The sequence below is a fragment of the Microcoleus sp. B6-A1 genome, from assembly GCF_036705085.1.
GTDB lineage: Bacteria > Cyanobacteriota > Cyanobacteriia > Cyanobacteriales > Microcoleaceae > Microcoleus.
The window spans coordinates 35,833-93,503 of the sequence record NZ_JAUBTU010000001.1 but is presented as its reverse complement, the minus strand read 5'-3'; the positions used below and the strand labels follow the sequence as shown (position 1 = coordinate 93,503).

48 protein-coding genes (1 of these 48 running past the window's edge) are annotated in these 57,671 nt (G+C 46.9%); 33 read left to right on the top strand and 15 right to left on the bottom strand.

The window, feature by feature from the left end; all coding sequences use genetic code 11:
- Positions 1 to 267, top strand: partial view of a rhodanese-like domain-containing protein gene (locus QUB11_RS00340; RefSeq protein ID WP_333198719.1) — the 3' portion only. It extends 81 nt beyond the left edge of the window; 267 of the gene's 348 nt are visible here — the last part of the coding sequence; its start codon lies off the left edge, out of view; its stop codon occupies positions 265 to 267.
- 151 nt (positions 268 to 418) lie between these two features.
- On the opposite strand, the gene QUB11_RS00335 is transcribed toward QUB11_RS00340, so the two are convergent.
- Complete coding sequence (locus QUB11_RS00335; RefSeq protein ID WP_333198717.1) at positions 419 to 589, bottom strand: hypothetical protein; 171 nt, start codon at positions 587 to 589, stop codon at positions 419 to 421.
- Between the two features lie 302 nt (positions 590 to 891).
- On the opposite strand from QUB11_RS00335, the gene metK reads away from it, so the two are divergent.
- The 6 genes from metK (at position 892) to QUB11_RS00305 (ending at position 8,605) form a co-directional block, all read left to right on the top strand.
- A complete protein-coding gene (gene metK / locus QUB11_RS00330) occupies positions 892 to 2,154 on the top strand; it encodes a methionine adenosyltransferase (protein ID WP_333198715.1) in 1,263 nt (420 codons plus the stop codon).
- 204 nt (positions 2,155 to 2,358) lie between these two features.
- The gene (locus QUB11_RS00325; RefSeq protein WP_333198713.1) at positions 2,359 to 3,531 is read left to right on the top strand and encodes a family 10 glycosylhydrolase; all 1,173 of its coding nucleotides are present in this window, start codon (positions 2,359 to 2,361) and stop codon (positions 3,529 to 3,531) included.
- Between the two features lie 126 nt (positions 3,532 to 3,657).
- On the top strand, positions 3,658 to 3,837 hold the full coding sequence (locus QUB11_RS00320; protein ID WP_333198710.1) for a hypothetical protein: 180 nt from the start codon (positions 3,658 to 3,660) through the stop codon (positions 3,835 to 3,837).
- Positions 3,838 to 3,988: 151 nt separating this feature from the next.
- Positions 3,989 to 5,905 carry a HEAT repeat domain-containing protein gene (locus tag QUB11_RS00315; protein WP_333198708.1) on the top strand — a complete coding sequence of 639 codons (1,917 nt, stop codon included), beginning with the start codon at positions 3,989 to 3,991 and terminating at the stop codon, positions 5,903 to 5,905.
- Positions 5,906 to 6,061: 156 nt separating this feature from the next.
- Positions 6,062 to 6,460, top strand: a complete 399-nt coding sequence (locus QUB11_RS00310; protein WP_333198706.1) for a hypothetical protein — start codon at positions 6,062 to 6,064, stop codon at positions 6,458 to 6,460.
- Positions 6,461 to 6,640: 180 nt separating this feature from the next.
- Entirely contained in the window at positions 6,641 to 8,605 is a 1,965-nt protein-coding gene (locus QUB11_RS00305; protein WP_333198704.1) for a HAMP domain-containing sensor histidine kinase, read from the top strand.
- Positions 8,606 to 8,915: 310 nt separating this feature from the next.
- Here QUB11_RS00305 and QUB11_RS00300 read toward each other — a convergent pair whose 3' ends face one another.
- Entirely contained in the window at positions 8,916 to 9,101 is a 186-nt protein-coding gene (locus QUB11_RS00300; RefSeq protein ID WP_333190835.1) for a ribbon-helix-helix domain-containing protein, read from the bottom strand.
- A gap of 213 nt (positions 9,102 to 9,314) precedes the next feature.
- Between QUB11_RS00300 and QUB11_RS00295 the strand changes: the two genes are divergently transcribed.
- Entirely contained in the window at positions 9,315 to 9,797 is a 483-nt protein-coding gene (locus QUB11_RS00295; protein ID WP_333198702.1) for a hypothetical protein, read from the top strand.
- Between the two features lie 365 nt (positions 9,798 to 10,162).
- Here the strand turns inward: QUB11_RS00295 and QUB11_RS00290 are convergent, their stop codons facing one another.
- Entirely contained in the window at positions 10,163 to 10,750 is a 588-nt protein-coding gene (locus tag QUB11_RS00290) for a hypothetical protein (RefSeq protein ID WP_333153093.1), read from the bottom strand.
- A 309-nt stretch (positions 10,751 to 11,059) separates the two neighbouring features.
- Between QUB11_RS00290 and QUB11_RS00285 the strand changes: the two genes are divergently transcribed.
- Positions 11,060 to 12,613, top strand: a complete 1,554-nt coding sequence (locus QUB11_RS00285; protein WP_333198993.1) for an NAD(P)/FAD-dependent oxidoreductase — start codon at positions 11,060 to 11,062, stop codon at positions 12,611 to 12,613.
- Positions 12,614 to 13,197: 584 nt separating this feature from the next.
- Positions 13,198 to 14,997, top strand: coding sequence for an NFACT RNA binding domain-containing protein (locus QUB11_RS00280; protein ID WP_333198990.1), 1,800 nt, complete (start codon positions 13,198 to 13,200; stop codon positions 14,995 to 14,997).
- Positions 14,998 to 15,569: 572 nt separating this feature from the next.
- Here the strand turns inward: QUB11_RS00280 and QUB11_RS00275 are convergent.
- Positions 15,570 to 17,660: an iron uptake porin gene (locus tag QUB11_RS00275; protein WP_333198988.1), complete on the bottom strand. Its 2,091-nt coding sequence runs from the start codon at positions 17,658 to 17,660 to the stop codon at positions 15,570 to 15,572.
- 429 nt (positions 17,661 to 18,089) lie between these two features.
- On the opposite strand from QUB11_RS00275, the gene QUB11_RS00270 reads away from it, so the two are divergent.
- The 4 genes from QUB11_RS00270 to QUB11_RS00255 all read left to right on the top strand — a co-directional run bounded on the left by QUB11_RS00270 (position 18,090) and on the right by QUB11_RS00255 (position 23,185).
- Complete coding sequence (locus tag QUB11_RS00270; RefSeq protein ID WP_333198700.1) at positions 18,090 to 19,256, top strand: glycosyltransferase; 1,167 nt, start codon at positions 18,090 to 18,092, stop codon at positions 19,254 to 19,256.
- A gap of 367 nt (positions 19,257 to 19,623) precedes the next feature.
- A complete protein-coding gene (locus tag QUB11_RS00265) occupies positions 19,624 to 20,355 on the top strand; it encodes a sugar transferase (protein WP_333076234.1) in 732 nt (243 codons plus the stop codon).
- Positions 20,356 to 20,800: 445 nt separating this feature from the next.
- Complete coding sequence (gene gmd, locus QUB11_RS00260; RefSeq protein ID WP_333054667.1) at positions 20,801 to 21,832, top strand: GDP-mannose 4,6-dehydratase; 1,032 nt, start codon at positions 20,801 to 20,803, stop codon at positions 21,830 to 21,832.
- A 408-nt stretch (positions 21,833 to 22,240) separates the two neighbouring features.
- Complete coding sequence (locus QUB11_RS00255; protein ID WP_333198697.1) at positions 22,241 to 23,185, top strand: GDP-L-fucose synthase; 945 nt, start codon at positions 22,241 to 22,243, stop codon at positions 23,183 to 23,185.
- A 585-nt stretch (positions 23,186 to 23,770) separates the two neighbouring features.
- Here QUB11_RS00255 and QUB11_RS00250 read toward each other — a convergent pair.
- Complete coding sequence (locus QUB11_RS00250; RefSeq protein ID WP_333198695.1) at positions 23,771 to 26,020, bottom strand: dynamin family protein; 2,250 nt, start codon at positions 26,018 to 26,020, stop codon at positions 23,771 to 23,773.
- Positions 26,021 to 26,233: 213 nt separating this feature from the next.
- Here QUB11_RS00250 and QUB11_RS00245 point away from each other — a divergent pair, with 213 nt between their 5' ends.
- From QUB11_RS00245 to QUB11_RS00215, 7 genes are all read left to right on the top strand, one after another.
- A complete protein-coding gene (locus QUB11_RS00245) occupies positions 26,234 to 26,566 on the top strand; it encodes a hypothetical protein (protein ID WP_333198693.1) in 333 nt (110 codons plus the stop codon).
- Positions 26,567 to 26,804: 238 nt separating this feature from the next.
- Positions 26,805 to 28,079 (top strand): RNA-guided endonuclease IscB, encoded by a 1,275-nt coding sequence (gene iscB, locus QUB11_RS00240; protein WP_333198691.1) that lies wholly within the window; start codon positions 26,805 to 26,807, stop codon positions 28,077 to 28,079.
- Positions 28,057 to 29,235, top strand: coding sequence for an ATP-binding protein (locus QUB11_RS00235; RefSeq protein WP_333389385.1), 1,179 nt, complete (start codon positions 28,057 to 28,059; stop codon positions 29,233 to 29,235). Before iscB ends, QUB11_RS00235 begins: the two co-directional genes overlap by 23 nt.
- 320 nt (positions 29,236 to 29,555) lie before the next feature.
- On the top strand, positions 29,556 to 30,212 hold the full coding sequence (locus QUB11_RS00230) for a 5-formyltetrahydrofolate cyclo-ligase (RefSeq protein WP_333198687.1): 657 nt from the start codon (positions 29,556 to 29,558) through the stop codon (positions 30,210 to 30,212).
- Between the two features lie 120 nt (positions 30,213 to 30,332).
- Positions 30,333 to 31,103, top strand: a complete 771-nt coding sequence (locus tag QUB11_RS00225; RefSeq protein ID WP_333198685.1) for a fumarylacetoacetate hydrolase family protein — start codon at positions 30,333 to 30,335, stop codon at positions 31,101 to 31,103.
- Between the two features lie 122 nt (positions 31,104 to 31,225).
- Positions 31,226 to 31,558, top strand: a complete 333-nt coding sequence (locus QUB11_RS00220; protein ID WP_333198683.1) for a DUF433 domain-containing protein — start codon at positions 31,226 to 31,228, stop codon at positions 31,556 to 31,558.
- Positions 31,555 to 31,920: a hypothetical protein gene (locus QUB11_RS00215; RefSeq protein ID WP_333198682.1), complete on the top strand. Its 366-nt coding sequence runs from the start codon at positions 31,555 to 31,557 to the stop codon at positions 31,918 to 31,920. The genes QUB11_RS00220 and QUB11_RS00215 overlap by 4 nt, the downstream gene beginning before the upstream one ends.
- A 420-nt stretch (positions 31,921 to 32,340) precedes the next feature.
- Here QUB11_RS00215 and QUB11_RS00210 read toward each other — a convergent pair whose 3' ends face one another.
- Positions 32,341 to 32,814, bottom strand: coding sequence for a Tic20 family protein (locus tag QUB11_RS00210; protein WP_333198680.1), 474 nt, complete (start codon positions 32,812 to 32,814; stop codon positions 32,341 to 32,343).
- Positions 32,815 to 33,043: 229 nt separating this feature from the next.
- Positions 33,044 to 33,241 (bottom strand): hypothetical protein, encoded by a 198-nt coding sequence (locus QUB11_RS00205; RefSeq protein WP_006631916.1) that lies wholly within the window; start codon positions 33,239 to 33,241, stop codon positions 33,044 to 33,046.
- A 168-nt stretch (positions 33,242 to 33,409) separates the two neighbouring features.
- On the opposite strand from QUB11_RS00205, the gene glyA reads away from it, so the two are divergent.
- Positions 33,410 to 34,693 (top strand): serine hydroxymethyltransferase, encoded by a 1,284-nt coding sequence (glyA, locus tag QUB11_RS00200; RefSeq protein WP_333198679.1) that lies wholly within the window; start codon positions 33,410 to 33,412, stop codon positions 34,691 to 34,693.
- 139 nt (positions 34,694 to 34,832) lie between these two features.
- Here glyA and QUB11_RS00195 read toward each other — a convergent pair whose 3' ends face one another.
- Positions 34,833 to 35,021: a hypothetical protein gene (locus QUB11_RS00195; RefSeq protein WP_333198677.1), complete on the bottom strand. Its 189-nt coding sequence runs from the start codon at positions 35,019 to 35,021 to the stop codon at positions 34,833 to 34,835.
- A gap of 128 nt (positions 35,022 to 35,149) precedes the next feature.
- On the opposite strand from QUB11_RS00195, the gene QUB11_RS00190 reads away from it, so the two are divergent.
- From QUB11_RS00190 to QUB11_RS00165, 6 genes are all read left to right on the top strand, one after another.
- Positions 35,150 to 36,205 (top strand): MraY family glycosyltransferase, encoded by a 1,056-nt coding sequence (locus tag QUB11_RS00190; protein ID WP_333198675.1) that lies wholly within the window; start codon positions 35,150 to 35,152, stop codon positions 36,203 to 36,205.
- 97 nt (positions 36,206 to 36,302) lie between these two features.
- Positions 36,303 to 37,559, top strand: coding sequence for a competence/damage-inducible protein A (locus QUB11_RS00185; RefSeq protein ID WP_333198673.1), 1,257 nt, complete (start codon positions 36,303 to 36,305; stop codon positions 37,557 to 37,559).
- Between the two features lie 299 nt (positions 37,560 to 37,858).
- Complete coding sequence (locus tag QUB11_RS00180) at positions 37,859 to 37,996, top strand: hypothetical protein (protein WP_333153076.1); 138 nt, start codon at positions 37,859 to 37,861, stop codon at positions 37,994 to 37,996.
- 112 nt (positions 37,997 to 38,108) lie between these two features.
- On the top strand, positions 38,109 to 38,549 hold the full coding sequence (aroQ, locus tag QUB11_RS00175; RefSeq protein WP_138920973.1) for a type II 3-dehydroquinate dehydratase: 441 nt from the start codon (positions 38,109 to 38,111) through the stop codon (positions 38,547 to 38,549).
- A 304-nt stretch (positions 38,550 to 38,853) separates the two neighbouring features.
- Entirely contained in the window at positions 38,854 to 40,002 is a 1,149-nt protein-coding gene (locus QUB11_RS00170) for an ADP-ribosylglycohydrolase family protein (RefSeq protein ID WP_333198671.1), read from the top strand.
- 125 nt (positions 40,003 to 40,127) lie between these two features.
- Complete coding sequence (locus QUB11_RS00165; RefSeq protein ID WP_333389383.1) at positions 40,128 to 42,683, top strand: HDIG domain-containing metalloprotein; 2,556 nt, start codon at positions 40,128 to 40,130, stop codon at positions 42,681 to 42,683.
- A gap of 372 nt (positions 42,684 to 43,055) precedes the next feature.
- Here the strand turns inward: QUB11_RS00165 and QUB11_RS00160 are convergent, their stop codons facing one another.
- Positions 43,056 to 43,973 carry a carbohydrate ABC transporter permease gene (locus tag QUB11_RS00160; protein WP_333389381.1) on the bottom strand — a complete coding sequence of 306 codons (918 nt, stop codon included), beginning with the start codon at positions 43,971 to 43,973 and terminating at the stop codon, positions 43,056 to 43,058.
- A gap of 15 nt (positions 43,974 to 43,988) precedes the next feature.
- Between QUB11_RS00160 and rpsF the strand changes: the two genes are divergently transcribed.
- The 5 genes from rpsF to argJ all read left to right on the top strand — a co-directional run bounded on the left by rpsF (position 43,989) and on the right by argJ (position 48,842).
- Positions 43,989 to 44,324, top strand: a complete 336-nt coding sequence (gene rpsF, locus QUB11_RS00155; protein ID WP_015176119.1) for a 30S ribosomal protein S6 — start codon at positions 43,989 to 43,991, stop codon at positions 44,322 to 44,324.
- Between the two features lie 439 nt (positions 44,325 to 44,763).
- Positions 44,764 to 46,296, top strand: a complete 1,533-nt coding sequence (locus tag QUB11_RS00150) for a right-handed parallel beta-helix repeat-containing protein (protein WP_333389379.1) — start codon at positions 44,764 to 44,766, stop codon at positions 46,294 to 46,296.
- Between the two features lie 601 nt (positions 46,297 to 46,897).
- Complete coding sequence (locus tag QUB11_RS00145) at positions 46,898 to 47,092, top strand: hypothetical protein (RefSeq protein ID WP_006631905.1); 195 nt, start codon at positions 46,898 to 46,900, stop codon at positions 47,090 to 47,092.
- 61 nt (positions 47,093 to 47,153) lie between these two features.
- Positions 47,154 to 47,294 (top strand): hypothetical protein, encoded by a 141-nt coding sequence (locus QUB11_RS00140; RefSeq protein ID WP_015176121.1) that lies wholly within the window; start codon positions 47,154 to 47,156, stop codon positions 47,292 to 47,294.
- Between the two features lie 306 nt (positions 47,295 to 47,600).
- On the top strand, positions 47,601 to 48,842 hold the full coding sequence (argJ, locus tag QUB11_RS00135) for a bifunctional ornithine acetyltransferase/N-acetylglutamate synthase (protein ID WP_333103192.1): 1,242 nt from the start codon (positions 47,601 to 47,603) through the stop codon (positions 48,840 to 48,842).
- Between the two features lie 319 nt (positions 48,843 to 49,161).
- Here argJ and QUB11_RS00130 read toward each other — a convergent pair whose 3' ends face one another.
- The 6 genes from QUB11_RS00130 to QUB11_RS00105 form a co-directional block, all read right to left on the bottom strand.
- Positions 49,162 to 50,481: a hypothetical protein gene (locus QUB11_RS00130; RefSeq protein WP_333257210.1), complete on the bottom strand. Its 1,320-nt coding sequence runs from the start codon at positions 50,479 to 50,481 to the stop codon at positions 49,162 to 49,164.
- A 315-nt stretch (positions 50,482 to 50,796) separates the two neighbouring features.
- Positions 50,797 to 52,017 (bottom strand): alanine racemase, encoded by a 1,221-nt coding sequence (locus tag QUB11_RS00125; RefSeq protein ID WP_333205754.1) that lies wholly within the window; start codon positions 52,015 to 52,017, stop codon positions 50,797 to 50,799.
- A gap of 118 nt (positions 52,018 to 52,135) precedes the next feature.
- On the bottom strand, positions 52,136 to 53,878 hold the full coding sequence (locus QUB11_RS00120) for an asparagine synthetase B family protein (protein WP_333205753.1): 1,743 nt from the start codon (positions 53,876 to 53,878) through the stop codon (positions 52,136 to 52,138).
- Positions 53,879 to 54,502 carry a DUF3859 domain-containing protein gene (locus QUB11_RS00115; protein WP_333205752.1) on the bottom strand — a complete coding sequence of 208 codons (624 nt, stop codon included), beginning with the start codon at positions 54,500 to 54,502 and terminating at the stop codon, positions 53,879 to 53,881.
- Positions 54,503 to 54,729: 227 nt separating this feature from the next.
- Positions 54,730 to 55,446 (bottom strand): HAD-IA family hydrolase, encoded by a 717-nt coding sequence (locus tag QUB11_RS00110; RefSeq protein ID WP_333205751.1) that lies wholly within the window; start codon positions 55,444 to 55,446, stop codon positions 54,730 to 54,732.
- Positions 55,447 to 55,609: 163 nt separating this feature from the next.
- Positions 55,610 to 57,523 carry a S9 family peptidase gene (locus QUB11_RS00105; protein WP_333205750.1) on the bottom strand — a complete coding sequence of 638 codons (1,914 nt, stop codon included), beginning with the start codon at positions 57,521 to 57,523 and terminating at the stop codon, positions 55,610 to 55,612.
- Between the last annotated feature and the right edge of the window lie 148 nt (positions 57,524 to 57,671).

The window sequence follows — 57,671 nt, the reverse complement described above, 5'->3', positions numbered from 1 at the left end:
GTAGACGTGCGGGAACCTTACGAAATTGAACTCGCGGCGCTGCCGGGATTTGTAGCTTTTCCGTTGAGCGAGTTTGCCGAATGGTCTGGTGAAATTGACGCTAGACTAGATCGCGATACAGAAACCCTAGTTCTGTGCCATCACGGAGTGCGATCGGCTCAAATGTGCCAGTGGTTGACCGATCGAGGATTTACCAACGTTAAAAATATCGTTGGCGGTATCGATGCTTACTCAATGGTGGTCGATCGAACCGTCCCCCGCTATTAACATCAAATCCAGTTCTTAACTATCGTTTTCTTCAGAGTCCGCGCGGGCGGACTTTGTATGTGTAGAAACGAATTATATTTCCCCGGAATTAGCTAATTAACACCAGCAAATCGAAAATTTGGCGTTGCTTAATCAGGGTAGGAAAAATAAGTTAAAATCCCAAAGCTTTGTAGATACTGGTTTCTATGACTTGCATATTTAGCCTTTCATACCATAAATCAGCAACGCCAAATCGAGAGTCAAGCGGTATGGGGCCGCCGGGAAATTCTAGGTCGGCAACTGTTTGGATTATCAAGTTTGGTGATTTTTGGAGTTCTGCCATAGTCCTTGCACAAGGCGATACCCTGACTGTATCTTACCTTTGTCAGGTTAGGGGGTAGACGAGCGGTGTCCAAGATCGATCGACAATCCTACAAAATCTAAGTTTTTAGGGACTTCCCGGAACTGACTTTGCTATAGTAGTGTCACTTTACCCAATCTCAAACCCTGCTTCAAAACGGCTCTGCAGACCGACAAAAATTCGACGGTAGCCCAGACGCGATCTTTCTTGGCCTTTACCTGAAAAATAACTCGTCGGTCGTCGAGGTCGCGCAGGAAGAGCCCCTATTTAAGGAGAAATAATCATTGTCACGTCGCTACCTGTTTACCTCTGAATCGGTCACTGAAGGTCATCCCGATAAAATCTGCGATCAAATTTCCGATACGATTTTAGATGCCTTACTGACTGAAGACCCCAAAAGCCGCGTCGCAGCCGAAGTAGTCGTCAACACCGGCTTAATGCTGCTGACGGGCGAAATTACCACTAAAGCTCAGGTAAATTACATAGAATTAGCCCGGAAAAAAATAGCCGATATTGGCTACATCCACGCTGACAACGGGTTTTCTGCCAATAGTTGCTCAGTGTTGGTAGCTCTTGATTCTCAGTCTCCCGATATTGCTCAAGGGGTGAATACAGCCCACGAAAGCCGGGAACAATCGAGTGAAGAGGAATTAGACGCCATTGGAGCCGGCGACCAAGGCTTGATGTTCGGCTTTGCTTGCAACGAAACGCCGGAATTGATGCCTCTGCCGATTAGTTTAGCGCACCGGATTTGCCGTCAACTGGCAGCAGTCCGCAAAACCGGTCAGTTATCTTACCTGCGTCCCGACGGCAAAAGCCAAGTTACAGTCATCTATGAGGACGGCAAACCTGTTGGCATAGATACGATTTTAATTTCTACCCAGCACACCGAAACGATCGGCGACATCACAGACACAGCCGCAGTTCAAGCCAAGATCAAAGAAGACCTTTGGACTGCAGTCGTCCAACCCGTGTTTGCCGATATTAGCGTGCAGCCGGATGCAGAAACTCGCTTCCTTGTCAACCCCACCGGCAAATTTGTGGTCGGCGGGCCTCAAGGAGATTCGGGTTTGACGGGCCGCAAAATTATTGTGGATACCTACGGCGGCTATTCCCGCCACGGCGGTGGCGCTTTTTCAGGGAAAGACCCCACCAAGGTAGACCGCAGCGCGGCTTATGCTTGTCGCTACGTTGCTAAAAATATCGTAGCGGCTGGTTTGGCCCAAAAGTGCGAAGTGCAGTTGAGTTATGCGATCGGCGTTGCGCGGCCTGTTAGCATGATGATCGAAACTTTTGGCACTGGGAAAGTTGATGACGATCGCCTTTTGGAAGTTGTGAAGCAGCATTTTGAACTGCGTCCTGCGGGAATCATTCAGGCATTTAACTTGCAGAATTTGCCTGCTGAAAGAGGCGGCCGTTTCTATCAAGATGTGGCGGCTTACGGTCACTTCGGACGCACTGATTTAGATTTGCCTTGGGAGGAAACTGATAAGGCGGAACTTTTGAAAGAAGCTTTGAGCCAGAAGTTGTCGGGAGTAGCTGGATAGTACAATTTTGGGGCGTGTACGGCGCCCCTTATCCATAAATAATATTGGGTGCTACCAATCAATATAGGGTGCGTACTCCGCACCTTATTCAAAAATAATATAGGCGGTGCTTCGGCGCACCTTATCCATAAATAATATCGGGTTCTACAAATTAATAACGTAGCGTGCGTACTCCGCACCTTACAACAAAAAAAGAATAAATAAATGCGATTTTTCACACCTTTCCAATCTGCAATTCGCAGTTTGGTCTCTTCGTTCCAACAGCGGTTGGCGACTGGATTTTCTGCACCAAATCCATCAGGGCTGCCAAGTTCGTTAGCGGCTGACAATCCTGGTGGAATTCGCGGCGTTTGGATACCCAGCACAGACTGCAAAGTTCTCACCTCAAAACAGCGAATTGCTGACGCAATGGACTTTCTCGCCGATACGGGATTTAATACAGTTTTTCCTGTAGTTTGGAACGGGGGTTTTACGGCTTATCCTTCTCAAATTATGTGCGAACAATTTGGGGCGGAAATTGACGCGCGGTATCGAGGTCGCGACCCCTTGGCAGAATTAATTGTTGAGGCAAATAGAGCCGGACTCAAAGTTATTCCTTGGTTTGAATACGGATTTGTGAGTTCTTACAATCGCAAGGGCGGTCATTTGCTGGCGAAAAAACCTGAGTGGATCGCCCGTGATGCCAGCGGCAATTTACTTAAGAAAAATAACTTTGACTGGATGAATTCTCTTGACCCGGAAGTGCAAGACTTTGTGCTGGGGTTAATGCTGGAAGTTGCTAAGAATTATCCGGTAAACGGCGTTCAAGGAGACGATCGCATTGCGTTTCCGGTAGAAGGCGGTTACGACGAAAAAACGGTTAAACGTTATCGAGAAGAGTGCGGTAAAGCAGCACCGTCGGATTGTAAAGAGCCACATTGGCTGCAGTGGCGTGCTAATATTATTACTGAGTTTGTGGCTCGTTTATACCGAGAAGTGAAAGCGATTAATCCTGATTTATTGCTATCGATGTCGCCGAGTCCTTATGACTGGGGACTGGTGGAATATTTGCAAGATTCTAAAGCTTGGGTTGACAAAAATTTGGTGGATCTGCTTCACCCGCAGTTTTATCGCCGCGATTTTAATGCTTACAAACAATTGGTCGATAAAATGATGGGTGGACAGCTTAGCGGGCAGCAAGTAAAGTGCGTGTCACCCGGTATTTTGTTGACGAATCGAGGCAGCAAATATAGCATAACTCCCGAACTGTTGTTGCAAGTAATTGCTTACAACCGCTCTTGCGGCATTCAAGGAGAAGTGATGTTTTTTTACGAAGGTTTGCGAGATAACGATAACGCTTTGGCTAAGGTTTTGAAAAAAGGGCCCTATGCTCGTTGAGAGATTGTCCCGCAATCAAGCTGTTTCCGGTTGGCTGCAGTCAACCGCGCCGATCGCTATTTAAAACCAAGTTGGTATAAAATAAGATGTGGCATCATTCTCAATAAGCTTTTATGAACAGGCAAGATGCCTGTTCCACAAAGAGTGAAATTTCTTGTGGAACAGGCATCTTGCCTGTTGCTGACAATGGTGCAAGATGTGAGTATAAATGATATAGCAGAGCTAGGCTATCTCAAAACCCAGCAATGCCAAGCAGCAAGCGCTACTCATTGTCAAGCCGATCGCCCAAACAAACCCCATAATTAATAATTGGGGAGTTGCAAAAATAGTGGAATAAGACATATTTTAGAAGTGGTGCAAGCTTTTTTTTAGAAGTAGCGTTTTGTAGACGGCATATTTTTTAAAGACAGTTTAAAAGAGCAATCTCAACCGCTCGCCACAATATTAGGATAAATCAGTGACATCAGCAGCAAGCCTCATCCAACAGCTACCCGAACTCAGCGATGCTCAATTCCATCAAAAATATTTGAAACAAAAACAAGGGATGCACACCTTGGCGACTATATTGCCGCAAGTAGAACAGCAAAGTCTGGCGTTGCGGGCAGTAAAATTAGCTCTAAAAGTAAATTTAAAACTCGGCTCAAAGCTAGCAGGAACGGTAAAGCCAGAATTTCAAATAGCCACAATAAAATTAATCGACAAAATCCCCACTTCGCCCCTACTCAAAATTCAACTGCTGGCCCTCACAAGTTCGGATATGGCAATTCCGATACTGGTGGCTGCATTGAACCACAAAGAAAGTGCAGTGCGCCTGGAGGGGATGCGGGCGATCGGGAAAATCGGCTCCGAAGCAGCAGTAATTGAATTAGCCCGATCGCTCGAATCCAAAGATTCCCAAATCCAAGCTTGGGCTGCTTGGGCTTTAGGAGAAATTGACTCGAAACCAGCCGCCGTAGCACTGCTCAAAGCCGTCAAACACCCAGATTCCAAGGTGCGCGCCTGGGCTGTTTGGGCCTTGGGCAAAATTAACCCGAAAATAGCCGTCCCCGCGCTGCTGAAAGCCCTCAAACACCCAGACTCCGAAGTGCGCTGGCGGGCAGCAGTCAACTGCGGGAAAATCGGAGTCTCTGAGGTAGTTCCCGGCCTGCTGAATGCCCTCAGAGACGAAAATCACATCGTCCGCGCTAGGGCGGCGGCGGCTTTGGGGAAAATCGGCGATTCTGAGGCAGTACCCGGCTTAGTAGAATTGCTTCACGATGATCCCGACTCCTATGCAGTTTCTTTGAGGGCCGCCGAGGCCTTGGGACAAATCGGCACGGAAACGGCTGTGGCGGGGTTGGTGCAAGCCCTCAAGCATGACGACTCAGACGTGCGCGGCAGTGCAGTTTCTGCGTTGGGGGAAATCAGCAGCGAGGTGGCTATGGTGGCGGTAATCGGGTCGCTCTCGGATCGAGATATTTTCGTGCGCGGCAGGGCGGCGGTTGCCCTTGGGAACATCAATACAGAGGGAGATGCGAAATTGCCAAAAATGGTGGTCGCGGGACTGGCGAGCGCTATTGGCGACAGCGAATCTTATGTGCGGTGGAGAGTTGCTGCTGCTTTAGGGGAAATTGGGACTGAGGAAGCTGTGGCAGGTTTGGTGCGGCTGCTGGGGGACGAAAATTCTGGAGTGCGCCAAAAGGCTGTTAAATCCCTCGGTCACATTGGCTCCACGGCTGCTATTGTTGCTCTGGAAACAGCTTTAAATCCCGAATTTGCTGACGTTCGTGCGCTGGCTGCCCAATATTTGGCGGATGTCAGCACTGAGGCAGAAACAGTTGATTTTGCTCCCTCAGTCTCTGCAGATTTATCGGGTGAAAAACTGCCGAAAATCCTGATTGCTTCGGAAGTAGAAGCCAGCGAATACATTGTCGATCGCGCTGCATGGCGCGAGATTAAATACCTGATCTCGATCGGCAGTCCGGGTGTGCCGGAACCCAAAACTTTTGATCAAATCCAGAACCGAATGTGTCTGGAGTTTAACGACCTCGACACCCCCGTTGACGACCCCGATCAAATCTTGCCTACCCTTGAGGATGTACTGAAAATTATTGATTTCGCCCTTAAAATATCGTCTGAGGGAGGCAGTTTGCTGATCTGCTGCCAAAGTGGAATCAGCCGTTCAACGGCCACAGCTTTGACTGTGTGTGCTGCGCTGTTGGGTCGTGGCAAAGAACGGGAAGCTTGGGCGTTGGTGCTCGCCGCCAGACCCCAAGCCAAGCCGAATCGCTGGATGGTGCACTTGGCCGATGAAGCTTTGGGTAGAGACGGTAAGCTAGCACTGGCGATCGAATTGACTACCGTAACTCCAGAACTCGCAATTGCCAAAAATTGACAATCAAGCATCCAGGATACCCGCCACGTGATTCATTCCGAAAGCAGACTCAGGACCGGTGAAATAAAAAACCTGTATCCGAGAAACAAGCCCCCGAATTTATCCGTCGGGTCAATGCTTCAATTCTAAAATCTAAAATCTAAAATCTAAAATCGATTGACTCGCAGAAACCGGGTTTCTTTTCGCAAGCCGCTACAGTTATACTCAATTAACGAGACTTCGCCTCAGACTTGTCTTTGCGGGGCAACGATGCCAAAAGTCGATCGCCAGGGTGCAAAAGTTCGATCGGCTGCCGCATTTGTGACATTCTGTGCTAAGAAGTTGTCGGATGCTCAACAAAAACCGTCAAGCAATCGTCGCATTGCTGGCAGCCAAAGTCCAAAGCGAAGGAATCGGGTGCATTGTCAACAGACAATATCAGCTTTGGGCTACTCACAGGCAAAACAGGTCAGAGAGAATTTTCTGCCTGTAACATTCCACGCGGGGATAATTCACTGCGGGGATAAAGTTTTATTTTTTTTGCCTGCTGCAGACTTTTACGAGTCGAAAAAGTAATTTGGCAACATTCATCAACAGCCTAATTATCTCTTAGACATCAACCGAATTTAAGTTTCTCCTCTGACTCGACCAGAGTTTCAGATGCTTTTTCGCAGATGTTTACGGTCAAATAGACAAGCTTTTCCGTTTGGAGAACTTAAGAGCGTGATAGATTTTAACAGAATACAGGGGTTGCATATGTCAAAAATTAACTTGCTAAAAAAAACAGGACACGAAGCAAGTTTTTCGGTTGCCGTTTGGGAAGACCAGGGGGAATTGAATCCCGAATTAGAACCATTTAACCCGCCGAAAAAAAACGTGAAAACGCGAAAGGTTAACCCAACAAATACCAATTTAGGTAAACAGATGCCAGTTTTTATTGCCGAAGAAGTGGCTTCTGTAGAAACCGTAAATAAAAAAAAAGCAAAGGATAATTTGGTAGAAAAATTATCCTTAAAAATCCGCGAAAGTTTGCCATCTAAAATAGGCGGTTTGCCTATCCATCAAAAAATTGGCTACGGGTATTTGCTGGCAATAGGAATCGGCTTTTTTGGCTCGCTGAGTGGACTGGTAATTGCCGATTACTACCAAGGACAAGGATTAAAGCAATTCAATGATGCTCACCTACAAGCGCAATTGCTCGGCAATTTTAAAGAGGCAACCCTGACGGCCCAATTGCAGGGTTCACAGCTAGATTCTTTTGTAGATAATGCGGTCAAGCTAAAACAGCAAGAAGAGCAGTTGGTTAAGAGTATTTCTCAGGCCAAAAATCTGCAGTTGCGTATAGAAAATTTTGCCGACAGCCAACCCGCTTGGCTGGCAGCAAAACCGGAAGTTATCAAGTTTTTAGTGCAAGATTGCACGAAAAAATTACAATCCTACGCCGATACTCTCAAGTCAACTTTGCAGGAAATCCAGCAATCCCAACTATCGCCTCTGGAGATAGAGTCGGCGAGAAAATTGCTCGCAATCGAAAGCGGAGAAGGTGTAAAACAGCTCAACAGCAGCCTTGAGGAATTGAGCAAAATCCTTGAGATTGCCCAGCGGCAAGAGGGCCAAGGTGGTGAAGTGATGGAAGACGCCCAAGGCATGGAAAAAGCCATAATTATTATTAGTATGCTGCTGTCGGTAGTGGTGGCTGGAATGGTGGCTTACCGGACGAGTCGGGCGATCGCCAAACCTGTGATCAGCGTTACTCAGGTGGCCCAACAAGTAGCTGCTGAGTCTAATTTTGACTTGCGAGCACCCGTCACCGGACAAGGCGAAATCGGCTCTCTGGCGGCCTCTCTCAATCACCTAATCGAGCGGGTTTCGGGACATACAAAAGAATTAGAACAAGCTAAGGAAGCCGCCGTCACCGCTAACACTGCTAAAAGCCAGTTTTTAGCAACTATGAGCCACGAATTGCGGACGCCTTTAAATGCGATTATCGGCTACAGTCAACTACTTTCAGAAGATGCCCAGGATGCGGGATTTGATGAGTTTATACCAGACTTGCAGAAGATTGAAAAAGCAGGCGCGCATCTGCTATCTTTGATTAACGATATCCTTGATTTGTCAAAAATTGAAGCGGGGGGTATGAAACTCGAAATCCAGGAGTTTGACATCGAATCCCTGATTGACAATGTTGCGAGTGCCGCGAAACCGTTGGTAGAGAAAAATGGCAATGTTTTGGAGATTGAGTGCGATCGAACTGTGGGCTTAATGCACGCAGATTTCAAAAAAGTGCGCCAGGTTTTGATACATCTGCTTAGTAATGCTGCGAAGTTCACCAAAAATGGTAGGGTGAAAGTGACTGTGAAGCGCATTGCAGGAAGTGGAAAATTGAATGCAGCAGGGCGATCGGTGATTGACGATTCAATGGCTGCCGATGAAATTCCTTCTGGCGCGATCGCTTGTCCCCTGCCGAATGTTCAAGACTCCGATTGGATTTGTTTATCGGTTAAAGATACCGGAATTGGAATGTCGGAAGAACAACAACACAAATTGTTTGAAGCTTTTGTGCAAGCTGACTCTTCAGCGGCGCGACCTTACGACGGCGCTGGATTGGGGCTGACACTTAGTCGCTACTACTGTCAGATGATGGGCGGAGAAATTTTGGTAGAAAGCGAAGAGGGAAAAGGGTCTATTTTCACTGTGCGGATACCGACAGGAAACGGGTGATGTGATTTTTGGGCGAGAGATTTAGGGGGTAGGCAGAGGGGCGAAAATGTATGTTTCAAACCTCTGGCTTTATGTCCAAATGCTTTAGTCTTGTCAGTGGGGGCGATCGCACTCTATTAATTCTAATTGGTTATTTTGCCACTTCAAACAGCACAAACCGCTGGCTGCTGAGCTCCAACCTCAGTCTATGCCGATAAATTTCATATAGTGGACGCACGGGTGGTCAGAAACCGGGTTTTTTTGCCAAATACTTCGTTACAGCCCGCAAAAACCGCAAAAAACCCGGTTTCTTCGGCTTTAATGCGTCCACTCAACTTTTCTCCTGCTTCTCATCCGATGGCGGGGGCTGTTGTTTCATTTCCTTTTGGTGTTCTCTGGCTGCTTGCTCCAAAATGAATGCTGACAAGCTGCTGACTGAACGGCGTTCTTGACTTGCCCACTCTTCAAGGATGTCATAGATTCCATCGGCTAAATAGGTCGCTAAGCGTTTGGTCATCAGAGATTCATTATTTTTTAGTATAAGCCGATCGTAATTGTGCTGTATCTAGACCATCCTGTCGAGTTTGGCTCATTTAAAGCATTTATGTGTGCTATATCTATGCTATACTTTCAAAAAGTCAAAAGCCAGCGCTGAACTTTCGTCGGGCCCGCGCTGGCTGATGGTTCCCCAAATACAAGGAGACAATCCACATAAAAGGAGACAACTACTATGGTAAAGCCTGTGAGCGACGGCAGCGAATATAACCGCGGCTATCAACAAGCTTTGAATGATTTTGGCATCACGCAACTGCTGTCGGGTATCCGCAGCTACTCGGATGAGGATTTTGAGGCCGATCGCGCGCGCATGACTGGGCCAGAGATCGAAAGCTTTGCGGTGTTTCTGATTCTGCGCGTCGGGGCGAATCTCAAAGGAAGTACGATCGCCCGCTACCTCAACACTCTCAGAAAAGCAAATTCTCCGACGATCGCCGATCGCCCCGCGATCGAACTCAACTCAAATTCGCGAGGGAAAACACCTGAAAAGTCCAAGCAGGGCGATCGCACTTCTTGGGCGATCGTCCGCATTTTGCCGAATGCTGAGCACTATACGATCGCGCGTTTTGTCAATCGCCAAGATGCGGACGATCGGCGGAGGGCTTTGTGTCGGTTTATTCCAGGGGGTGTGTTTGAAGTTGTGTGCGATCGCACCTAATCAATAAACCTCTCCAATAATCATTGTGGAACAGGCCGGAAAGCCTGTTCAAGACTGGCAATTCTTGCGATGTCTAATAAACACAAATGACGGTGACAATTGTAGCGACTCCGCATTAACTCCGTCGGGGTTTTAACCCCAGCCTCATAGCAAAAGTCCTCGCTATGAGGACTATAAATGACAAATGACTCTTTCAGTCGTCTTCAGACGACTTCAGCTATGAGACAGGGGTTTCAACCCCTGGCGGGCATCGAGAGAATGAAACAGCCCTGATGATGTAGGGGGATATACAGTTCGATACAAACGAGATTTACAGATAACTTGACACCAATAAATACTGTTGTTTCCCGATCGCACATTTTCACCTAAACTCTCCCCCACAAAGCCAAGCCGCCGCCCCTTCCCCTAGCCGCAATTATCCCATCTTCTACCAGAAAATATGCAAAAAAAGCCTGCTTCCCCACACTCAAACTAAAAAATTCCGCCTCCCGCGCTTCTCCACCGCGAATAAATCCTTGATACACAGTTTTACCCAACAATTTCACCGTAATTCTGGTAAAATCAAAAGCTAAAATATTTTTATTAACCAAAAACTTAGTCGGCCCGGAAAGAGTTAGTTTGATCGCCCCAACTTGCACCGAATTCTCCACCCTGCCGATTTCGCTATCCGCTTCCCCTTCAGCAACAGGTTCTGCCGAATAAGCAATTTGAATTTTCGCAATCCACTGAGGGATGTAACGTCCCGCACCCAACACAATCCCCGCTTTTTGTCGAGTCTTTTTTGTGCCAGTGATAAAGCAGAGTTGCCAGTTGCCGATTAATTGCTCGAAAAAATAGCGAATTTTATTTTTTTTCGCGTTTTTCTCAGATTCTAGGAGGGCGGCGACTACAGCGTCGGGAGATGGTTTAGAATTAGATTGGGCAGCTTGTTCGAGAATAGATATATTTTCCATTTAATAATATACAGATTTGTATTTTAAGGGTAGTAGCTGAGTCTAGATCCCCCTAAATCCCCCTTAAGAAGGGGAGTAGGGGTTGACTTTGAATCCTTCTGAACCCGCCATTTTTAACAAGGACTTTGACTGCTTCTTGTCCCCCCCTTATTAAGGGGGGCTAGGGGGGATCGAGCCTACAGTCAACTGCTTGCTTCTTGTCCCCCCCTTGTGTTTTGGGGGGCTAGGGGCGATCGAGCCTACAGTTAAATGCCTAAGTCCTAAAGCTGCAAGACATTGATAATATTAGCTGAAGTAGCGGAGAAAAACATGGTTGCGATCGCGCCCACAGACACAGAAATCATCATCATCGGCAGCGGGATTGGCGGCTTGACTTGCGCTGCAATGCTTGCCCGCTATGGCTTTGAGGTTGTGGTTTGCGAAAGCCATTCGATCGCGGGCGGGGCCGCACACGGTTTTGAACGCGGCGGATTTAGCTTCGACTCCGGGCCCTCCCTGTACTCAGGATTATCCTACAGCCCGTCTGCCAATCCGCTGCGGCAAGTTTTGGATGCGATCGGCGAAAAACTCCCCTGCATCACCTACGATACCTGGGGTTGCTGTTTGCCAGAAGGCGATTTCGACACATCCGTTGGTGCGAGTCAATTTGGCGAAGTGCTCGCACGACTGCGCGGCGCCGAAGCAGTCGCCGAATGGCAGCAACTCCAGCGCATCATGGAACCCTACGCCAAAGCTGCCATAGCCTTGCCCTCCCTGGCTTTGCGCTTCGATTTGGGCGCTGTTTTTAGCCTCGGCAAATTTGCGCCGGCTTTCCTGCAAAGTGCTGGCGACGCGATCGCACTTGCAGGCCCTTTCAGCAAAATTATGGACAAAAATGTCAAAGATCCGTTTGTCCGAAATTGGCTGAATTTGTTGTGTTTCCTGCTGTCTGGACTTCCCGCAGACGGAACGATCGCAGCCGAAGTCGCTTTCATGTTCGCCGACTGGTATCGCCCCAATGCAGTTTTGGACTATCCGATCGGCGGTAGTGCAGCTTTGGTAAATGCCCTGGTACGCGGTTTAGAGCGCCACGGAGGGCAGTTGCTGCTAAATTCCCACGTTGCAGAGGTTTTGGTGGAAAACAACCGGGCTGCAGGCGTGCGGCTGCGATCGGGCAAAATTATTCGATCGCACAAAGCCGTCGTCTCCAACGCTTCCGTTTGGGATACCCTGAAACTGTTACCTGAAACCTCAGTCCCGCAAAGGTTTCGGCAACAGAGGCAGGCCACGCCCGAGTGCGACAGCTTCATGCACCTGCATCTGGGAATTGATGCTGCCGGAGTGCGATCGGACTTGGCTTGTCACTACATCTTCGTCAAAGACTGGGAAATGGGCGTTTGGGCCCCTCAGAACGTCGTTCTCGTCTCGATTCCCTCCCTCCTCGACCCCCACCTCGCGCCTCCGGGAAAGCACGTCATTCACGCATATACCCCCGGAAACGAGCCTTACGATTTGTGGCAAAAGCTCGATAGAACCAGCGAAGAGTACAAGCTGCAAAAACAAGCGCGCGCCGAGGTAATGTGGGAAGCCTTAGAGAGAATTATCCCCAATATTCGATCGCGCTGCGAAGTCACCTTAGTTGGGACACCCCTAACCCACGAACGGTTTTTGCGCCGCCATCGCGGTTCCTACGGGCCCGGAATTCGGGCGGGTAGCGGCTTGTTTCCCGGCCCGACAACGCCTTTAGCGGGGCTGTTTTGCTGCGGAGATTCGACGTTTCCGGGAATTGGTTTGCCGGCTGTTGCTGCTAGCGGTGCGATCGCAGCCAATACGATCGCACCTTTGGACAAACATTTGCAATTGATTCGGGAAGTTATTAGTTAGTTGTTATATCGATTCCGGTTGCACCGGAATGCTTGTTGACTGTTGACTGTTGACTGTTCACTGAGGACTGTTCACTGAGGACTAATGACTAATGACTAATGACTAATGACTAATGACTAATGATATCATTTCGGCGCAGCCGGAATTGATATTATTAGACATCTCCCATAATTATTGTGGAACAGGCATCGTGCCTGTTCAAAACCTGCTTTTTAGGAGATGTTTATTAGTTATTTGTTATATCAAATCCGCCCTTCATCGTCCTGTATTCATCTCTCTGTTCTCTGACTCTGCGTTCTCTGTGTTCTCTGCGGTTTAATCATTCCAATGCAACCGGAATTGAGATTATTTGTTAACGGAATTATTGAAGCGCTTTCCTAGCGAAGGACGCGAAGCAATAGCAAACAATAATTGTATATACAGCAGTTCTCAATAAAGTCAGGTATGCCCTATGCCCTATGCCCTATGCCCTATGCCCGCTTATCAAGCCTGCACCTCATGTTACTGAGAAAGGCTATAGTTAGTAAAATGTGACCGATATCTGTCAGCATAGAAATAGATACTTCGATCGCAAAGAGGCCACCGTGCAACCCGTAGACTTTACAACTTTAACCGCAGCTTGCAGCGAACTGCGAGCCCAATGGCTGCCAGCGCGCTTAGAACAAGTCTACCAGCGCGATCGATTTACCGTGTCCCTAGCCCTCCGCACCATGAAAGGGCGCGGCTGGATTGACCTTTCCTGGCATCCTGTGGCCGCCCGCATCTGCGTCGGCGACCCCCCGCCCCGCATTCCCGACACCTTCACCTTCAGCGAACAACTGCGGCACCAACTCAGCGGTTTAGCCTTAGTTTCCATCGCCCCTGTTTCATCCTGGGAAAGAGTCATCGACTTGCAATTCGCCAAACGCCCCGGCGAACCGGCCCTCTGGCACTTGTACGCCGAAATCATGGGCAAGTACAGCAACGTCATCCTCACCGCCCAAGACAACCTCGTTGTCACCTGCGCCCACCAAGTCAGCGCCAAACAGTCCACCGTCCGTCCCATCCAAACCGGGCAACCCTACGAAATGCCCCCGTCTTTGACCGATGCAGTGCCGAGTCTGAGCGAATCTCAAAACCGCTGGCAATCACGAATTAGCCTGGTTCCTGGGCAATTAAAGGGCAATCTGTTGAAGAATTACCGAGGGATGAGTAAAGCCTTAGTTTTGTCAATGATTCGATCGGCTTCTTTAGACCCCGAACAATCCACCGACAGCCTCAATCCCGACGAATGGCAGCAACTATTCCAGCGCTGGCTATACTGGCTGCAATGCCTAGAAAACTCCAAATTTCACCCGAGTTTTACCCCCGAAGGCTACACCGTCATCGATTGGCCGACACCAGAAAATGTAGGAGCGGTGTCGTGCCAGCCCTCTGATTCCTCCTTCCTGACATCCGTTAAATCCGTTACAGAATCCGTTGCCGAACTTCCTTCTTCGGTTCAAGAAATACTTAACAGCTACTACACAGGCGAAATCAATCAAGAAGTATTCGCCCAACTGCGGCATCAGCTTACCCAAAAACTCAACAACGTCCTAGCAAAACTGCGCCTCAAAGCCAACACATTTAAAGAACGCTTGCAGCAATCCGCAGACGCCGACACCCACAAATCCCAAGCCGACTTGCTGATGGCAAATTTGCAGCATTGGGAACCGGGAATGAAATCGATTTCTCTCCCCGACTTTGAAACCGAAAAACCAGTTATCATTTCCCTAAACCCGGAAAAAAACGCCGTTCAAAATGCTCAAGCCCTCTACAAAAAACACCAAAAACTTAAAAGAGCCCGCATTGCAGTAGAACCTTTGTTAGCCGCCGTACAGGAAGAAATCGACTATTTAGAACAAGTTGAAGTCGCACTTTCGGTATTGGAAACCTACCGCAACACCCAAGATTTGCAAACCCTCGCCGAAATCCGCGAAGAACTAATCCAGCAAAAATATCTAGACGTACCAGATTACCGCAGTACGGACAAAAATGCTGCGATCGAATTTCACCGCTACCAAACCCCCAGCGGCTTTGAATTATTAATCGGGCGCAACAATCGCCAAAATGACCAACTCACTTTTCGCACCGCCAACGACTACGACTTGTGGTTCCACACCCTAGAGATTCCCGGAAGCCACGCTTTGCTGCGTCTCAAACCCGGTACTGTGGCTGAAGAAACCGATTTGCAATTTGCCGCTGACATGACTGCTTACTACAGTCGCGCCCGCCACAGCGAACAAGTCCCCGTGGTTTATACAGAACCGAAATATGTATACAAGCCGAAAGGTGCTAAACCGGGTATGGTTGTATACAAGCAGGAGCGAATTGTCTGGGGTAGACCGCAGCAAGCTCCGGCTTGATTTATATAAAGTGAGTGAGTAATAGGGTTGATCGGCGTTTTTAGGCAAAATTACAGGTTTGGTAGCGATAAACCTAGCAAGAAACCGGGTTTTTGAAGCCGGGTTAGATTATACAAAGTGACCGAGAGTGCGATCGCCCCCTAATATCAAATCCGGTAGCATCGGAATTATTCATCTCTGTATTCTCTCCCTCTGCGTTCTCTGCGCCCTCTGCGGTTAAATCATTCCGATGCAACCGGAAACGATATCAGAATTTATATTCGTCTGTAATGTAAAGTATTATTACAAAAAATTAAATTTTGTTGTTAAAATACCACTTAAGAGAGATGATATTTGTTTGAGAACCCTTTGCAAAGAAACGTGCAACTTGGGTTTCCTCACTGTGAGAAAAACACTGTGGGAACACAACGGATTTAACTATTTGTGCAGACCAGCTTTAGCTAAAGCTGGTCGTTTCTGTTTAAACATTAAACCCCAGCTCGGACAATTTTAGATTGGCGATTTTAGACTTTAGATTAAAACTGCCAATCTAAAATCTAAAATCTAAAATCTAAAATCGGTGTGGGCTGCTCCTAGAAAGTAAACGTCGTTCTGACAACCCCAATCACCAAATCAGAATTATTCTTATTGTGGTCAGGAGCAGTCAGCCAAATCAGACCAGGAGTGATAGAAATATTATCGCTCAACTTAAACTGATAAAAACCTTCTACGTGCAGCGAAGTATCCTTATCTTCCGGCAAAGTCCGATTAGTAGAATTCGTCACCTGCGGCTCCATACCTACCAAAATCCCCGCCACATTTCCTTCTTTCAACAAATCGGGAAAAGCCAAAGTAACTGCCCAGTTCCAGACTTTTTGATCCCCCCGCTGCACAGAACCCGTAGGAGTAGCCAAGTTGGATAAAATGCGCTGGTTGGTGTAACCCGCCCAACCGCCAATTGCAAATCTCCGATTCAACTGCCACGAAGCTTGCGCGCCGTAGGAATTGCTAGAAATCGGGAGAGTGGTATCGCTGTCGAACCCGAAGGAACCGAGACGCTGCGGAAAATTAGAAGCATTGCTGCCGGTATTGGTAATTAAGTTGTAGGAATTAACGTAAGTTAAACCTAAAGCAATGCTGTCGCTCGGTGTAAAAGTCAACTGAGCCAAACCGCCGTAAGAACCATTAAACAAACCATTTCCCCGCGTCGGGTTGGCAGCATTGCCGGCCAAATATCCCAAACTCAGCTCCAGTTTTTCCCCAAACTGATGCCGCAGAGCGATGCCAGAACCACCAAGCAAATAGTAAATTGGGTTGCGAGTACCGAAGTTAGAAAGAGCGCCGTAGCTGCCGTCTCCGTCAAAGTAAGGGTTGACAGTGTTGGTAAAATCGTCAGCAGCGCCGGCGTTGGCTTCTAGAATTACAGTAGTGCTTTTGCCGATAGGGAATTGGTAAAGCAGCGCATCTAAAGCTACTATATTGTTAGCCTCGCCAAAAGGCCCGACATTAAACCGCAATTCCCCTTCAGCAGTTTTCGTATTATTAGTAGAAAACGCACCCAGATTCAAAACTTGCAGTCGAGTTCTGAGCAAATCTTCTCCAGAAAAACTCGTGTCAAAATTGATACGAACCCTGCTGCCAAAAGCCGTGGTTTTATCAGCTTCGCGGCCCTCGGCATCATCTCCCCTGGCGATACCCGCCAAACCAAATATCACTTCGCCGTTGAGTTTAGTCGTAGTTGAAAACTGATTTGCTTCTAATTCAGAGGCGCGCGCTTCCAAAGCATCGACGCGGCCGCGCAAAGTTGCCAATTCCGCCGCAAATTCTTCTTGCAACCTTTGCACAGAAGCCAAATCTTCTCGCGTCGCCAGATTTCTGGAACCGCCTTGAATCAGCTCGCTAACTTTATCCAAACACGCATTTAAACCCGCTGCAAACTCGTAGCGAGTCATCGCCCGGTTGCCACGAAAAGTGCCGTCAGGATAGCCAGCTATGCACCCGTAGCGCTCTACTAGGGATTGCAAAGCTTGGAATGCCCAATCGGTTGGTCGAACGTCGGAAAGTTGAGAAACTGAGGTTACTTGGCCGGCCGCATCTTGGCTGCTACTGTCTTCGGCGCTGTATTGGTTGAGTTGTTCTAAAACATTAGACTGTGCTTGAGGTTGGGCACTTGAATCAGTGGATTGCGAAATCTGAGCGGGCTGTGCGACGGATTTTTCCGCGTTTAAATTAGCCGGTGCAGCGGCGGGTTGCGTTTCGCTTAAGTTTGCGGGCGCGACTGCGGGGATTTGCTCCGCGACAGGTTGTTCGGCACTTAAATTTGCGGGCGCTACTGCGGGTTTGGTTTCGCCTAAATCTGCTGCTGCAACTTCCGGTGCTTTTGCTTGTTCGGCAACTGGCGCAATCAAATCGTTAGTGAAGCCCTCGTAGAGGTTCGCACTTTCTTTCTCAATAGTATCAACAGTCGATTTGCTAGCTAGTGAGGCTGGTTCGGCTGTCTCAGGCTTTGCGGTCTCAGACTTGGCTGCCTCGGTTGCAGCACCTGCTAATTGCAATTTATCAGCTTGAGCTGCCGTGGCAATTTCTAAAGGTTGCTCTGCTGCTAGCGCCGTCGCAGATACGACTAAACTTGCTGCCAATACAGCGGGACTAACTAAAAGTCCCTTCCACAAAAATTTGGACATTTTTTCCTCACACCACATTGAGCCGATCGCCCGTTCCGAAGATTTAGCCGATCGCAAATCACCTTTAGTATTCCGCCTAATAGTATTTCTTGTCAACAATCGGGGAAATCACTGCCGAAGAGTGCAGTTTTGCTGTGGTTGATTTGACAAAAACCCCGTTTATTCCCAAAATCCTTGGTTTGACTCACCGAAGAGCACCATTCTCGCTTAACAGGCTTTTCGGCCTGTTCCACAAGAAAATTCACTCTTTGTGGAACAGGCCGAAAAGCCTGTTCCTAAACAAATAATTGAGAATGGTGCAACATCTCAGTTTAAAGATACCTACCTAGAAACCTGGTTGATGCCCCGATATTGCGTAAGTGATCCCTCAGTAAGATTAATATTGACAGAACTGGCGCTAACACATCGTTCGATCGGCTACAAATACAAGTGAAAAAACTCAAATACGCCCTAGTTCACGAATGGTTGACGCCCTTAGCTACTGGCGGTTCAGAACTCGTAGTACAGGAAATCCTCAAACACGTAGACGAGGCAGATGTCTATGCCCTCATCGACTTTGAATCAGCCAATCCCGAAAGCTATCTTTTCGGGCGACAGATTGGCACAACATTTTTGCAGCACTTTCCCAAGGCCCGCAGCGGCGTCCAAAAATATTTGCCATTTCTGCCGATCGCGATCGAACAACTAGATCTGCGAGAATACGACATCATCCTCTCATCATCCCATGCCGTCGCCAAAGGCATCCTCAGCAGTCCCCAGCAAATGCACGTCTGCTACTGCCACACGCCCATGCGCTACGCTTGGGACTTAACTTTTGACTATTTGCGTAGCAGCAAAGCCGGACGGGGCATCCAGGGTCTGCTGACGCGATATTTGTTGCATCGACTGCGGCAGTGGGACGTAATTTCCGCCAATCGCGTTGATTATTTCATCGCTAACTCTCAACACACTGCGCGCCGAATTTGGCGATGCTATCGGCGGCGGGCCCAGGTGATTTATCCCCCGGTAAATATCGAGCGATTTTCCTTGATGCGGCAAAAACAAGACTTTTACGTCACCGTTTGTCGGTTGGTAAGTTACAAAAACGTAAGTGCGATCGTCCAAGCATTCAATCAACTAGGGCATACTCTCATTGTCATCGGCACCGGGCCAGAATTAGAAATGATTCGGCTTCTCGCCAAACCCAACGTGCAAGTGCTCGGCTGGCAGCCCGCCTCCATAGTTGAAAAGTACATGGCAGAGGCGAAAGCCTTTGTCTATGCAGCTTGCGAAGATTTTGGCATAGCTTTGGTAGAGGCTCAAGCTTGCGGAACACCGGTAATTTCCTATGCAGCAGGGGGCGCTTTGGAGACAGTGCTCGACATTCGCCAACACCCAGAGACAGGGACTGGTTTATTTTTTTCCTCGCAAACCGCAGCAGCATTAGTCGAAGCTGTCGAGGAATTTGAGCAGTTGCAAGGCAAATTTGAGCCAGAAATCAGCAGGTTGCGCGCTGAACAGTTTGCCCCCGAAGTCTTTGGGCAGCGCTATCTAGCTTTTGTTGAACGCTGCTATCAGGAATTTCAATCCCGTGATTTTACCCAGTCAGGGGCTTGAGAGTACCAGATCCCGATAACGGGAGAATCTTCCTTCTGCCTTTGTATATAGCGGTTCTCAAAAAAGTGAGGTATGCCCTATGCCCTATGCCCTATGCCCACGGAACCCTATGCCCTATGCCCACGGAGCCCTATGCCGGATAGTACCTCATATGAGAGCTCGAAAGGCTATAAGTGCCTTCAGAAGACCTCTACATCAGTGCCTTGTGCCTTCTTCCTTCTGCCGCCAGAAGCCCTCTTCCTACTTCCTTCTGCCTTTTGAAGCCTTCTGAAGGCAGAAAATTGAGTATTGGCAACATAATTGAGAGAACAAAGCGTCTTGAGGCTTTATGATCAGGACTGTGTGTGGTGTGAAGTGAAGGAGTAAGATGACTGCCGACAGCCAACTAATCTCCGGCAAGGTAATTCGAGCGATCGCAAGACGCGGTTTTGGGTCTGTCCTGCAAGGAGATAGACGCATAAGTCGTTCTCTACAGAGCCTCGACGGAGAACTTTTCAAGCGGTTATTTGACATCCTGTTTTCCTTATCGGTTCTGATCCTGTTTGCTCCGGTTTACCTGCTTTTGGCTTTCTTAATCGCCTTAAGCTCGCCCGGCCCTATTTTTTACGTACAGGAACGAGTAGGCAAAAACCGTAAAAGGTTTTATTGCCTGAAATTCAGAACGATGGTGGAAAATGCGGACGATATATTGCTGGAAATCATGGAAAATTCTCCGCATTTGCGTCAAGAGTTTGAGGACAATTTCAAGCTGAAACAAGACCCTCGAATTACCTGGATTGGAAGATTTTTACGAATGACCAGTTTAGACGAGTTTCCCCAGTTTTGGAATGTTTTAAAAGGAGATATGAGTGTCGTCGGACCGAGACCTTTAGTTGAAGAAGAACTGCCGAGATACGGCAGTCACATCAACAAAATTCTCACCATAAGACCTGGAATTACAGGCTTGTGGCAAGTGTCTGGTCGCAACGACATTCCCTATCCCCGCCGAGTCCAAATCGACCTCTATTACGCAAATGACAAAAACCTTTGGATGGATATGTGGATTGTTTTCAAAACAATTGGAGTTGTGATTTTTCCCAAAAATAACGGCGCATACTAATTTTTGTCCGCAGTCAGCAATCGGTAGTTAGTTTTATTTGTTACTGACCACTGATGCTGACTACTGACAATCAGCGACAAACTCTTTGTCAAAACTAAACAGTTCCTGGATGCCGATCGCAGAATTGTGAGCTTAACTAAAGGGGAAAATAGTTAAATAAACCTACCTCTTATTCATCGAGAAAGATCAGTTCTTCTAGATAGACTACTTTAGGTTTAGGTGTTAAACTTAACTCTATAACCTTTGGCTTAAGGGGGATAGCCTACTTATCTTGGGATAGCCCACTACCCAACAGCGTAGGAAGTAAACTTCAACTAGCTTTAGGTAACTAAAGTTAAGTTTGAGTAAGTTTTATAAAGCAGTTTGAGAATACGACCGGCAGGGAGCAACAGCCTCTGCCAAAAAATTTATTGTGAATTAACACAGCCTGTCAAAGGAAAATCAGATGACCCAACGTAAGCGAGCGCTAATAACAGGTATTACAGGTCAAGACGGCTCCTACTTGAGCGAATTACTGTTAGAAAAAGGATATGAAGTTCACGGCATTATCCGGCGCAGTTCTAGTTTCAATACCGATCGAATTGACCACATCTATGTCGATCCTCACAGCGAGGGTGCGCGCCTGTTTTTACACTACGGCGACTTGACGGACGGCACCACTCTCCGCCGGATATTGGAAGAAGTTCAGCCGGTAGAAATTTATAACTTAGGCGCTCAATCTCACGTTCGAGTCAGTTTTGACTCGCCGGAATATACGGTTGACACAGTAGGGATGGGAGTATTGCGGCTGCTAGAAGCAATTCGGGACTATCAGCACCGCACCGGCATAGAAGTGCGGTTCTATCAAGCAGGTTCTTCGGAAATGTTTGGTTTGGTGCAGGAAGTTCCGCAGAAGGAAACAACTCCTTTTTATCCCAGAAGTCCTTACGCCTGCGCCAAAGTTTACGGGCACTGGCAAACAATAAATTATCGCGAATCTTACGGACTTTTTGCCTGCAATGGCATCTTGTTCAATCACGAATCTCCGCGCCGTGGCGAAACTTTTGTAACTCGCAAAATTACTCGCGCCGTGGCCAGAATAGTCGCCGGCAAGCAGAAAAAGATTTACTTGGGCAATCTCGATTCTAAGCGGGACTGGGGCTATGCTAAAGACTACGTGCGGGCGATGTGGCTGATGCTGCAACAAGACAAACCTGACGATTATGTCATTGCTACCAACGAGACCCATTCCATTAAGGAATTTCTCGATTTGGCTTTTACTTACGTCAATTTAGATTGGCAAAAATATGTGGAGTTTGACGAACGCTACTTGCGGCCGGCAGAAGTCGAACTGTTGATAGGCGATTCGACTAAGGCGCGCCAGCAATTAAATTGGGAACCTTCTGTAACTTTTCAGGAGTTAGTGCATTTAATGGTAGATGCTGACATGAAAGCTTTAGAGGAGCAAGGTCGAGGTTCGGGCAACGGATTTGATTAAGTCGCTAAACCAAGCCGTCAGTGGGAACAATTTGTAGGGGTAGGGCCCCGTGTCTACCCCTTTGGCGAAAGGCGCGCACCGGGGGATAGCCCCTGCACACACTTCACAACTGATCGGAGGATTGTTACAGGTATTAGCGTAGCGCGATCGGCATTCAAAGAACCAGCTTAATTGCTCGCAAAATTTTCGGCTGTGCGGGCTAAAAAAAACATTAAAATGATAGTTGAGGACTCGCGGCCCCTATATCTAACTTTCGGGTGTGCACGGCGCAAATTGTCCCTATCTGCAGCAGCTAAAACAAATTTGTGGGCAACCTCATCCTGTAGCTGAAAGCTTTTTTTGCTAAAGCAACAATTTTAGAATTGAAATTGTCGATCGACCTTTATTCAAAATCCCGAGGCTAAAATTATGACAAGCTTGGATGTAAGCAGCAAACGCATTCTAGTCACGGGCGGCGCCGGTTTCTTGGGCCGTCAGGTAATCGACCAGCTAGTGAAAGCAGGGGCCGATGCTGATAAAATTTCTGTAAGTCGATCGCGCGACTGCGACCTCCGCGTTATGGAAAACTGCAAGCGCGCCGCCGACCAACAAGATATCATCATTCACCTCGCCGCCCACGTCGGCGGCATCGGCTTAAACCTAGTCAAACCCGCTGAATTATTTTACGACAATTTGATGATGGGCGCGCAACTAATCCACGCCGCCTACGAAGCAGGAGTCGAAAAATTTGTCTGCGTCGGCACGATTTGCGCTTATCCCAACTTGACCCCAGTTCCTTTCAAAGAAGATGACCTGTGGAACGGCTATCCAGAGGTAACTAACGCACCTTACGGAATTGCCAAAAAAGCCTTATTAGTGCAACTGCAATCCTACCGCCAGCAATACGGATTCAACGGTATCTACTTGCTACCAGTAAATTTGTATGGCCCAGAAGATAACTTTGACCCAAAAAGTTCCCACGTTATCCCCGCATTAATTCGCAAAGTCCACGAAGCGCAAGAAAGGGGAGACAAAACACTGCCAGTTTGGGGCGACGGCAGCCCCAGCCGCGAGTTTTTGTATTCTACAGATGCCGCGCGGGGAATTGTGATGGCAACCCAAGATTACAGTGAATCTGACCCGGTTAATTTGGGAACGAATAGCGAAGTTAAAATTCGCGATTTAGTGGAAACGATTTGCGAATTGATGGGATTTGAGGGAGAAATTGTTTGGGAAACAGACAAACCGAACGGTCAGCCGCGCCGCTGTTTGGATACGGAAAGGGCTAAGGAAAAGTTTGGTTTTGTTGCGGAGGTGAAGTTTAAGGATGGGTTGAAAAATACCATTGATTGGTATCGAAAACACGCAGTTTGAGTGTGGAAAACCCGGTTTCTTCAAGAAACCGGGTTTTTTTAGGAATAATATTATTTCCGGTCGATTACCCCTAATACGGTAGGGGCGGGTTCACGAAAAATATCTGCCAATAATTGACAATCTCAAAAACCCGCCCTTTTAATCGCTCGATCGTACATGATATAATACTAAATGCGGGTGAGAAACCTCATTTATAAGAGTCGGCGATTGCCACCTATCCTACACAAACCAGTCCGCCTTCTGGCACTAAGAAATTATACAAATTTGGGTGATAATTCACTGACAATAGTCGGCAGTGAAAACCGCTATTACACTTGCCTCTTGTCGTCGCAGAGGGGAACTAAGAAATCATACCAATCGAGCGGCATCAGGGGCAGGTTCTCCGGTTCAAATTACTTTTGCAATAGGTTTAGTGTTCAAGATATGATAATTTCTTGGGAATTGGCGTGGGAAGTTTTTAATGTCGTAACAGTGCCAAATTTTTACAATCTGACAAAAAAGCTGGTGGGGTGACAACCCCGCCAGCCGTTCAATACGTCGTTTTATTGGGTTTGGGTGGTTTGCCACGAGAACCGCTGGTTTTTTTTACAAACATTCTCCCTGGGTATCCCAAGGAATGTTGGCGAAAAAAACCCTGAGTTTCTCCAGATTTATGATAATCTGTTCAATTCGTTCTTTTGACTGGGTATCAGTTGAAGTAATTTCGTGCAGATGCTTGAGATACTGTTTGCATTTTGCTTCAACTGCGTCGGCACCTTTATCAAAGGCTGTGGCTGTCTCTTGCCAATACTGGTCGATTCCTCCTAAGAATTTATCAACAACACCCTGTTTTTTGAATTGTTGGTGAATTTCTTTTGCTAACCGCTTCTGCCAAGCTTCCGTAAATAAACTCCACACAAAAGAAGCCACTCCAGCAGCTAAACCGATCCCTAGAACTATTGGGCCACCAATCGCAGCTACGAAAGAAATTACTGTTGCCGTGCCACCACCGATACTAATACCAAGTGCTGACAAAAGACTGACTAATTTCGCTACTAAGATATAGCTGCCAAGATTGCCAAGGCCTGCTGCCCAAGCGGCTAAGGCACCATAAGTACCTAAACCTGCTATCCCACCAAGAAAAGCTCCTTTTGTATCGAAGGGAATAGATACTACTATTCCATCTTTGTTGGGAAGTTTAGGCACTGGGTATTTTTCTAGAAAAGCGTCAATCTCAGCCTTGAGTTTTTCAGAATTGACACTAATCCGATTTTCTAAATGACTTTGCAGCAGATCGACTAAATAACCGGGAGCGTATTCTTGAGCCTCTTTCTGTTTGTCGTATCTCTGGCGAATCATTTGTTCTATAAACTCTACATCGATCTTTTTTGCCGCATAGGTCTGAAATGATTGGCGGGTATCTTTCTCTAATTCCTTAATTTGTTTGCTCACTTGACTGCGTTTTTGCCGCATTTCTCGCTGACGTTCTGGTTCATTTTTTTCCGCTTTGTCAAGATCCTTTCGATACTCCTCTATTTTGGCAACAGTTGTTTGATATTGCTCAATCGAGTTAGCGTATTCTTGTTTTTTGTCCTTTTTGACGGCATTGATTTCGCGGTCGATACGAGAGATGACTGGTTTAGGAAGAGTCTCGCAGAGGAGTTGAGTTAAATCATCAAAGAGACGCTGACAGCGATCCGGCTTTTCTGACCAGAAAGTGAAGAAACGCTTTTGCACATCTTCCTTGGTAATATCCCGCTTTGTTAGCTTCCGACGAAACTCTATAGCAGTTTCATCAAGTTCTTTATACAGTCTGGCTGAAGCTTTATTGAGAATTTTGGGAAGCTCATCGTCAGGGATACTCGGATCTGCGTGTGTCGCCACAATAAAGAAATTGCCTAGCGTCGGAAAGTCGTTGCACTCATTCTCTGGGGTCGGCAACAAACGCAGCAAATTCCGAAGCCGCACCATATCTTGACCATTGATGTGACCCTTGGCAGGAGAAGCATAAAGCAAGACATTAGCAATCTTGGTGGCACTATTAGCTTTCTCAACATCCTTTGATACTTCATCTTGTTTATCAGAGTAACCGGGAAGGTCAATCAGGTTACACCCTCTTAACAAAGGAGCATCTACATAAACTATAGCTGTATGTCCGCCGTCATTGCTGTCGTCAGAGTCATCATATTGGTGTACGCCATATTTTTCTAGCAGGTCAAAGGAGCCGAATTGCAAAAAATGCTTCTGACAACGCTCCCTATCCTCTAAATATAGGAAGTCAAAATTTAGCTTGCCGTTTTCATCTTGCCAAAATTTCTCATCAATAATGCCCACGTTTCCATCAAACCATTCGGGGCGACTTTCCACATGACAAACAATGGTAATGACTCTTGTTGCAGGCTGATAGCCTGTTGGCAATACTTTTTGGCCTAAAAGAGTATTAGCAAGATAGGATTTGCCAGAGTCAAAGGCTCCTGTCAAGACAACATTTGGTTTTTGGTAATACTGGTTAATTTGTTCTTGCAGAGCGTTAGGTTTACGTAGTTCCGTTGGCAATTCTAGCCAAGGTAAAAAAGAATTTTCATCGATATACTGATTAAGTAAATTTAGTCGGCGATAAAGTTCAGCGTAGGGACTGCCTGGTTCAATTCCTGGGAGTGGAGGTATTTCCTGTGACATGGCAGTTGCCATGTCTTCACCTAATATTAGCAGCCATTTTACTGCCATTCCCATCGGAACTTGTGCAGGGAACTGCTCATAATGTCTAACCTGATCTACAGAAATTCCGATCCCGGTGGCAACTGATTCTTGACTGATACCTTTTTGTTCCCGATAGCGTCTAAAATTAATGTTCATAGCATTCTGCTACCCGCTAGTTTAATCCACAGGAAGTTATTTGTTTTTTATAATTATCTTCTAATTATGAATTTATCGGAGTCATAAAATGTCAAATTTTATCAGCAATTGAGACGATCGCTCTGTCAGAAAACGTCAGATTGTGTCATCTTTGTCAGAAAATGTCATAAAAAATATGATAAAATAGGCAAAACTTTCACGCCTACCTGACTAATGAACGTTCAAGAAGTCTTGAGATTTGCCGATGACATGGTTTTCGCCAAGACGGGAGAACATTTGGAGGATCTGCAAAAAGCTATCCTGCTGGGTGTATGGAAAGGTCAAAGATACTCTAAAATTGCAGAAGAATCTCACTGCACAGAAGGTCATGTCAGAAATGTCGCATCGGAATTATGGCAACTACTCTCAGATGTATTAGGTGAAAATGTCAATAAATTAAATTTTAGGTCGGCATTGGAGAGGTCGCAATTTGCCTACTTTTCAAATTATGGAAAAAATTCTTTACAGATTGGTAATGTAAATGTCTGTAAGGAACCCCACGCTTAAAAGCGGGGGCTTTTGGGAAGTCCGGCTCGTTCCGAGCGGTTCAAGAAGAAAGCTCGAACCTTACCAGAGACAGGATTAGACCTCCGTTTTTTGAGTCATGATACCGGAGAATGCGACGCTAGTTTTCCGCTCTATCGCCAAAAGTTAAACAGGCTTAACGGGGTTAAACCAGTGCTTTTGACACAACAAGCTCATAAAACATTCTCGAAGCGAACTTTACCCAGCAATGGAGGACTTTATGTCTAATTTCGTTTTTGTACTTGATACCCAAAAACGACCGCTCAATCCAATCCGCCCAGGAATGGCTCGTAAATTGCTAACCACTGGCAAAGCTGCTGTTTTCAAAAGGTATCCATTCACGCTAATTCTCAAAGTAGAGGTAACGGTATCCCAACAACCCATCACTCTTAAAATAGATCCTGGCTCCAAAACCACGGGCATTGCATTAGTCGAAGGAGAAAACGTAATCTTTGGTGCAGAACTAACTCACCGAGGTCAATCAATTAAAGCCTGTTTGGAGTCTCGCCGTTCACTGCGTAGAGGCAGGAGAAATCGCCATACTCGTTATCGAAAGGCTAGATTTCTAAATAGAACTTGCCCTAAAGGATGGCTGGCTCCAAGCTTGCAACATCGTGTCGAAACAATCCTGACATGGGTAACTAGATTAATGAAAGTCGCTCCCATTAGTTCTATTGCTCAAGAACTTGTGCGATTCGACTTACAACGACTAGAAAATCCAGAAATTAGTGGACTGGAGTACCAGCAAGGCGTTTTATGTGGTTACGAAATCCGCGAATACTTGTTGAATAAATGGGATAGGAAGTGCGCGTATTGTGGAGTTACGGATACACCGCTACAAGTCGAACACATTCATCCCAAAGCCAAAGGCGGATCTAATCGTATTTCTAATCTTTGCCTTGCTTGCGAAAATTGTAATACTCGGAAGGGAACTCAAGATATTGAGCAATTCCTCTCCAAAAAGCCAGAGATTTTGAAGCGAATTCTATCTCAAGCAAAGCGGTCTTTAAAAGACGCAGCAGCAGTCAATTCAACTCGCTGGGCGTTATTTAACCGACTTCGTATGAATGGCTTGCTTGTTTCTACAGGCAGTGGTGGTCTAACAAAGTTCAACCGCACTCGATTAAATTTAGCTAAAACTTACTGGTTAGATGCTGCTTGTGTAGGCAAAGTCGAAGAATTAAAAGTGCTGACTTCTCAACCGCTGCTAATTAAGGCAGCAGGACACGGTACTCGACAAATGTGCGGCACAGATAAGTTTGGCTTCCCAATTCGTCACAAGTCGAGAAAGCAAATCCATTTCGGTTTTCAAACTGGCGATATTGTCAGCGCTACCGTCACAGCAGGCAAGAAGGTCGGCACCTATGTGGGACGAATTCTTTGCCGCGCATCCGGTTCGTTCGACATCGCCACAACGACGGGAAGAGTAGCAGGAATTAGTCATAAATATTGCAAATCTATTCACAAAAAAGATGGCTATTCCTATGGATTTTAATTCAAGGCGACTGAAGTCGCAGCCGCTTTCCTCCCCATGTCTAAAGCCAGGGGCTTCTCGCTCGTTTTCTGGTGATAATAGTTTGCAAGCTCCCGAAATCCCAAAAACCCGATCGCCCTCAACCCCCACCTCAGACACCTCCCAACCCCCAACCAGACTAGACTTAGCAGACGCACCTCATATTTCATCATTGTCCGATCGCACATCCGAACTCGCCACCCTGGAAAAATGGATCGTCCAAGAAAAGTGCACCCTCGCAACAATATCAGGACTCAGCGGTATCGGCAAAACCGCACTTTCCCTCCACCTCATTCAAAAAATTCAGCATAACTTTCAATACGTCATCTGGCGAAGTCTCCGCCACTCCCCACCCTTAGAAACAACCCTAAAAAATCTCCTAAAATTTCTTTTAAATCAACCCGAAATCGAACTCCCTACCAACTTTCCCGATGGACTTTCCCTGTTAATGGAATATCTGCGAAAAAACCGCTGTCTCATTATCCTCGACGACGTGCAAACCATTCTCAGCAGCGGACAACTAGCAGGAAATTACCGCCCAGAATGCGAAAGCTACAGCATCTTCTTCAGACAAATCGGAGAAACAACCCACAACAGTTGTTTAATTCTCAATAGTTGGGAACCACCCAGAGAAATTACCGCGTTAAAAGGAGAAAATTCACCAGTTCGCAGCTTACAACTCAAAGGCATAGGTGCAGCAGCAGCCGAAATTTTCCGACAAAAAAGTTTACTCAATCCCGAAACATGGGAAAACCTAATTAACACCTACCGAGGCAATCCATTGTGGTTGAAAATAGTCGCCACCACGATTCAGGAAATATTCCGAGGCCGGGTTGCAGATTTTTTGAAATATGATATGCTATTCTTAGGGGAAGAATTGGCAGCAACATTGCACCCGCAGATAAATCGTTTGTCAGAATTAGAGAAAAAGCTAATCTCCCAGCTCAGTCGCGAAGCAAATTTAGTTTCAATAGAGCAATTGCTACAAGATGCCGATTTCTCGCCCTCAGACTTATTCGACGGGCTGCAATCTTTGGGGAGGCGATCGTTCGTTGAAATAGAAGAACAGGAGAATGAAACGCTATTCAATCTTTGTCCTGTGGTGAGACAATATGTAATATCAAATCCAGTTTGTTGATACTTTCCCACAGTCCGACAGTCCGGCAGGGGTTCAAACCCCTGCCTCAAAGCTAAAGTCGGTTAAAACTGATATGTTGCACCATTCTCAATTACTTGTTTAGGAACAGGCAAGATGCCTGTTCCACAAGAAAATTCACTCTTTGTGGAACGGGCATCTTGCCCGTTCTTGAGAATGGTGCAAGATGTGAGTTAAAACCGACTACAGAGTGTAATGAAAATGCCATTAATTGTAGTCCTCTTTTAGAGGACTTTCGCTGTGAGACAGGGGTTTTTAACCCCTGTCGAACTGGAAGTCAAACGAGAGATTCGATCGCAAATATGAATACTGCTGAACCTTCATTAACTAAAACTGAATTAAGAAAATCGCTCCTCAACACTCGCAAATCCCTATCAGCACAAGAATGGAGACAAAAGAGCACGAGCCTCTGCAATCACCTGCAAAACTCGCCCCTATTCACCCAAGCAAAAACAATTCTCGCCTACTTCAGTTGTCGCCAAGAACCAGATTTAAGTCCCCTATTTACATCTTCTGTGGAGGAGGAATCTTGCCTGCTCAATTCTGGAGACAGGCAAGATGCCTGTCCCACAAATGCCATTCCCACCCCTAAAAAATGGGGATTTCCCCGCTGTGTCGGCAAAGAGCTATCCTGGCACATCTGGCAGCCCGGAGATGCTTTACATACTGGAGCTTATGGCATACTCGAACCACTGCCGGATGCTCCTAAAATAGACCACTCAGAAGTAGATTTAATGCTCGTACCCTCAGTAGGCTGCGATGTTCGCGGCTATCGCTTGGGCTACGGCGGTGGCTATTACGATCGAATGCTCAGTTTAGCTGAGTGGGAATCAAAAGTTACGATCGCCACAATCTTTGAATTTGCCTTGCTGGCCCAACTACCCGTTGACTCCTGGGACAAACCGCTGCGCGGAATGTGCACGGAAAGTGGGTTAAAAATAATACAGCAAAAATCTTAAAGGTCGATCGAACAATAAATTTTCAGAAATTATCCCTAGATCCATGTTTATATATATTCTATTTAGGACTTGCACAAGTCTTTTTGAATCTAGAATCTAAAACCTAAAATCTAAAATACTATGGCCCAGCGCTACGTTCGAGTTAAAACAACACAAGGACACATCCATTACGGTTTACTGCAACTGGGCCACAGCGTTCAAGTATTTGATGCACCGCCCTGGTTAAAAGGACAACCAACCGATTTGGAACTTTCACCAGATACTTACCAAATTCTCGCCCCGTGCTCTCCCTCAAAAATTGTAGCCGTCGGCAAAAATTATGTCGATCACGCCGCCGAGATGGGAACCCCAGTACCGGAAGAACCCCTGCTGTTTTTCAAGCCTCCGAGTGCTGTCATCCCTGCAGGTGCAGCGATTCGCTATCCGCAGCAGTCGGAAAGGGTAGATTACGAGGGAGAATTGGCCCTGGTAATTGGCGAACATTGTACCAACTGCACTCCCGAACAAGCACACAGCAAAATTTGGGGCTATACCATCGCCAATGACGTAACAGCCAGAGATTTGCAAAAGCGGGACAACCAGTGGGCGAGGGCCAAAGGGTTCGATACTTTTTGTCCCTTGGGGCCTTGGATTGTCCGCGAATTGAGTCCTGCTGCACAATTGCAGACTTTTGTCAATGAGAGCGATCGACCCGTACAGTCATCCCAGATCGATCGCATGGTATTTTCGCCAGACTTTCTCGTCTCCTACATCAGTCAAGTAATGACCCTAATTCCAGGCGATGTGATACTGACTGGAACGCCACAAGGAGTAGGGCCGCTACAAATAGGCGATCGAGTCCGCATCGAAATTGAAGGCATCGGCAGTCTTGAAAATACTGTCACTCATTAGTTATGGGTTATTTGTGAGGACACGGCGAAAGCCTTTGTCCCTACGGGGAGGGCTTGGAATCTGCTGTATAATATCAATTAGCCCGTCAATTTTCACCAACTTTGAAATAGGATCATTCGCCCATGCAACTCGAAGACTATTTTGACTTTCAGCGGCCAGATGATATTCGGGTCAAAGGGACGCGAATCGGCATTGAAACTGTTCTATATGATTTCATTCATCGCGCGCGCACTCCTGAACAAATTGCTCAAACTTATCCATCTCTTAACTTGGAACAAGTTTATGCTACTATCCTTTACTATCTGCACAATAAAGAAGCCGTTAGTAACTACATTGCTGATTGGTTGGAGTGGAGCCATCAGCAACTGAAAGCACAAGAACTTAACCCTCCACTTGGTATTGTTAGACTGCAAAAACTGAGCTCGGAAAAAAAAATCCCAACAAATCATCAATGAGTCTCAATTATCTGTTGGATGAAAATGTAGATCCTACCTATAAAGCTGAAATCCTTACAGGCAATCCAAATTTGATAATTTGGTGTGTAGGCGAACCAGAAGCTCCGAGTCGGGGAACTTTAGATCCAGAAATTATTAAATGGTGTGAGGAATATAACTTTATATTGGTGACGAATAATCGTAAATCCATGCCCGTGCATTTGACAGACCATTTGGCTGAAGGTCATCATATTCCGGGCATTTTTATCCTCAATTCCAAGTTGAGTATTGGACAAAATATTCGGCAATTAATTTTTATTGCTGAGGCATCTTTTAATGATGAATATCAAGATCCAATAGTTCATCTGCGAGAGATTGTTTGAATAATTTTGTCTCATTGATAAGTAGAAGGAATAAGGAAGTTCGGCAACGGATTTTGTAACGGATGTAACGGATGTAACGGATTGACCGCAGAAGGTAGAAGGTAGAAGCTAGAAGAGAAATAAAGGGGGTATGTTACCAGGATTTGGTATAAACCCTATGATTTTCCCGATCGGCAAAATGAACGATTTGGCGAGGCTACAGTCAACGCCCTATCGAGATTTCACCTCAGTTTGACAATCATAGGGATAACAACTAAGCTGTTACGCATTTAAACCATTCACTATCCAGGTAAGATGCGTCAGGCGCGAACACTTACGCCGACTTGGGACACACTTCTGTACTGACGCACCCTACTATCTTCTTTTAAATGCCGAACAGCTTAACAACTGTCAACTACCAACTACCAACTGCTTTCCTGACTAACGTACCTGCATATAAACAGCATCCGAAAGCGGAGGAATCTCTGCATAGCGTCCCAAAAGCGACTGCACGACTGCATAGACAAATGCAGCAAAAGCGCCCAAAAACACCATGTTATACAGAGTTTCCGCAATAAATGCGACTTGTAAGCCGTTAGAAAAAATCGGCAAAACCAGACCGCAGAGCATCAAAACAATGTCTAAAAGAATCGCCTGCATCGCATTAAAACGAATGAAGTGACTGATGTTTTCGTTTCTAACTACTCCTAAATACAGGGCAAAGAAAATAATCAAGCTAGCGAAGGGCAAACTATAAATCTGTAGCAAAGGAGCGAGCGGGACAAAAAACAGTTGCAAGACAGGAAACTGTGCAAACAGATACCTGCCAAAGGCAAGCCCGTCAACCAACGGGAGCAAATAAGGCAAAGAAGCAAAAATCCGGTCTGGAACAGTTGTAGACCCGCGCCAAGTCATAATGAACTCTCCTGAGTCGATCGGTGAACTATTAATTCCTATTAAAATCAGCATAACGCAGCAGGCTCAGTTCCGACTCGCCCGGAATTTGCTCATTTGTGGGCCGATAGCAGCCTCAAGTACCAGATGCAGGGGAACTTAGATCGAATCGGGTTAATAGTCACCATGCCCCATGCCCCATGCCCTATTTGCCCCATGCCCCATGCCCCATGCCCTATTTGGCCGATGATTATTTAATATTGGCAATGACGAAGCCCATTTGACACTCGTACCGATCGGGCAAATTTTCCGTAGGTTTAGCAACTGGATGTCCACAGCGAAGCTCTCCACCGCTCCAGCGCGGTTGTCCAGTGCGATCGGCCAGCAAACAACTTTGGCAAACACACTGAGGGGCAAGCATCTGATTTTCCATTAAAATGACTAACATTTGATACCTCCGGCAGGTTTCACACCAGTAATTTCATTGTATGTCAGGAGTTGGGGACAAACCGCTTAACCTGAACACAACGTAATATTTATGTCAATGGTGCGAAATCCGTAGTACGGTATAAGATCCCCAATTCCCAATCCCAAAACTCTCAAGAGGTTGATTATTGTGACGGACTCTAACTTAGAATTCCTTTCCAAAACCGATCCGCTCATTGCCGATTTAATCGGGCAAGAGCTCCAGCGGCAGCGAGACCACCTAGAACTCATCGCCAGCGAAAACTTTACCTCGGCAGCGGTAATGGCAGCTCAAGGCTCAGTGCTGACCAATAAATACGCCGAAGGACTGCCAGCGAAACGCTACTACGGCGGCTGCGAATTTATTGACGGCATCGAGCAAATTGCGATCGATCGTGCCAAACAGCTATTTGGAGCCGCTCACGCCAACGTCCAGCCCCACTCCGGCGCTCAAGCCAACTTTGCAGTATTTTTGAGCTTGCTGGAACCCGGAGACGGAATTATGGGCATGGATTTGTCCCACGGCGGACACTTGACCCACGGTTCGCCGGTCAACGTATCCGGCAAATGGTTCAAAGCTTTTCACTACGGCGTCAGCCAAGAAACAGAACAGCTTGACTATGACGAAATTTTGGCACTCGCCAAAGAAAACCGACCGAAATTGCTAATTTGTGGCTATTCAGCATATTCGCGAATTATCGACTTTGAGAAGTTTAGAGCGATCGCCGACGAAATCGGAGCCTACCTGCTCGCCGACATCGCCCACATCGCCGGGTTAGTCGCCACAGGGCATCACCCCAACCCCCTCCCCCACTGTCACGCAGTCACCACCACCACTCACAAAACCCTGCGGGGCCCCCGTGGCGGCTTGATTATGACTAATGACCCGGAATTAGGTAAAAAATTTGACAAAGCAGTGTTCCCCGGCACCCAAGGTGGGCCCTTAGAACACGTCATTGCGGGCAAAGCAGTAGCTTTCGGCGAAGCATTAAAGCCTGAATTTAAAACTTATTCCGGTCAAGTAATTGAAAATGCGCGCGCTTTAGCTGCACAGTTGCAGCAGCGGGGTTTAAAACTCGTTTCCGGTGGCACGGACAATCACTTAATGCTAGTTGATTTGCGATCGGCAAACATGACAGGCAAGCGAGCCGACCAATTAGTCAGCGGTGTGAATATTACTGCTAATAAAAATACCGTGCCTTTCGATCCGGCATCGCCCTTTGTCACCAGCGGTTTGAGACTCGGTTCGCCGGCGATGACCACCAGGGGAATGGGAACAGCAGAATTTACCGAGATTGGCAATATTATCGCCGATCGCCTGCTAAATCCAGATGATGAAAGCGTCGCAGCCGACTGCCTGCGTCGAGTAGCAGCACTGTGCGATCGCTTCCCCTTATATCCCCACTTGTACTTGAAAGTGCCGGCATTAGCTTAATTTTCCTGATCGGCAATGGGGAATTGGTAGTTGGAAGTGTACGGGTAAAAGGGTATAAAGAGCAGGAAAAGATTGAGAGTTGCCGGTAGCGATATTGACAAGCTGTTTTCACCAAAAATATCGATCGCCAATACGGTTTTTAGTAAAGATATTTGTCGGGCGGGGCTGGTTTGACTAACGGTATTTGTCGGTTGCGAAAGATACCGCTAGGGCTGGGCCCGCTCGCCAAATATCGACTTTTTTGCTCGCGAAAAAGTCGATATTTCAAATCGTTAATTCGAGAGTTATGAATGAACAACCTGACAATTCGCCCCAGGGCAACTGCCATTGCGGCAAATCTCCGACTCCCAAACCCCCAGTCACTCTTCAAGATGTTTCCTTGTTATAAGCCATCTGAAATGTAGTAGACTCTGCCTGACAGCCTAATTGCCCCGCACTATTTAAAATTGATTTCAGATGCCGTACCAGTATCTGTACCACATACTCGCTTTCCTGGTTTCTGCGATCGTCGTCCTCTGGAGTACGCCAATAGTCAAAAAAATTGGTCTCAAAAGCGGGCGAGTCGATCGGCCAGGCGAGCGAAAAGTCCACAAGCGCCCGATGGTGCGCTTGGGAGGAGTCTCCATCTTTCTCGGCACTATCACTGCCCTCTTATTTGTCTGGCTCTCAGGAGGCTTCATTGATGCTAACGGACAAGTTCTCAATCCCAAAGACGAATACGAAATTTGGGGAGTCACCCTCGGCGGCATCGGATTCTTCCTCATCGGTTTAGCAGACGACCTATTTTCGCTCTCGGCCTTAAAACGCTTGCTCATGCAAATTGGCGTATCCAGCATCGTTTGGATGGCAGGCGTACAAATTGAGTTTCTCACAGTTCCCTCCTTGGGACTGACTGATATTGGCTGGCTGAGCTTGCCAATTACCGTAATTTGGCTCGTCGGCATGGCCAACGCCATCAACTGGATTGATGGTTTAGACGGTTTAGCGGCCGGAGTTTCAGGGATTGCAGCAGTTGTGATGCTGATTGTCAGTCTGGCGATGCACCAACCGGCGGCGGCCCTGATTGCAGCGGCTTTAGCTGGCGGGGCCTTGGGATTTCTGCGCTACAACTTCAATCCGGCTCAAATCTTTATGGGAGATGGCGGGGCTTATTTTATCGGGTTTACTCTCGCTGGAGTGGGAGTAATTGGGTTAGTTAAAACTACGGCTGTTACTTCTGTGTTGCTGCCATATTTAATTTTAGCTGTACCGATTTTAGATATGTCGGCGGTGATTCTCGATCGACTTCGCAACGGCAAGTCACCGTTTATTGCTGACAAGCGCCATCTCCACCACCGACTTCTAGAAGCCGGACTATCCCATCGATTTGCGGTTTTATTTATTTACTCACTGACACTGTGGGTGGGAAGTTTAGCCCTAGCTTTTTCGCTTCCCAGCGGCGTAATTTACGCTATGGGTGCAACCAGTTTGCTGGGATATGCTAGCTGGAAAGTTTGGAGACACGCTCGATAGTTAGTTGACTGTTGACTGTTGACTGTTGACTGTTGATTGGTGTCATTCCCCAATTAATTCCCCAATCGCAAATCCAAAATCTAAAATCTAAAATTGAATGGTTGCTGAAATTATTTGTGTTGGCACTGAATTGCTGTTAGGCGATATTCTTAATAGCAATGCCCAGTTTTTAGCCAAAGAATTAGCGAGTCTGGGAATCCCTCACTACTATCAAACAGTGGTGGGGGACAATCCAGAACGTATCAAACAAGTGTTAGAAATCGCCGTCAGTCGATCGCAGCTTTTGCTCTTTACCGGAGGCCTGGGCCCCACACCAGACGACCTCACAGTCGAAACAATCGCCGATTTTTTTGGGGTTCCTCTCATCGAAAAGCCGGAAATTATCGCAGATATCGAATACAAATATGCCCAGCGGGGACGCACCATGAGTCCCAGCAATCGCAAACAAGCTTTAATTCCAGAAACTGCGGACATTCTGCCGAACCGCAGCGGTTCTGCACCGGGCATTATTTGGCAGCCGGTTTCTAACGTGACAGTAATGACATTTCCCGGCGTACCGGCGGAAATGCACTTAATGTGGCAAGAAACGGCCGTTCCTTACCTGAAAAATGGTGGCTGGTGCAGCGAAACTATTTACAGCCGCACATTGAAATTTTGGGGCATTGCTGAGTCGGCATTGGCGGAAAAAGTAGATAGTTTTCTGAATTTAACTAATCCTACTGTGGCTCCCTACGCCAATCACGGCGAAGTCAAACTGCGGATTTCGGCCCGCGCGGAGTCCTCCGTGGCGGCGAAAAATTTGATTGAACCGATCGAACAACAGTTGCGGCAAATTGCCGGCTCGGACTGTTACGGTGCTGATAGCGATAGCCTCGCTTCCACTGTCGGCCAATTGTTGCTTGATGCGGGGCAAACTCTTAGCGTGGCTGAATCCTGCACGGGAGGTGGATTGGGGGCGATGCTGACTGGTGTTCCCGGCAGTTCGAGCTACTTTTTAGGCGGGATTATTTCTTACGACAATCGGGTTAAGGAAGGATTATTAGGTGTTAATCCGCAAGATTTAGCCGAGTTTGGGGCAGTCAGCCACCAAGTGGCAAAACAAATGGCTGCGGGAGTTCGCGCCAGCCTCAAGACAAATTGGGGATTGAGCATTACAGGCATTGCCGGGCCCGGAGGCGGCACAGACGCTAAACCTGTCGGACTGGTTTATGTTGGTTTAGCGGGCCCCCACGGATCCGCAGAAAGTTTTGAATACCGTTTTGGCGATGCCAGAGGCCGCGATTGGATTCGGAATCTGAGTAGCTGTACGGCGCTCGATCGCCTCCGGCGTAAATTATTGTTGGCAAAAGCGTAGAAAAAATCCTACGATTGGTCAATTGTCAACAGTAAACCGTAAGCTTAAGTTTTATTTAACACTCTCTACTCCGATATAATTCGGCAATTTTCCTTTTGCCTCTTGATTATCTGTAAAGATTCGTTATGATAATAAGATAGGACTGATTGGCCAATATACTGACTCTCTCCATTGCTCAAAATATCCAGCAAGCGAGAAAGCAAGTTTGACCTTTGGTTTCAAAGTCGTGCTTGCTTATTTTCAGATATTTAGCCGTCGGTTTAGCAATCTAGACTATAAAAAAAGGAGCTATCCGTTCAATGGAAGACATTGAAAAGGTGCTGGAACAAATTAAAGAATGGGTTCGCAAGCTGATAGAAGGACTGCTGAGTCCCGATCCTGAACCGGAACTCGAACCGATTCGTATTCCTGTCAACCAACCCAGGAATCGCAGGTAGTCGGGACTGAATTAGAAGTTTGAGGTTTAAGGTTTGACGTTTGAGGTGGCAGACTGGTTGTAAATCCCATGTCAAAACTCTCATAATTTTAGTTGCGCTGGAAATTTTAAAATTGTTAAATATCCTGGTACTTCACGGCCCTAATCTGAATCTATTGGGTCAGCGAGAACCTGGAGTTTATGGTTCTGCGACTTTAAATGATATCAACAAGTTGCTAGAACGAGAAGCGCAAGCCCTCCAGGTGCAAGTCTCAATTCAGCAGTCGAATCATGAAGGGGTGTTGGTGGATGCAATTCACTCGATGTTAGGGCAGCACCAAGGCTTATTGATTAATGCTGGAGCTTATACTCATACGAGTGTGGCAATTAGAGACGCGATCGCCGCGGTGAATATCCCTGCGGTAGAAGTTCATCTGAGCAATATTTACCGGCGGGAAGCTTTTCGGCATCACTCGTTTATCGCAGCGGTGGCGATCGGGCAAATCAGCGGTTTTGGCTCAGAAAGTTATCGGCTGGGGCTGCAAGCTCTAGTTAGTTACCTGATTAAAAATTAGAAATTTACCGATGGTAGCGATCGGATGAGGGCAGGTTTTAGATGGAAAACCAGCCCTTATATGTTTGGGTTGAATTCAAATTAATCACAAGACTTTGGGGGAGCATCTCACTTATGCAGCCCTCCGCTAGAAATTGGAGCCAGGAGTCAGGAGTCAGGAGGAAAGAAGAAGAAGGAAGAAGAAGGAAGGAGCCATAATAAGTGTTTTTACAAATATGAGATGCTCCCGACTTTGGCAAAAAAGGATACCAGAAAAAATTATAAATTATAAATTACCAATTACTAACAACTAGAGTTAAATTCAAATGCGGCATTCCCTGTTGAGCAAGTTTCAAGGAACCATCCTGGGGGCAGTTTTAGGAGACTCTATAGGCCTGCAATACCAGAGGCAACTCGTGGGTATTTCCCCCCAAACAGAAGACTTGCAGCCGATTTTACAACTGACGAAACACCAACAATTGACCCTAAGAGGGGCAACATTGGCGTTGAATTCTGTCAACAGTAAAATCCCAAGTGGCAAAGACTCATCCGCATCCGGGAGACTTGCGGTAGCGTGTGCTCAAAGTTTAATTCGGTGTAGGGGTTTAGATTTAAAAGATTGGCGCGATACTTGGGAAGCATTTGCCAAGTCGGAAATCTACCATCCCCGCAACAGTGAGTTTCCAACCTTACTTAACCCTGGTGAAGCTGCCCTTGCTGCGCTGCCATCGGCGATGTTTTTTCACGAAAATAAAGCCAAGCTGCGAGAAAAAATCATGCTGGCGATAGAGGTTTGGCACAACGAAAACCAGCCAGAATGGGAAACAGCAATTTTAGCAGTAGCATTTACGATCGCCCGATCTCTCAAAGAAAGACTTGATCCCGCGACAGCGATCGAGCAAACACTTGCCTACCTGAAAACAGATAATGCCTTAACAGAGCTGCTGCTGCAAGTGCAAATACTACTAGAAAAGGGAGCCGATTTAGAAACAGCCGCCACTCATCTGTGCAAAAGCGCCACAGCTTTTCGAGAAAGACAGGGCGAAGGTGAAAAAAAATTACACACCGAGTTAATTGTCAACCCTGGAAATTTCATTCCCATTGCCTTAGCTTTCTACTGCTTTTTGAACACCCCAGAAGACTTGCGCTTGTCAGTGGTGCGTGCTGCCCGCTGTGGTATAGCCGGACAAATAACCTGCGCTTTGACAGGAGCTTTGTCTGGAGCCTATAACGGCGTTGCTGGGATTCCTGTAGAATGGCGACAGGTATCTTCGGCTGAGGTTAATTCGCTGCAGCTAGCTGAGGGCCGAGAACCCTCGCTCTGGGGAACTGGCAGCGATGTAAAAATTGTAGAGTTAGCAAATAACCTGTTTGCTGTTTGGGCAGGAGTTTACAGCCCAGATGCCGGACTGGATTCCGCAGCCCTAGCCCGATCGGTGGCTGCACCTTATGTCATTAGACCTCGTAAAATATAAAGGTTGGAGCTTTTACTGGTAAGGGCTGAATATTCAGCCACGGTAGTTCGGATAAACTCAATCAAGATGCCTAGTCAGAAATTCTGACAAAGCTGCTGGATAACAGTGATATATCTTCGACACAAATGAATACGCTCTCCTCATTGATGCGGCAGATTGAGCAGCTAGGGGCTGCGCGCTCACTGCGCCAACACATTGCTAAAGTGCAAAATGGCGACAGCAAAGCAGATACCGAGCGCGCTAGCGGGCCTCTCCTGAGCCGTTTGTCGCGCCAGAAATGGCTTCTTCCCGAGACTTTTACTACTAAATTTACAAGTAAAACCTCCAAATCAAGCCTCAAAAATCAAGCTCGTTCCCCTATGTTGGCGCTGGTAGCGGTAGTTTCCCTAAGCAGCACTCTGGGTCACCGCTTCTACAACCAGCCGAAACTGGATGTGGGGACGAAAGCTCCTCAGACGATTAAGGCTCCTGATACTGCTAGCGTCCCGGATTACAAAACTACTGAAGAACAGCGGAAAGCAGCGCGGACCGGGGCTGTAGCGATATTAATGCTAGATCCTGCGGTTGATCGACAAATTTATCAAGAATTACAACAATTTTTGCAGCAGGGAAGCGAGCTGCGGGAGGCGGTAGGCCCGTTTCCGTTTGCGAGTCCCTCGGTGCTCTCAAATGCTGCTCAGGTTTACTTGCGGGGCTGTCCCGAGTGGGAGTGGCGATCTATTGTGGCGCAAGCGGGTGACAAAAGGGCAACTTCCGAGCGATTGAGTTTGCATTCCCCGGCAATTGCTGGGGCAACAGATAACAAGTCTCAGCAAGATGCTATCGCTCAACTGCAAGCTTACAGCCGATCGGTCCGGGCGACAGAGTTTCAAAGCCTGACAGACAGTATTTCCTCTGCTCGCCGGCGCTATCTCAATGCTGTGGAGGCGCTGGGAAAACCGTCGGTTGTGGGGCTCCCACAGATTTACGATACTTCGCTGTTTGATTTATCGGCTCCAGCTTGGCAGAAAACCCAAACCGGTATGAGTCGGGCGGCAAAAAGGATGGTGGCTCAAGGTATCGCCCAGGGGTTGCCAAAAGAGATTTTGAAAGAAGCCGTGAAGCTGCAAGTGGCAGATGAAGTCCCGTTAGATTCGCAAGCTTTGGCGGTGGAGGGTTTAACAGCGATTTTGCAGCCCAATCTGGTGAGAGATCCCGAGGAAACCAAACAGCTAGCTGAATTAGCGGCGCAAAAGGTGAAACCGGTGATGATCGCAGTAGATCAGGGCGAAATAATTGTTGCACAAGGAAAAGAGATCTCGCAGGAAGATTTCGTGTTGCTGGACTATTTTGGTTTAAGCCGGCGGGGGGTGAATTGGCTGGGGCTGACGGGTTTTGTTTGTTTAGTCGCGGGGGCAATTGCGATCGTACTACTGGTGGAAAGGCACTACCGCTTGCGCCGCAGAGATCATTTGCTATTGCTGCTGCTGACTTTGAGCGCGCCAGTGCTGGTGAGTTTGGGGCTGCCTTGGACGAGTTTGCCCGCGATCGGGATTTTAGCGGGCGGCTTCTACGGTTCGGCAGTGGGAGTGACTGTGGTGGGGCTGCTGTCGGCGCTGCTGCCCGTTGGCTTAAATGTGGACTTGATTCATTTGGTGGCTAGCGGGGCGGGGGGATTGCTGGGTGCTTTTATGGCCGGGCGGCTGCGATCGCGCGAGGAATTGGCTCTTTTGGGCGTGGCTGTCGGCTTGGCTCAGGGCAGCGTTTATCTGGTGGGGACTTTGATTGCCAGCGCGGCTGCCGGTGCAATTTGGTACGTCGTACTGGGTACGGTGGGCGCGCAAAGTTTGGCCGGTTTGGCTTGGAGCGTTGTGGCGATCGGCATCAGCCCTTATTTGGAACACGTTTTTGACTTGATTACGCCGATCCGGCTGGCGGAACTTGCCAATCCCAACCGCCCGCTGTTGAAGAAATTGGCTGCCGAGGCTCCGGGGACTTTTCAGCACACGCTGTTTGTGGCGAGTTTGGCGGAGGCTGCGGCCCGGGAACTCGGCTGCAATGTTGAGCTGGTCAGAACAGGCACATTATACCACGATATTGGAAAAATGCACGACCCGCTCGGATTTTGTGAAAATCAAATGGGCGGGGCCAACAAACATGATGAAATTAATGACCCTTGGGCGAGCGCGGAGATTATTAAAAAGCACGTTACCGAGGGTTTGGTGATGGCGCGGAAGCATCGATTGCCGAAGGCAATTCAGGCGTTTATTCCCGAACACCAAGGTACAATGTTGATTGCTTATTTCTACCACCAAGCGCAGCAAATTGCTGCCAAAGAAACAGAAGATTTAAAGATTGCTTTGCCAGATGCGGATAATTCAAAGTTAACAATCGCAAGTCGCCAAGTGAGGGAGGAGGATTTTCGCTACGATGGGCCGATTCCCCAGTCGCGGGAAACGGGGATTCTGATGCTGGCGGATTCTTGCGAGGCAGCTTTGCGATCGCTCAAGGATGCTACTCATGAAGAGGCTTTGAATATGGTTAATCGGATTTTGAGGGCTCGCTGGCAGGATAATCAGTTGATTGATTCGGATTTAACGCGGGAGGATATGTCTCTAATTGCGGAGATTTTTGTGCGGGTTTGGGAACAGTTCAATCACAAGCGGATTGCTTACCCCAGTGCAGTTTTCACTCCCAGGTAGGCGGAAACTTTTAGTTATGAAAAATCTGTTCGCATTTCAGTTGTGAATGAGATTTCATTGCGATTTGCCCCGCAAATAGCCATGCACTTCAGGATTGTTACTGACAATTACCATAGTTTGTTTGATTCGTCAAAATTCCCAAGAGTGGATATCTCTTTCGCCGGCTAGGTGCGATCGCAATTTTTGCCAGTCTGGGGCATCGATCGCATTGGCAAAAGCGATGATAGTATCTACAACCCCAGCGCAGTCAACAATCCAGCGGATTTCTGGCCGTTCCTACATCACAAATAAATTTTGTGAGTTGTGAGTTCAAAAGATTTTAATTTTTAACCGCAGATGAACGCGGATAAACGCCGATTTTTTATGTTAATTTTATCCTTTGACTCCCGCAGCAGTTTCTGTTGGCACAATGTATTTTTGCAAAAGCAAAAATAGTCCTAAAACTGGAACAATAGAAATAATAGAACCCGCCGCAACTAAACGCCAATCTAAAGAAAATGTCCCGGCTAAATTGGCTACGCCTAAAGGTAAAGTGTAATATTCCGGCCTGTCTAAAACTAGCAGTGGCCACAGAAAGTCGCTCCAAGAACCGATAAATACGAAAATTCCTAGGGTGACTAAAGCTGGCTTAATTGCGGGAATCATGACGTGCCACCAAATGCCTAATTCGCAGCAGCCGTCGATGCGGGCGGCTTCTTCTAGTTCTTTGGGAACTGCTAGAAATGCTTGTCGTAATAAAAATATCCCGAAGGCTGAGGCTAGCCCTGGAAAGATTACGCCTAAATAACTATTTTTTAGTCCGAGTTGTACTGTCAATATGTATAGGGGAATCATGACTATTTGGAAGGGAATCATGATTGTGGAAATGATTGTGATTAAGATGGCTTCGCGGCCGCGAAAGTTGAGTCTGGCTAAGGGGTAAGCGGCGAGGGCGCAAAAGAGGACGTTGATGCTAACTGTGAGGCCGGCAATTAGGGTGCTGTTGAACAGGTAGCGGCCGAAGGGGTTGGTTTGCCAAACTTTGATGAAGTTTTCGAGGGTTGGCTGTTGTGGCCACAGTTGCGGGGGAAATTGAAAGATGTTTTCGTTGGGGGATTTGAGAGAGGTACTGAGCAGCCACAGCAAGGGAAACAGCATTAAAAGTGCGATCGCGCTCATGAGGCTGTACGTCCACAGGGTGCTCCACGGCGATGGAGTGTGGTTTGGGGAATTTGATTTTTTAGTTTTGAGATTGTTCATTGTTGGGATATGATGATAAGTCCTTGCTTCGTGAGAAGCCTTGTTGTCCATAAGGGGATTATTGCCATGAAACCGTTTATTTACGAAACTATGTACATTCTGCGCCCTGATTTGGGTGAAGAAATGACAGACCAGGCGATCGCTAAATATCAAACTATTTTGCGCGATCAAGGTGCTGAAAACATCGAAACTCAGCACCGCGGCAAGCGCCGTTTGGCTTACGAAATCGGCAAGCACCGGGACGGAGTATACGTTCAAATGAACTATACAGCTCCGGGCGCTGCAATTTTTACCCTGGAGCGCGCGATGCGTCTGAGCGAAGAAGTGATTCGCTATTTGACTATCAAGCAAGATGTGCCAGATGCACCTGAAGCGGAAGCGGAAGCTGAAGTCGCCGAGTAGCGATCGTGTCAACTTAACGTCTTATGTAGTACCAGTCTACTGTTTGACGATTAGGGCAGCTTACTTCTGGGCCCCGGCACGCCTTTCTTAAGGGCTACGCTGTATACACAACTTGAAAAACTAACGTCAGAGCCTTTCGCTCCCCCTGGCATCCTCCTGAACAAGAGGCTAGGGGGATCTCTGGGATTGTGGGTAAAGCATAGTTTTTTAGGGGCGGGGCTTGATGTTAATTGAAATTATAAGTAGGTAAGCGGGATTAAACCGAGCTATGTAACAATATGTAAACAGGCCTAACTTAGCCACGCTTAGGGTTAAGGATACTTTACAATCCTTAACATAAGTGTGTTTTACAGTGCCTACCTACTTACTAGATTTACAAAATTACGAAAGTGCTTTAATCTTTAAACAGTGAGGATTAAATGCTACCTAAAAAAACTTCATGATTAGAAAAACCGTTCATAGGTTCATCACGTTAGTATTAGCAGGATTTCTATGGGCGATTAGTGGCGAGTGCTGGACATCGCGAACTTTAGCACAAATCCATCCTCATGTTTTTTATGTTGCACCAAATGGCAGTGATACAAATAACGGTTCACTTGAGCATCCTTGGTCAACAATTAATCACGCAGCGTCGGTATTAAAAGCTGGTGAAACAGTTTATATTCGGGCTGGAAATTATCGCCTCACCGAACAAATTCAAGCTAAAAATTCAGGGACAGAAAAGGCTTGGATTACTTATCGAGCCTATCCTGAAGAACGAGTTATTATTGATGCGGATGCAGTTAAAGTAGAGCCTCCCTCTGGTAAGAAATCCCATTATCCTCACGATCAAGGTGCATTTTTGTTACAAAATGTTAGTTATATTCAAGTCGAAGATTTAGAAGTTATTAATTCTCATAATTCTGGGATTACAGTTAGAAAGAGCCATTTTATTAACCTTTATAATAATAAAACAGAAAATACGTTTTCTCCAGGTATTGGTGTTTGGTGGGGCGATCACTATAAAGTAATGGGAAATACGGTTATTAATGCAAACGACATGAAGATGGCTGACTTTTTAAATGATTTCCCAGAAGCTCCCCATGAAGCAATTTCAATCGGTGGGGTTGAAGATTTTGAAGTTGCTTATAACTTAGTTAAGGATGGGAAAAAAGAAGGGATTGATGTTAAAGAAAAGAGTAAATATGGAACCGTCCATCATAACTATATTCACCACATGGCACGACAAGGATTATATGTGGATAGCTGGTTTGGAGTCTTAGAAGATGTTGAGGTCTTTAATAATGTTGTTCATGATTGTAATGGGGCAGGGTTTGCTTTATCAGTAGAAGGAGGTTCAGAAGCAAAAAATATTCGATTTCACCATAACTTAATTTATGATAACTGGGGAACCGGAATTCTCTTTGCCCGATGGGGAAATGATGGGTTACGGCATAATATTAAAATTTATAATAATACGGTTCATCATAATGGTTATGGTAAACCGAACCCAGGAGATAGCTTTTTTTGGATTACGGGAGGGTTATATTTATTTTCTAATAATCTTCAAAATGTTGAAATCAAGAATAATATTTTTAGCAAGAATAGGGGATTTCAAATCGGTTATAGCGATCGCTATTTGGCGGCTAACTCTGACACCGAAAATATTTTTAGTCAAAAAGATATTGAGATTAGCCAGAACTTAATCTTTGGAGAAAATAACACCACCCGTCCGATTTATGCTGGATGGCTTCCTGATAACTATGCGAATATCTATGGAACTAATGGAATTGCTGCCGTCAGAGAAGAACCTCAATTTATTAATCCTGAAGAAGGGAATTTTTACTTAAAATCTCCGGTCAGTAACCCAACCCCATTAACTGCTAATTCTCAAACATCTCAGATGAGAGTGGGAGCTTTTCCCAATGGAGAAAAACCCGATTTTTGGTGGCAGGGTAAGTTTCCACCTCAATTTCCTGATTTACCCCAATAAACCCTTCATTAAAATAAGTTGTCTCTGTAAGAATTAATTTTTAATAGTTGTATTAAGTACCTAAACAAAATTAATTACACAACTCAATAATAATGATTTAAGTAGGTAAGCGGGATTAAACCGAGCTCTGTAACAATATGTAAACATGGCTAACTTAGCCACGCTTAGGGCTAAGGATACTTTACAATCCTTGACATAATTGTGTTTTACAGCGCCTACCTACTTAGCTACTTATTAAATTTACTGTTAACTAAGGCAAATTCTACTCCCTTGAGAGACAAAATTATGCATCTATAACTTTGAACCAAACTATAAAGTTATTTTGCCCCTTGGCAATTAGGTAGGCGCTAAAATGTGGCACTTAGAAGACGAATATTGTCAAATTTTGCCAACTGCTGCTTGAGGTTGGGCCTGAATCCACGAGCCAAAGCTCGATCGCACTCCCTGCAACCTCGATCGAGATTCTCGCCCCATAGCCCAATTGTAAAGTTTTGTGACAATTTTTATTTGGTAGCTTTAGATACAGAATTGTCTGTTATAGTGATAGAAGAGAAGAAAAAACAAGCCCAACATTAATCTAAAGAATACGGAGGAACCGCATATGTCTACCGAAAATCAAGCTCGCTCTCTGATGATGCGCCACCACCAACTTGTGAAGAACCGTCAGCAATCCATGCTCAACCGCACCGCCACCGAAGTCGGGATGGAAGATACGCACTACTGGGGTCACATTCAAGGCAAACCGCAGCCCAGCTTTCAAGCCAGTTACGATCGCAGCAACGCCACTATGAGCTAGGGCAAACTCAATTTCGACAATTGTCTACGAAGTTATTACCTATAATTTGGAGAAATCAGTTATGTCCACTCAAGAACAAGCCCGCAACCTGATGATGCGCCATCAACACGTCGTCAAAAACCGTCAGGAATCCATGCTGAGCCGTGTGGCTGCTGAAGTTGGTTTAGATGCTGGTTCTCCAGCGAGTATCGATCGCAAATAACTCCTTTTTTCAACGGCGAGATAGTTGAATCGAGTTTGTTGTTTGCCAGTTAAAAATTAATAATGTCAATTACAAAACCGTCGCGACTTCTTCTTGAGTTCTAACTCTAGATTGGAAGCCGCGATTAGTTTTATGGGGAATTGGGAATTGGGAATGGGGAATGGGAAATTGGGTTCAAAAGAATCTAAAATCTAAAATCGTTCGACTGAGCGCTCACGCCGAAGTCTAAAATCTAAAATCTAAAATCTAAAATCTAAAATGGTATAATCCCCTTTCAGCAGATTGAAGGCTACTAGGGAGGTCATGATGTCGGACTGGAAAGAAATTGACGGCGGAGTTACAGCACCCAGAGGGTATCGAGCATCGGGAATTACAGCGGGTTTGAAGCCTTCAGGCTTGCCAGATTTAAGTTTAATTTTGTCAGAGGTGGACGCGATCGCCGCCGGAGTCTTCACAACCTCCACTGTCCGGGCCGCTTGCGTGGACTACTGCCGCCAGCGTTTGCAAGCTAAACCCAGCGCGAAAGCAATTTTGTGCAATGCGGGACAAGCTAATGCTGCTACTGGCGAACAAGGTTTGGCAGATGCCCTCGAAAGTGCCAAATTGTTGGGAGAAGCGCTGAATATTCCTCCAGAATCTATTCTTTTGGCCTCCACTGGCGTCATCGGACAGCGGATAAAAATGGAGCCGCTGAGGGCGGGAATTCCCCGATTAGTTGCTGAGGCATCGGAAACTGGTTCCGATGCGGCGGCTAAGGCTATTTGTACGACTGATTTAGTGCCGAAAACGATCGCCCTGGAAACCATGTTTGGCGATCGACCCGTCCGCATCGGCGGCATTTGCAAAGGTTCGGGAATGATTCACCCGAATATGGCAACAATGCTGGCATTTGTAACTTGCGATGCAGCAGTGTCATCGCATTTGTGGCAAGAAATGGTGAGTCGGGCGGCTAACAGAAGTTTCAATCAAATTACTGTTGACGGCGATACCAGTACCAACGACTCGCTAATTGCTTTGGCAAACGGCCAATCCCGCACGCCCGCAATTACAGAAATGGGGGCGGATGCTGAAAAATTAGAAGCGATGCTGACAGAAGTTTGCGTGCATTTAGCAAAGGCGATCGCCCGTGACGGCGAAGGTGCAACTTGTTTGGTGGAAGTGCAAGTTAGCGGCGCGCTGGATGAAGTTTCTGCGAGTAAAATTGCCAAAACAATTGTCGGTTCTTCTTTGGTGAAAGCTGCTATTTTCGGACGCGATCCGAATTGGGGCAGAATTGCGGCGGCGGCTGGGCGCGCTGGTGTCGCTTTCGATCAAGAGAATTTGCGGATTCAATTGGGGGATTTTTTGATGATGGAAAACGGACAACCTAAAGAGTTCGATCGCGCTGCTGCAAGTAATTATATGAAAGCGGCTGCTGAGGGGGAATATTTGAAGGCTGATACGGTTGTAATTCAGGTTAGTGTCGGGAATGGTAGCGGTTTTGCGAAAGCTTGGGGATGCGATTTGAGTTACGACTACGTGAAGATTAATGCGGAGTATACGACTTAAATAAGTCCAGGCGGTTACAAGTCCGGGCGGTTAGAAACCGCGCCTACACAAACAAAACCAGACGAGAGAAAGTTGAAGGCAAATTTCACACAATTTAAACTCAACTTCCCCCCGTGGGGGGAAATTTAAAAATTTGAAACCTTTACTCACCGAGTTAACCTCAGCTTTTTTGCTCCTCATTTTAAAATCGCTGAAGCCCTTACCAAGATAAGCTTTTTATGATTTTAACAAAAGAGCGCTAAAAATCTTATTCAGACTAAGTTTCAAGACTTTTTTAGCTTATTATTAATAAGTCTAATATAAAGTTTGAAAACACGCCCTAACCAAAACTATCGGAGACAAACACATAGCCGCCGCCATATCCAACATTATCATCCACTAATATTAAGCCCTCGTTACCCTGCGGATCGCCACTCTGAGCAAGTCCATAATTGACCACGCGCAACAACCGCTGCGGCGTAAACGATTCTAATTCCACAAAATTGCCTGCCTCCAGCCACGCTAGTTCTTCTGCTGTTAAACCTTGCCTTACGGCATCGGGTAGTTGACGGGCTGTTTGTGCCATTGTTTGAGATTGCTGCACAAACATATCGCGGGTTGCTAAGATTTGACGGGGAGAAATTCCCAAATCAAAAATTGTCACCGCTTGATTCGCAAACCAGTTTGGATTAGTTCGCAGTTGATTTACCAAGCGAACTCCTGCAGGGCTCGCATTGTGCAGCGCATAAACTTTCAAATCGGCATTGCGCCGCAGCATTTCAATCACGGTACTGAAGATGCTTTGGGGATAGCCACTAATACTAAGAATCGCGCAGTTGTTTTCAAAATGGACGTTGTTGGCAATTAGGAATTGAGCTATTTCGTCACTGTCACAGATAATTGCGCGATCGAAGCTGTAGGCGCTGACTTCGCGATCGATGGTGGCGGGTAAAGCTTCTTGACGAGGTGCAGGGAGCAGTTTTTCTAATGTGCCGTTCACTGTTTGCCAGTCTCGCAGCCATTTATCGCTCTGCGCTTGATTAACGATAAATATTTCACCCGTTATCTGTTGACGATTTTTTTGTGAAATGCTGAGCCAGTAGGAAAATAGTCCTAGTGCAGAGGCTGCGATGTATCCTGGAAAATAATTAAATATCAAGCTTCCTGAAATCCCTGTTACTAAAATAATTATTCCTAAAGTTTGTAAATTTGTGGCATTAACTTTTCTGCTGCGAACACTTTGCTCGGTAGATTGGCTGTTCGCGAAAAATCCCCGAATCCAAATAATATTGAAAACTGTCCACACTATCAAAAATCCCGCAGTGTCAGAAAAGATAGAGCTAATGAATATACCGCCAAAGTTTACCAGGAAAAAGCTCTGGACTAAATATGCTAAAATCCAGTTCCAGAGGTTAGATGAGGTGCGATTTTTTAGCCGTTGATCTATCAAATACAAAAACTGTTTGGGCGTAAAAAATAACATATTCTGGCTGGAAATATCTTCGATCGCATTTTTGAAAAAGGGATCGGTGAATGCCAACTTTTTATCAGTGACGGTAGTGGGTTCAAACACAAACGGATGGTTGCACCGTTTACAGCGACCTGAGTTGCTTGTACGATCGCGCAAATTGTTATCGGTATTACACTGGACGCATTTCATTCCCATTTGGGTTACTCCTGATTGATTTAATGGATTTATATCGTTGACGGTTGTTTTGGAATGGTTTTACCGCAGAGGGCGCAGAGGGCGCAGAGGAAGAGAAGAGAGATAACTTCGTTACAACTGATATCTTGCACCATTGTCAGCAACAGGCTTTTCGGCCTGTTCCACAATAGAATTTATTTATTTTGGAACAGGCATCTTGCGTGATCTGAGTCTTTTATAAACGGGCTCTCCGGCCCGTTCCACAAGAGAATTTATTTATTGTGGAACAGGCATCTTGCCTGTTCTTGAGAATGGTGTAACATCTCAGGTTTAAAAGATTTGCCCGTTTAACAAGATAGAATAGTCTTCTCGCTGTCGAATTAATCGATCGCCCTTAGCATCAATCAACACCTCAGCAGGGCGGGGGCGGTGCAGAAAATGCGACGACATCGCATAGCCGTAAGCCCCGCTATCCAAAATCGCGATCGCATCTCCAATTTTGAGTTTCGGTAGCCAACAGTTGCGCCCCAAATAATCCCGCGAATAAGTTGTGTTGCCGCAAATATCCGTTTCATGTCGCGATACATCGTCGGTTTCCCAAGTTGCGATCGCCCGATAGCCACCGTGCACCGCAGGCACGGATAGATTTGATACAGTCGTATCCACCCCGACAATTTGCCGCGCGCCCAACCACTTCACCGACACAACTTTCGCAAGCAAAACGCCACAACCTGCGATCGCCGATCGTCCCGGTTCAATCACCAACTCGATCGGGCGAGATAGCGCACTCAATCGTTCAGTAATCGCCGCACCAAACTCCCGCCAGTCAAACACCGCACCGCCTCGATAGGGATAGCCAAAACCACCGCCAAAATCAAGGGTTCGCCAATCTGGCAACTGTTGGGCGATCGCAATTAGCCGATCGATCGCCTGCGTAAAAGCACTCGTGGCGTTAGTTCCAGTCCCCCGATAAAAATGCAATCCGGTAATCCTCAACCCCTGCTGCTGCGCTATTTCGTTGGCTTTCTCGAATTCGGCGGGACGCACTCCAATCCGACTGTCTCCCGTCAATTCCGGTGAGTTGAGGCGCAGTCCGATTTCGGCAGGGATTGATCGCGGTTGACTCGCGGAATATTCGCATAAATCCTGGAGTTGCGACAGACTATCGAAGTTAAATCGATCGATCTTCCATTCAATCAATTGCTGAATATCCGCCCTGTTGAGGTTACTGCCCGTATAGACAATGCGATCGCTCGTAAAACCCGCTTTCAGCCCCAAAAAAACATCCCCCGGTGTATTCGCGTGTAGCCCCCAACCAGCCTGCTGAATCAATTGCAACAGAGCAATATTGCCGTTGGTGACGCTAGCAAAATGAAACTGAACGTGCGGATAGTTGATCGATCGCGTAATATGCTCAAGGGTTTCATGGAGGATCTCGGCCTGATACACATATAAGGGCGAACCATAAGTTGACAAAAGTCGCTTAGCCATTGCTTCGGAGAACGGCGGCGAATGTATTTTGGTTTCATTCTGTAGCAAAGATTCAGTCATATAGAAGAAGTTCGGCAACGGATTATTTAACGGATGTAACGGATGTTTGGCAACGGATTTTGTAAGGGATTTAACGGATGTTTGGAACAAGGAAGATTGTAAAATCAACTGTCAACTGTCAACTGTCAACTGTCAACTGTCTTCGATATTTCCAAATGCGTTGTCCGATCGCCGGTGGCAACCAAAACACATGATCCAGCGATCGCTTGCCCGGAATTTCGCCTAAAACCTCGGTTCGCCATGCCTGCCACATCAGCAGCAGCCAGAGATTATTGCCAATATAGCGATCGCGCATAGCAACTCCGAGTTGTCCCGATAACATCGAGTCAGCCAAATGGGGCTGCCAGCAATTTTGCGATCGCAACAGATTCGGATTCAGCCGATCGCCGATCGCAGCCCAAAACTCCCGGTAATACCAAACCTTCAACGGGACTCCCATCCCGCGCTTTTCCCGCCAGACAATTTCCGGCGGCAGCCAGCGTTCGGAGGCTTTTTTAAGGATGTATTTTTCGCACGCACCTTGCAGTAGCAGCTCGCCAGGGAGTTGAAACGTCCATGCTGTGAGGTCGGGGTCGCAGAAGGGCGATCGCACCCACAAACCGCAAGCAAACGCCAATGCCGTTGCCCTCGGCTGAATATTTTGGGCACCTTTGAGCATCAGTGAAGCCCGCCGCAGCCTCGCTAGCAGGGAAGGACAGGTTTCGGGATCGATCGCGTCTTGCAGGTAAACGCTCAAATCGTGAGACTGGATGCGATCGAGCATTTCTGGCGAAAAAATCTGTTTTTCATAACCATAAAATCGCTGAAACGTCCGCAAATACTGCTGTTCAAAGGTTTCTACTCCGGCGGGATGTTCTGCACTGTAAACTCCGTGTGCAATCAAAGGCTTGTTTGTCCATCCAGCAAATAGCTGATCGCCATTCTCGCCATTGAATACAACTCGCACGTCTTGCGCCGCCGCCTGTTTGAGCAAAAACAGTGCAGCCGTCGTGCCGTCTCCATAGGGTAAATCGAGGGCTTTGGCGGTTGGCTCGATCGCCCGCAACACTGCATCGCCCGTCGCCACCACTCGGATCAGCGGAATCTGGAAAAAGTCCGCCACCTGTTGGGCGTAGGGGAGTTCGGAATAGGCTTCGACACCAAAATCGAGGGCATAGGCGCGCACCTGCAAGCCTGCTTTCACTAGCAGCGCCGTCACCAGGGAAGAATCGATGCCACCGGAGAGTAAAACGCCCACGGGTTCGTCGATCGGCAAATCGGCCACTTGTCGATCGATCGCCTGTTGCAACAGCCCTTGCAATTGTGCGATCGCCTCATCCTCACGGCGCAGTAGTTGGGGCGCTTCTTGCCAAGCCGATTGCAGCGATCGCACTTTCGGCCGATCCTTAACATCGGCGATTTCCCAAATTATCTCGGTTCCGGCTGCTACGGATGCAATTTGCTCGATCGCAGTTAACGGTGTGGGCACGTAGGAAAAGCAAGCATAGCTGTGGAGGGCGATCGGGCTAATTTGAGGGGAAGCAATCAGCGTTAGCAGCAATTGCATCCGCGTCGAAAACCAAATAGTTTCTCCCAACTGCATCCAGTACAACGGCACTCGCCCAAACGGATCGCGCCCCAGCCGTAGGTGTCCCGCTTCCACCGCCGCCCAAGCATCTCCCGGAAAATCGGTTGGCCCAAATCGCCCGCAAGCATTCAGCGTCACTGTGTCAGCCGTGAGTAGAGATGCAGAGGCGATCGCCCATTCGGATAATTTGCCCTGCCGAATGCAGTAGTCTGGGGCTAAACGGCTGAGCGTTTTTGTGCGATCGTCCAGTCCCCAATAGCCGATAAAATGTGAAGGTTTGTCGATCGCACCCATCTATTTCACCGTGAAAGGTTCACTGCTGATGACGCGCCCATCCAGGGACATCCGAACTTCCCATTTGCCTGGGGCTGCAGCAGATCCGAGATCGTAAAAGCAGTGGGTATTCCAAACCGCAGTATTGATGGTGCGAGTTTGATACCTGCCCTGATGCACAGTTTGACCGCTAGAATTAATCCAGTCGCATTGTAAAGACAACTCACGACCGATCGGAGCATTTTGCAACGTCACCTGGTAGTAAACGCGGGGATTGATTTGACGGTTGACTTGAGTAAGGCTGTCACCGCCCTTTTGAGATAGGGCAATTCGGTCTTCTCCTCCCACAACTTGAGCAGTTTTTTGTTGCTGATTTTGCCCGAACAGTACACCTATACCGATCGCAGAAATGACAACAACTGTCGAGGCGATCGCGATCCAGCGGTTGCGTCGCTGCTGTTTTTCTAGGACTTCGCGGCGGCGCATTTGGGCGATCGCATCTTCTAAAAGCTCATCAGGCAGATTCAACTCCCGTAAAATTTCTCTTACCTGATCTGGGGCCAATTCTAACTCGCGCTGCTGCGATAACTTGTCGATCTCAGCGATCACCTGTGCTAATTGAGTTTGAGTAAGTCGAGGTTCCATAAAGTTTTTTCCAGTTAAAATTAGATATATAAATCACCCCTCTCTTCTCTTCCTCTGCGCCCTCTGCGCTCTCTGTGGTTAAATTATCCATATTATTCAATAAATAGCTCTCAAAGTCAATTCATAAAAATCATAACCTTAACCTCATAAAATTCATATTTATAGTCCTGGACGCATCGGGGCTCATGCAAACCCGGGTTTTTTGTGGGAGTGTGTCTAGGACTGACTTATATAAAATCCAGACTAGGAAACTCTTCTACTTTTTGGGAATCAGTTAAATTCCACTTTCCTGAATCTATTGTTTCCTGCTGGCGATTCAACCAAATTGCGTTTAATCCGGCATTTTTAGCACCACAATAATCTGCTTTGAAGCTGTCGCCGATATGCAACACATTCTCGGCAATGCAGTTGTGCTTTTGCAAAGCTGCGGTAAAAATTTGAGAGTCGGGTTTTGCCGCACCAACTTCGGTAGAAATTGTCACTGATGTGAAATATTCAGCTAAATTTAGTGCTTTTAATACTGCATAAAGTCGCGAATCGAAATTCGATACTACTGCTAATTCAATCCCTTGTTGCTGCCACCTATTTAATGCTGGCAATACGTCGGGATAGACAAACCAAGGTTCGGCGGTGGCAAAATGAGCGTAGAGTTCCACAAAGAATGTGGAAAAGTCTGAGAATTGATTGAAAACGCCTGCTATTTGAAAAGCGTTCGCGCAAACTGCTTGCCACCATTCAAATTCTAGCTGGGGAATTTGGGCTAATTCTTTTCCGGGAAATGCCATCGGATTTGAGTGGGCAAAACTTTGGAAAAATGCTGCATTTAACTCTTCGTTAGAAACAGTTACTCCCCAACTGCGGGCAAATTTTCCGTAGACTTCGCCGACGCTGCCACGCACGTCAAATAGCGTCCCTGCGGCATCGAGAAAAATAATTTTGGTCATTTGAGAAGAAAAAGGGAAGAGGAAAGAGGACTTATCGCACATCCGGTTGCATCGGAATGATTTAACCACAGAGGACACAGAGAGCACAGAGGAAAAGAAGAGAAGAGAAGAGAAGAGAGATTTGAGTAATTCCTTCTTTGTTCTTCCTTTTTCCTTCTTCCTTCTAATTAGTTGTTTGCGGATTTACTACACCGGAATGATTGGCAATGTTGCCTGCAGGTTCAAATCTGCCTCCTAAATACTTGGCTAGGAATTCTTCGGCGATCGCAAAAAAGTGCAGCCGATTTTCTGGCCGCGCAAATCCGTGTCCTTCATCTGTATAAAGCACGTATTCTACAGGTTTGCCGGCTTGCTTCATGGCATTGACAATTTGCTCGCTTTCTGCTTCTTTCACTCGCGGGTCGTTGGCACCTTGGGCGATTAGTAAAGGTTTCTGGATGCGATCGACAAAAGATAAAGGGGAGATCGATTTCAGAAACTCTGGTTCTGTTTCCAAATTGCCGACGCGGTGATACAGACTTGCTTTTCTCGGTTCCCAGTAAGGGGGAATAGTTTGCAGCAGTGTAATCAAATTGCTTGGCCCGACAATATCGACGGCGCAGGCAAAAACATCGGGACTAAAAGTCAATCCGACTAAGGCGGCATAACCACCGTAGGAACCGCCCATAATTGCAATTTTATCCTGTAGGGCAATTCCTGTTTCTACCAGCCAATTTACCCCATCTAGCAAGTCGTCGTGCATTTTAGCGGCCCATTCGCGATTGCCGGCATTGAGAAAGGCTTTGCCGTAGCCGGTGGAACCGCGAAAATTGATTTGCAAAACGGCGTAACCCCGGTTTGCCAGCCATTGGGCTTGTGGGTTGTAACCCCAGGTATCGCGTGCCCAGGGGCCACCGTGAACTAGCAAGACGGCAGGTACTGGTGTGGCGACACCAACCGGTTTTGTCAGGTAGCCGTGAATGGTTAAACCATCTCTTGCGGTGTAAGAAATGGGTTCCATTGATGATAGTGGTAGCCCTTCGAGTTTGGGTTGGTTGCTGAACAGAAAGGTGAAAGTTTTGGAAGTGCGATCGTACACATAGTAGTAAACTGGACCGTCGTCTGTCCTGTAAGCGATTAGCCAAGTAGTGTCGGCGAGGTTGCGGCTGGTAATGGAGAATTCGCCGGGACGGAATTTGCCGAGATGCTCAAAATCCTCTGCTATGCTTTGGTCTAAAATCCGCCACTCTTGCTTGTCCTTGTAGAAGGAAACCGCCTGAATCTCTCGCTTGGTGGGGTGTACGACAATATCCCCGACATCGTATTCTGGATCAGAGGCGAGATCAGTTTCTTGCTTGGTTTCCAAATCTAGCGCGATCAAACGTTCCGCGTTAGCATCGTGATCGCCTCGGATGTAGAGAATTTTGCCGTTTTCTGAGAACATGACGGCACCGCCTTCGTCGTCGGGGCCCCAGCTTCGCAGGCTTTCCCAAGACTTGTCCGCAGTTTCCCTCCATAGCAATTCTTTACCGCCCTCGGCAGTTGTGGCTGTGGCCGCCCGCACTTGAAATTGGGCATCAGCAGCCCAATTAACGATGTTTCCTGGGTTGTCGGTGTCGAGTTCAACGGCACCGTTTTGCAGGTTGATGCGGTAAAGATCGTGTTTGCGCCGATCGCTGATGTTGATTCCCACTAATATTTCATTGGGGAAGTTGCGGTTAAAGGCGATCAGATGAGCTCGAACACCTTGAAATGGTGTCAAGTCGCGAACCTGGTTTGACTGGATATTGACTGAGAATAAATGCCATTTTTCATCACCATCAATATCTTGCTGATAAATGAGTTCTTCGCCACTGTAAGTCCACAAAAAGATGCGGATGCCGCGTTTTTTATCTGCTGTCAGTTGGCGATCGTCTGCTTGACCGACGGTACGCAATTGCACTTGCAAGACGTTGTGTTCATCGGGTGCAATGTAGGCGATATACTTGCCGTCGGGTGAAAGTTTGGGGCTAGTTTTTTCGGGGTTTCCAAACAGAATTTCCCGCTCGATTAGCGGTGGAAGTTCTGTTTTTGGCTGTTGAATTGTAGGAGTTTGCATTTTTTATTGTACCTAATATTTTCTATAGGAACGGGCAAGATGCCCATTCCACAAGAATATTGAATTTTTTGGGAACGGGCAAGATGCCCATTCCACAAGAATATTGAATTTTTTGGGAACGGGCAAGATGCCCATTCCACAAGAATAT

What these genes read in the sequence shown, in the direction of transcription:
- QUB11_RS00140 (WP_015176121.1), top strand. Translation starts at nt 47,154, where the DNA reads ATGTCCACTCAAGAACAAGCCCGCAACCTGATGATGCGCCATCAACAC.
- rpsF (WP_015176119.1), top strand. Translation starts at nt 43,989, where the DNA reads ATGAAACCGTTTATTTACGAAACTATGTACATTCTGCGCCCTGATTTG.
- QUB11_RS00300 (WP_333190835.1), bottom strand. Translation starts at nt 9,101, where the DNA reads ATGACCAAACGCTTAGCGACCTATTTAGCCGATGGAATCTATGACATC.
- QUB11_RS00195 (WP_333198677.1), bottom strand. Translation starts at nt 35,021, where the DNA reads ATGGCAGTTGCCCTGGGGCGAATTGTCAGGTTGTTCATTCATAACTCT.
- QUB11_RS00255 (WP_333198697.1), top strand. Translation starts at nt 22,241, where the DNA reads ATGACAAGCTTGGATGTAAGCAGCAAACGCATTCTAGTCACGGGCGGC.
- QUB11_RS00245 (WP_333198693.1), top strand. Translation starts at nt 26,234, where the DNA reads ATGAACGTTCAAGAAGTCTTGAGATTTGCCGATGACATGGTTTTCGCC.
- QUB11_RS00210 (WP_333198680.1), bottom strand. Translation starts at nt 32,814, where the DNA reads ATGACTTGGCGCGGGTCTACAACTGTTCCAGACCGGATTTTTGCTTCT.
- QUB11_RS00110 (WP_333205751.1), bottom strand. Translation starts at nt 55,446, where the DNA reads ATGACCAAAATTATTTTTCTCGATGCCGCAGGGACGCTATTTGACGTG.
- QUB11_RS00190 (WP_333198675.1), top strand. Translation starts at nt 35,150, where the DNA reads ATGCCGTACCAGTATCTGTACCACATACTCGCTTTCCTGGTTTCTGCG.
- argJ (WP_333103192.1), top strand. Translation starts at nt 47,601, where the DNA reads ATGTCGGACTGGAAAGAAATTGACGGCGGAGTTACAGCACCCAGAGGG.
- QUB11_RS00235 (WP_333389385.1), top strand. Translation starts at nt 28,057, where the DNA reads ATGGCTATTCCTATGGATTTTAATTCAAGGCGACTGAAGTCGCAGCCG.
- QUB11_RS00305 (WP_333198704.1), top strand. Translation starts at nt 6,641, where the DNA reads ATGTCAAAAATTAACTTGCTAAAAAAAACAGGACACGAAGCAAGTTTT.
- QUB11_RS00295 (WP_333198702.1), top strand. Translation starts at nt 9,315, where the DNA reads ATGGTAAAGCCTGTGAGCGACGGCAGCGAATATAACCGCGGCTATCAA.
- QUB11_RS00335 (WP_333198717.1), bottom strand. Translation starts at nt 589, where the DNA reads ATGGCAGAACTCCAAAAATCACCAAACTTGATAATCCAAACAGTTGCC.
- QUB11_RS00230 (WP_333198687.1), top strand. Translation starts at nt 29,556, where the DNA reads ATGAATACTGCTGAACCTTCATTAACTAAAACTGAATTAAGAAAATCG.
- QUB11_RS00265 (WP_333076234.1), top strand. Translation starts at nt 19,624, where the DNA reads ATGACTGCCGACAGCCAACTAATCTCCGGCAAGGTAATTCGAGCGATC.
- QUB11_RS00145 (WP_006631905.1), top strand. Translation starts at nt 46,898, where the DNA reads ATGTCTACCGAAAATCAAGCTCGCTCTCTGATGATGCGCCACCACCAA.
- QUB11_RS00170 (WP_333198671.1), top strand. Translation starts at nt 38,854, where the DNA reads ATGCGGCATTCCCTGTTGAGCAAGTTTCAAGGAACCATCCTGGGGGCA.
- QUB11_RS00160 (WP_333389381.1), bottom strand. Translation starts at nt 43,973, where the DNA reads ATGGACAACAAGGCTTCTCACGAAGCAAGGACTTATCATCATATCCCA.
- QUB11_RS00275 (WP_333198988.1), bottom strand. Translation starts at nt 17,660, where the DNA reads ATGTCCAAATTTTTGTGGAAGGGACTTTTAGTTAGTCCCGCTGTATTG.
- QUB11_RS00285 (WP_333198993.1), top strand. Translation starts at nt 11,060, where the DNA reads ATGGTTGCGATCGCGCCCACAGACACAGAAATCATCATCATCGGCAGC.
- QUB11_RS00125 (WP_333205754.1), bottom strand. Translation starts at nt 52,017, where the DNA reads ATGACTGAATCTTTGCTACAGAATGAAACCAAAATACATTCGCCGCCG.
- QUB11_RS00185 (WP_333198673.1), top strand. Translation starts at nt 36,303, where the DNA reads ATGGTTGCTGAAATTATTTGTGTTGGCACTGAATTGCTGTTAGGCGAT.
- QUB11_RS00320 (WP_333198710.1), top strand. Translation starts at nt 3,658, where the DNA reads ATGCCTGTTCCACAAAGAGTGAAATTTCTTGTGGAACAGGCATCTTGC.
- QUB11_RS00105 (WP_333205750.1), bottom strand. Translation starts at nt 57,523, where the DNA reads ATGCAAACTCCTACAATTCAACAGCCAAAAACAGAACTTCCACCGCTA.
- QUB11_RS00120 (WP_333205753.1), bottom strand. Translation starts at nt 53,878, where the DNA reads ATGGGTGCGATCGACAAACCTTCACATTTTATCGGCTATTGGGGACTG.
- QUB11_RS00225 (WP_333198685.1), top strand. Translation starts at nt 30,333, where the DNA reads ATGGCCCAGCGCTACGTTCGAGTTAAAACAACACAAGGACACATCCAT.
- QUB11_RS00165 (WP_333389383.1), top strand. Translation starts at nt 40,128, where the DNA reads ATGAATACGCTCTCCTCATTGATGCGGCAGATTGAGCAGCTAGGGGCT.
- QUB11_RS00205 (WP_006631916.1), bottom strand. Translation starts at nt 33,241, where the DNA reads ATGTTAGTCATTTTAATGGAAAATCAGATGCTTGCCCCTCAGTGTGTT.
- QUB11_RS00290 (WP_333153093.1), bottom strand. Translation starts at nt 10,750, where the DNA reads ATGGAAAATATATCTATTCTCGAACAAGCTGCCCAATCTAATTCTAAA.
- QUB11_RS00215 (WP_333198682.1), top strand. Translation starts at nt 31,555, where the DNA reads ATGAGTCTCAATTATCTGTTGGATGAAAATGTAGATCCTACCTATAAA.
- QUB11_RS00115 (WP_333205752.1), bottom strand. Translation starts at nt 54,502, where the DNA reads ATGGAACCTCGACTTACTCAAACTCAATTAGCACAGGTGATCGCTGAG.
- iscB (WP_333198691.1), top strand. Translation starts at nt 26,805, where the DNA reads ATGTCTAATTTCGTTTTTGTACTTGATACCCAAAAACGACCGCTCAAT.
- QUB11_RS00150 (WP_333389379.1), top strand. Translation starts at nt 44,764, where the DNA reads ATGATTAGAAAAACCGTTCATAGGTTCATCACGTTAGTATTAGCAGGA.
- QUB11_RS00180 (WP_333153076.1), top strand. Translation starts at nt 37,859, where the DNA reads ATGGAAGACATTGAAAAGGTGCTGGAACAAATTAAAGAATGGGTTCGC.
- QUB11_RS00325 (WP_333198713.1), top strand. Translation starts at nt 2,359, where the DNA reads ATGCGATTTTTCACACCTTTCCAATCTGCAATTCGCAGTTTGGTCTCT.
- QUB11_RS00250 (WP_333198695.1), bottom strand. Translation starts at nt 26,020, where the DNA reads ATGAACATTAATTTTAGACGCTATCGGGAACAAAAAGGTATCAGTCAA.
- QUB11_RS00220 (WP_333198683.1), top strand. Translation starts at nt 31,226, where the DNA reads ATGCAACTCGAAGACTATTTTGACTTTCAGCGGCCAGATGATATTCGG.
- QUB11_RS00130 (WP_333257210.1), bottom strand. Translation starts at nt 50,481, where the DNA reads ATGAAATGCGTCCAGTGTAATACCGATAACAATTTGCGCGATCGTACA.
- gmd (WP_333054667.1), top strand. Translation starts at nt 20,801, where the DNA reads ATGACCCAACGTAAGCGAGCGCTAATAACAGGTATTACAGGTCAAGAC.